This is a genomic window from Micromonospora sp. NPDC005291 (assembly GCF_040607415.1).
Lineage (GTDB): Bacteria > Actinomycetota > Actinomycetes > Mycobacteriales > Micromonosporaceae > Micromonospora.
Window position 1 is genome coordinate 1 of sequence record NZ_JBEXGR010000016.1, and the last position, 57,671, is coordinate 57,671.

At 70.5% G+C, this 57,671-nt stretch carries 48 protein-coding genes (1 of these 48 running past the window's edge); 33 read left to right on the forward strand and 15 right to left on the reverse strand.

From position 1 onward, the window contains the following. Positions 1-285 precede the first annotated feature (285 nt). The 3 genes from ABZT18_RS21085 (at position 286) to ABZT18_RS21095 (ending at position 3,454) form a co-directional block, all read left to right on the forward strand. Positions 286-900 (forward strand): dihydrofolate reductase family protein, encoded by a 615-nt coding sequence (locus ABZT18_RS21085; protein WP_354996516.1) that lies wholly within the window; start codon positions 286-288, stop codon positions 898-900. Positions 901-1,020: 120 nt separating this feature from the next. Next, complete coding sequence (locus tag ABZT18_RS21090; RefSeq protein ID WP_354996515.1) at positions 1,021-1,914, forward strand: SGNH/GDSL hydrolase family protein; 894 nt, start codon at positions 1,021-1,023, stop codon at positions 1,912-1,914. Between the two features lie 124 nt (positions 1,915-2,038). Beyond that, complete coding sequence (locus ABZT18_RS21095) at positions 2,039-3,454, forward strand: protein kinase (protein ID WP_355252233.1); 1,416 nt, start codon at positions 2,039-2,041, stop codon at positions 3,452-3,454. A gap of 82 nt (positions 3,455-3,536) precedes the next feature. Here ABZT18_RS21095 and ABZT18_RS21100 read toward each other — a convergent pair whose 3' ends face one another. The 3 genes from ABZT18_RS21100 to ABZT18_RS21110 all read right to left on the reverse strand — a co-directional run bounded on the left by ABZT18_RS21100 (position 3,537) and on the right by ABZT18_RS21110 (position 6,579). Beyond that, positions 3,537-4,523 (reverse strand): glycoside hydrolase family 11 protein, encoded by a 987-nt coding sequence (locus ABZT18_RS21100; RefSeq protein ID WP_355252237.1) that lies wholly within the window; start codon positions 4,521-4,523, stop codon positions 3,537-3,539. A 494-nt stretch (positions 4,524-5,017) separates the two neighbouring features. Further along, positions 5,018-6,163 carry a DUF6596 domain-containing protein gene (locus tag ABZT18_RS21105; protein ID WP_354997170.1) on the reverse strand — a complete coding sequence of 382 codons (1,146 nt, stop codon included), beginning with the start codon at positions 6,161-6,163 and terminating at the stop codon, positions 5,018-5,020. An 8-nt stretch (positions 6,164-6,171) separates the two neighbouring features. Then, entirely contained in the window at positions 6,172-6,579 is a 408-nt protein-coding gene (locus tag ABZT18_RS21110; RefSeq protein WP_354997101.1) for a YciI family protein, read from the reverse strand. A 202-nt stretch (positions 6,580-6,781) separates the two neighbouring features. Here ABZT18_RS21110 and ABZT18_RS21115 point away from each other — a divergent pair, with 202 nt between their 5' ends. The 11 genes from ABZT18_RS21115 to ABZT18_RS21165 all read left to right on the forward strand — a co-directional run bounded on the left by ABZT18_RS21115 (position 6,782) and on the right by ABZT18_RS21165 (position 19,890). Next, positions 6,782-7,237, forward strand: coding sequence for a Fur family transcriptional regulator (locus tag ABZT18_RS21115; protein ID WP_354997102.1), 456 nt, complete (start codon positions 6,782-6,784; stop codon positions 7,235-7,237). Beyond that, positions 7,234-9,510 (forward strand): catalase/peroxidase HPI, encoded by a 2,277-nt coding sequence (katG, locus tag ABZT18_RS21120; RefSeq protein ID WP_354997103.1) that lies wholly within the window; start codon positions 7,234-7,236, stop codon positions 9,508-9,510. Before ABZT18_RS21115 ends, katG begins: the two co-directional genes overlap by 4 nt. A gap of 161 nt (positions 9,511-9,671) precedes the next feature. Beyond that, positions 9,672-9,941 carry a metal-sensitive transcriptional regulator gene (locus ABZT18_RS21125; protein WP_354997104.1) on the forward strand — a complete coding sequence of 90 codons (270 nt, stop codon included), beginning with the start codon at positions 9,672-9,674 and terminating at the stop codon, positions 9,939-9,941. 298 nt (positions 9,942-10,239) lie between these two features. Beyond that, entirely contained in the window at positions 10,240-11,640 is a 1,401-nt protein-coding gene (locus tag ABZT18_RS21130; protein WP_354997105.1) for an MBL fold metallo-hydrolase, read from the forward strand. Between the two features lie 93 nt (positions 11,641-11,733). Continuing rightward, positions 11,734-12,333 carry a rhodanese-like domain-containing protein gene (locus ABZT18_RS21135; RefSeq protein WP_354997106.1) on the forward strand — a complete coding sequence of 200 codons (600 nt, stop codon included), beginning with the start codon at positions 11,734-11,736 and terminating at the stop codon, positions 12,331-12,333. Then, positions 12,330-13,217, forward strand: coding sequence for a sulfite exporter TauE/SafE family protein (locus tag ABZT18_RS21140; RefSeq protein WP_354997107.1), 888 nt, complete (start codon positions 12,330-12,332; stop codon positions 13,215-13,217). Before ABZT18_RS21135 ends, ABZT18_RS21140 begins: the two co-directional genes overlap by 4 nt. Before the next feature lie 130 nt (positions 13,218-13,347). Continuing rightward, positions 13,348-14,664, forward strand: a complete 1,317-nt coding sequence (locus ABZT18_RS21145) for a glycosyltransferase family 4 protein (RefSeq protein WP_355252240.1) — start codon at positions 13,348-13,350, stop codon at positions 14,662-14,664. A gap of 258 nt (positions 14,665-14,922) precedes the next feature. Next, the gene (locus ABZT18_RS21150) at positions 14,923-16,347 is read left to right on the forward strand and encodes an O-antigen ligase family protein (protein ID WP_355252243.1); all 1,425 of its coding nucleotides are present in this window, start codon (positions 14,923-14,925) and stop codon (positions 16,345-16,347) included. A 24-nt stretch (positions 16,348-16,371) separates the two neighbouring features. Then, positions 16,372-17,406, forward strand: coding sequence for a Wzz/FepE/Etk N-terminal domain-containing protein (locus ABZT18_RS21155; protein ID WP_355252246.1), 1,035 nt, complete (start codon positions 16,372-16,374; stop codon positions 17,404-17,406). A gap of 22 nt (positions 17,407-17,428) precedes the next feature. Further along, entirely contained in the window at positions 17,429-19,030 is a 1,602-nt protein-coding gene (locus tag ABZT18_RS21160) for a flippase (protein ID WP_355252249.1), read from the forward strand. Further along, positions 19,027-19,890: a sulfotransferase gene (locus tag ABZT18_RS21165; RefSeq protein ID WP_355252252.1), complete on the forward strand. Its 864-nt coding sequence runs from the start codon at positions 19,027-19,029 to the stop codon at positions 19,888-19,890. Before ABZT18_RS21160 ends, ABZT18_RS21165 begins: the two co-directional genes overlap by 4 nt. Positions 19,891-19,903: 13 nt before the next feature. Here ABZT18_RS21165 and ABZT18_RS21170 read toward each other — a convergent pair whose 3' ends face one another. The 3 genes from ABZT18_RS21170 to ABZT18_RS21180 are packed head-to-tail and all read right to left on the reverse strand — an operon-like array spanning position 19,904 to position 23,128. Further along, positions 19,904-21,394: a hypothetical protein gene (locus ABZT18_RS21170; RefSeq protein WP_355252255.1), complete on the reverse strand. Its 1,491-nt coding sequence runs from the start codon at positions 21,392-21,394 to the stop codon at positions 19,904-19,906. After that, the gene (locus ABZT18_RS21175; RefSeq protein ID WP_354997114.1) at positions 21,391-22,170 is read right to left on the reverse strand and encodes a sulfotransferase; all 780 of its coding nucleotides are present in this window, start codon (positions 22,168-22,170) and stop codon (positions 21,391-21,393) included. Before ABZT18_RS21175 ends, ABZT18_RS21170 begins: the two co-directional genes overlap by 4 nt. After that, the gene (locus ABZT18_RS21180) at positions 22,163-23,128 is read right to left on the reverse strand and encodes a hypothetical protein (protein ID WP_354997115.1); all 966 of its coding nucleotides are present in this window, start codon (positions 23,126-23,128) and stop codon (positions 22,163-22,165) included. The genes ABZT18_RS21175 and ABZT18_RS21180 overlap by 8 nt, the downstream gene beginning before the upstream one ends. 258 nt (positions 23,129-23,386) lie before the next feature. On the opposite strand from ABZT18_RS21180, the gene ABZT18_RS21185 reads away from it, so the two are divergent. From ABZT18_RS21185 to ABZT18_RS21230, 10 genes are all read left to right on the forward strand, one after another. Continuing rightward, positions 23,387-24,670, forward strand: a complete 1,284-nt coding sequence (locus ABZT18_RS21185; RefSeq protein WP_354997116.1) for a glycosyltransferase family 4 protein — start codon at positions 23,387-23,389, stop codon at positions 24,668-24,670. Continuing rightward, the gene (locus ABZT18_RS21190) at positions 24,667-25,695 is read left to right on the forward strand and encodes a sulfotransferase (protein ID WP_354997117.1); all 1,029 of its coding nucleotides are present in this window, start codon (positions 24,667-24,669) and stop codon (positions 25,693-25,695) included. The genes ABZT18_RS21185 and ABZT18_RS21190 overlap by 4 nt, the downstream gene beginning before the upstream one ends. Positions 25,696-25,698: 3 nt before the next feature. Then, a complete protein-coding gene (locus tag ABZT18_RS21195; RefSeq protein WP_354997118.1) occupies positions 25,699-26,610 on the forward strand; it encodes a sulfotransferase in 912 nt (303 codons plus the stop codon). Between the two features lie 188 nt (positions 26,611-26,798). Beyond that, complete coding sequence (locus ABZT18_RS21200; protein ID WP_354997119.1) at positions 26,799-27,617, forward strand: basic amino acid ABC transporter substrate-binding protein; 819 nt, start codon at positions 26,799-26,801, stop codon at positions 27,615-27,617. Between the two features lie 75 nt (positions 27,618-27,692). Next, positions 27,693-28,487: an amino acid ABC transporter permease gene (locus tag ABZT18_RS21205; protein ID WP_354997120.1), complete on the forward strand. Its 795-nt coding sequence runs from the start codon at positions 27,693-27,695 to the stop codon at positions 28,485-28,487. Between the two features lie 5 nt (positions 28,488-28,492). Further along, on the forward strand, positions 28,493-29,332 hold the full coding sequence (locus ABZT18_RS21210; protein ID WP_355252258.1) for an amino acid ABC transporter ATP-binding protein: 840 nt from the start codon (positions 28,493-28,495) through the stop codon (positions 29,330-29,332). Between the two features lie 388 nt (positions 29,333-29,720). Continuing rightward, on the forward strand, positions 29,721-30,725 hold the full coding sequence (locus tag ABZT18_RS21215; protein WP_354997122.1) for a multicopper oxidase domain-containing protein: 1,005 nt from the start codon (positions 29,721-29,723) through the stop codon (positions 30,723-30,725). Positions 30,726-30,747: 22 nt separating this feature from the next. Beyond that, positions 30,748-34,683, forward strand: coding sequence for a ThuA domain-containing protein (locus ABZT18_RS21220; protein WP_354997123.1), 3,936 nt, complete (start codon positions 30,748-30,750; stop codon positions 34,681-34,683). An 8-nt stretch (positions 34,684-34,691) separates the two neighbouring features. After that, a complete protein-coding gene (locus ABZT18_RS21225; protein ID WP_355252261.1) occupies positions 34,692-36,218 on the forward strand; it encodes a plastocyanin/azurin family copper-binding protein in 1,527 nt (508 codons plus the stop codon). A 32-nt stretch (positions 36,219-36,250) separates the two neighbouring features. Next, positions 36,251-37,228, forward strand: coding sequence for a hypothetical protein (locus ABZT18_RS21230; protein WP_354997125.1), 978 nt, complete (start codon positions 36,251-36,253; stop codon positions 37,226-37,228). Positions 37,229-37,303: 75 nt separating this feature from the next. On the opposite strand, the gene ABZT18_RS21235 is transcribed toward ABZT18_RS21230, so the two are convergent. After that, the gene (locus ABZT18_RS21235) at positions 37,304-39,937 is read right to left on the reverse strand and encodes an AAA family ATPase (RefSeq protein ID WP_355252263.1); all 2,634 of its coding nucleotides are present in this window, start codon (positions 39,935-39,937) and stop codon (positions 37,304-37,306) included. Positions 39,938-40,257: 320 nt separating this feature from the next. On the opposite strand from ABZT18_RS21235, the gene ABZT18_RS21240 reads away from it, so the two are divergent. From ABZT18_RS21240 to ABZT18_RS21260, 5 genes are all read left to right on the forward strand, one after another. Continuing rightward, positions 40,258-40,440, forward strand: a complete 183-nt coding sequence (locus ABZT18_RS21240; protein WP_354997127.1) for a mersacidin/lichenicidin family type 2 lantibiotic — start codon at positions 40,258-40,260, stop codon at positions 40,438-40,440. Positions 40,441-40,529: 89 nt separating this feature from the next. Then, entirely contained in the window at positions 40,530-43,691 is a 3,162-nt protein-coding gene (locus ABZT18_RS21245) for a type 2 lanthipeptide synthetase LanM family protein (protein ID WP_355252266.1), read from the forward strand. Continuing rightward, a complete protein-coding gene (locus ABZT18_RS21250; RefSeq protein ID WP_354997129.1) occupies positions 43,679-45,895 on the forward strand; it encodes a peptidase domain-containing ABC transporter in 2,217 nt (738 codons plus the stop codon). Before ABZT18_RS21245 ends, ABZT18_RS21250 begins: the two co-directional genes overlap by 13 nt. Continuing rightward, a complete protein-coding gene (locus ABZT18_RS21255) occupies positions 45,877-46,497 on the forward strand; it encodes a flavoprotein (protein ID WP_354997130.1) in 621 nt (206 codons plus the stop codon). The genes ABZT18_RS21250 and ABZT18_RS21255 overlap by 19 nt, the downstream gene beginning before the upstream one ends. Next, on the forward strand, positions 46,490-47,146 hold the full coding sequence (locus tag ABZT18_RS21260) for a DUF3105 domain-containing protein (RefSeq protein WP_354997131.1): 657 nt from the start codon (positions 46,490-46,492) through the stop codon (positions 47,144-47,146). The genes ABZT18_RS21255 and ABZT18_RS21260 overlap by 8 nt, the downstream gene beginning before the upstream one ends. Before the next feature lie 97 nt (positions 47,147-47,243). On the opposite strand, the gene ABZT18_RS21265 is transcribed toward ABZT18_RS21260, so the two are convergent. From ABZT18_RS21265 to ABZT18_RS21275, 3 genes are all read right to left on the reverse strand, one after another. Then, a complete protein-coding gene (locus ABZT18_RS21265; RefSeq protein WP_354997132.1) occupies positions 47,244-48,377 on the reverse strand; it encodes a DUF1996 domain-containing protein in 1,134 nt (377 codons plus the stop codon). Positions 48,378-48,614: 237 nt separating this feature from the next. Next, entirely contained in the window at positions 48,615-49,154 is a 540-nt protein-coding gene (locus ABZT18_RS21270; RefSeq protein WP_354997133.1) for a hypothetical protein, read from the reverse strand. Positions 49,155-49,391: 237 nt separating this feature from the next. Next, positions 49,392-50,096 (reverse strand): SDR family oxidoreductase, encoded by a 705-nt coding sequence (locus tag ABZT18_RS21275; RefSeq protein WP_354997134.1) that lies wholly within the window; start codon positions 50,094-50,096, stop codon positions 49,392-49,394. A 110-nt stretch (positions 50,097-50,206) separates the two neighbouring features. On the opposite strand from ABZT18_RS21275, the gene ABZT18_RS21280 reads away from it, so the two are divergent. Together ABZT18_RS21280 and ABZT18_RS21285 are read left to right on the forward strand one after the other, a co-directional pair. Beyond that, a complete protein-coding gene (locus tag ABZT18_RS21280) occupies positions 50,207-50,590 on the forward strand; it encodes a MerR family transcriptional regulator (protein ID WP_354997135.1) in 384 nt (127 codons plus the stop codon). 132 nt (positions 50,591-50,722) lie between these two features. After that, the gene (locus ABZT18_RS21285) at positions 50,723-51,187 is read left to right on the forward strand and encodes an SRPBCC family protein (RefSeq protein WP_354997136.1); all 465 of its coding nucleotides are present in this window, start codon (positions 50,723-50,725) and stop codon (positions 51,185-51,187) included. Here ABZT18_RS21285 and ABZT18_RS21290 read toward each other — a convergent pair. Further along, positions 51,184-51,759: a DUF4386 domain-containing protein gene (locus ABZT18_RS21290; RefSeq protein WP_354997171.1), complete on the reverse strand. Its 576-nt coding sequence runs from the start codon at positions 51,757-51,759 to the stop codon at positions 51,184-51,186. The genes ABZT18_RS21285 and ABZT18_RS21290 overlap by 4 nt on opposite strands. Here ABZT18_RS21290 and ABZT18_RS21295 point away from each other — a divergent pair. Continuing rightward, positions 51,741-52,229, forward strand: coding sequence for a TetR/AcrR family transcriptional regulator C-terminal domain-containing protein (locus tag ABZT18_RS21295; RefSeq protein ID WP_354997137.1), 489 nt, complete (start codon positions 51,741-51,743; stop codon positions 52,227-52,229). The genes ABZT18_RS21290 and ABZT18_RS21295 overlap by 19 nt on opposite strands. An 82-nt stretch (positions 52,230-52,311) precedes the next feature. Here ABZT18_RS21295 and ABZT18_RS21300 read toward each other — a convergent pair whose 3' ends face one another. Together ABZT18_RS21300 and ABZT18_RS21305 are read right to left on the reverse strand one after the other, a co-directional pair. Beyond that, positions 52,312-53,640, reverse strand: a complete 1,329-nt coding sequence (locus ABZT18_RS21300; protein ID WP_354997138.1) for an alpha/beta hydrolase — start codon at positions 53,638-53,640, stop codon at positions 52,312-52,314. A 142-nt stretch (positions 53,641-53,782) separates the two neighbouring features. Next, entirely contained in the window at positions 53,783-55,168 is a 1,386-nt protein-coding gene (locus ABZT18_RS21305) for a serine hydrolase domain-containing protein (protein WP_354997139.1), read from the reverse strand. Between the two features lie 237 nt (positions 55,169-55,405). Between ABZT18_RS21305 and ABZT18_RS21310 the strand changes: the two genes are divergently transcribed. Further along, complete coding sequence (locus ABZT18_RS21310; RefSeq protein WP_354997140.1) at positions 55,406-56,782, forward strand: FAD-dependent oxidoreductase; 1,377 nt, start codon at positions 55,406-55,408, stop codon at positions 56,780-56,782. 35 nt (positions 56,783-56,817) lie between these two features. Here ABZT18_RS21310 and ABZT18_RS21315 read toward each other — a convergent pair whose 3' ends face one another. Then, entirely contained in the window at positions 56,818-57,294 is a 477-nt protein-coding gene (locus ABZT18_RS21315; protein ID WP_354997141.1) for a heme-degrading domain-containing protein, read from the reverse strand. A gap of 27 nt (positions 57,295-57,321) precedes the next feature. Further along, positions 57,322-57,671 carry the 3' portion of an SDR family NAD(P)-dependent oxidoreductase gene (locus tag ABZT18_RS21320; protein WP_354997142.1) on the reverse strand. Its footprint extends 1,111 nt past the window's final position, so only the last 350 of its 1,461 coding nucleotides appear in the window; its start codon lies off the right edge, out of view; it ends in the stop codon at positions 57,322-57,324.

Genomic DNA, 57,671 nt, shown 5'->3' on the forward strand with positions numbered 1-57,671 from the left:
CTCTTCCTAACCCCCCCACCGCCAACTCCTAACACCTATCGGGTTTACCTTTCCCACCCCCCCCGGATGGGCGGGCCCGGCCAAACCCCGACCCCGCCCTTCCCACGTAGAGCCGTGGGTCCACGCCACGCGGCACGCACTGAGGACTGCGCAGATCTCGGGCATCGCGTCGAGGTCGAAACGCCGAACCATTCATCGGTACGGACCGGTGGATGGCCCATGAGTTTGGGATGATGCGCCGGTCTACCTACCGACACCACCCTGACTCGAAGGGACCACCGCGCGATGGCAAAGGTCATCTCCACGTTGTTCATCTCGGCCGACGGTGTGGCCGAGATTGATCCCGACTGGCACTTTCCCTACTTCGACGAGAACATGGGTCGCGCCGTCAGCGAGGACTATGACACCGCTGACGTGCTGCTCATCGGCCGCGACACCTACGACAGCTTCGCCGGAGCCTGGCCTGACCGTGAGGCCGCCGGTGGGGACGACGCGCCGTTCGCCAAGCAACTCGGGGACGTGCGCAAGGTCGTCGTCTCGCGCCAGCCGCTGGAATTCTCCTGGCGCAACTCGGAGCTGATCCAGGGTGATCTCCTCGATGCCGTCACCTCGCTCAAGGCCGATGCCGGCGTCCGAGGCATCCTCATCCCCGGATCGATCTCGGTGGTACAGCAACTGCTCGCCGCGGGGTTGGTCGACGAGCTGCGCCTGCTGGTGCATCCGGTGGCGGCGCGTAAGGGTCGCAAGCTGTTCGACGAGGGCGATGCGGCGTACCACCTGCGGTTGTTGGCGACGGAGGCGTTTCCGACGGGTGTCATCCGCGCGATCTACGCGCCGAGCGCGGCGCCGGCCAAGGTCGGTTATGACGAGGTCAAGGACCAGGTGCCGGTAGGGAACTAGCCCTCCCCGGATCCATCCCACACCCCGGAAAGAATTTTAGTGAGGCCCATCGATATTGACGTCTGACGTCTGCCACGGCAGGATCTCGGCACCACCACCATGATCCCCTCTGGAGCCGTCATGACCCGTCCCCGCCTGCCCCGCCTGCGGGTAGCCACCCGGTTGGTCGCGCTCGCCGCGGCCACCGCCGGCGTGTTGCTCACCGTTGCCACCCCCGCCAGTGCCGCGGTGCCCGCCGGCCGCTACGTCTCGCTGGGCGACTCGTACACCTCGGGTCCGTTGATCCCCACCCAGGTCGACCTGAACTGCCTGCGGTCCAGCCGCAACTTCCCGTCGCTGGTGGCAGCGTCCGCCGGCTCATCGTCGTTCGCCGACGTGAGCTGCTCCGGCGCCACCACGGAGGACATCCTCCACGGGGGCAGCGGCGCGTTGGGCATCGCGCTGCCACCGCAGGTCAACGCGGTCACGTCGAACACGTCACTGGTGACGGTGCAGATCGGTGGCAACGACATCGGCTTCTCCGGCATCATCGGCGACTGTGCGGAGGCGAGCCTCAGCAGCCCGCTCGGCTCGCCCTGCAAGAACCGGTACACCGCCGGAGGGGTCGACCAGTTGCAGGCTCGGATCGCCGCTGTCGCGCCGAAGGTGACCGCCGTGCTGCAGGCGGTCCGTCGGGCCGCGCCGAGCGCACGGGTCGTGGTGCTCGGGTACCCGGCGATCGTGCCGGACAGTGGTTACGGCTGCTGGCCCGTGGTCCCCATCGCCTACCAGGACGTGCCCTACCTGCGCGCCACCGAAAAGTCGCTCAACGCGATGCTGGCCAGCACCGCGACCGCGAACGGCGCCACCTACGCGGACGTCTACACCCCGTCGATCGGCCGCGACGCGTGCAAGAGCAGCGGCACCCGATGGGTCGAGGGCCTGGTGCCGCAGAACGCGGCCGCGCCCTTCCACCCGAACGCCCGAGGTGAGCAGGGCATGGCCACCGCCCTGCTCGCGAAGCTGAACAGCTGATCGGGCTCGCAACCGGTTGAGCCGGTCTCGCCGCACAGCGGCGGGGCCGGCCCGGGGGATGTTCGCCGCCACAGGTAGAGACGCAGTTGCTTGAGATCGACGAGTCCGGGGTACCGGAAGCTCTATGCCGAGTGTGGGACACCTCGTCGGAGACCGATACCGCCTGGTCGAAAGCATCGCCAGCGGCGGTATGGGCGAAGTGTGGCGGGCGGTCGACGAAATCCTGGACCGCTGCGTGGCCGTCAAGATGCTGCACACTCGCCTGGTCGCCGACGCCGGCTTCGGCGAGCGGTTCCGCCGTGAGGCGCGCGCGATGGCGGCCCTGCGTCACCCGGGCGTCGCCCAGGTCTACGACTACGGCGAGGTGTCCCGGTCCGGAGCGCCGGTCCTCGCCTACATCGTGATGGAATGCGTGCAGGGACAGCCCTTGTCCGAGCGGATCGCCGAAGTCGGCCAGCTGGACGTGGCCGAAACCATGTCGATCGCCGCGCAGACCGCCCACGCCCTGCAGGCGGCGCATGACGCTGGCGTCGTCCACCGTGACGTCAAACCCAACAATCTGATCATCGAGCCCGACGGGCACGTCGTACTCGTTGATTTCGGCGTTGCCGTCACCCAGGAAGCGTCGAGCCTGACCGCGGCGAACCAGGTCGTCGGCACCGCCCTGTACATGGCGCCGGAGCAGGTCTCCAAGAACGAGACCACACCGGCGATCGACATCTACGCGCTGGGTGCCGTCGTCTACCACTGCCTCGCCGGTCGACCCCCGCACCAGGGCGAGAACGCCGTTGCGGTGGCGCTGCGGCACCTCGAAGAGGAACCGCAGCCGCTGTCCGACGGCATTCCCGCAGCGGTGCGGCAGCTGGTGGCCACCGCGATGGCCAAGGACCCCACCCACCGGTTCCCGACGGCGGCGGCCATGGCAACCGCGGCGCAGACCCTCGCGGACTCGTCCGACCAGCTGGTGAGGGCCGCTGCCGGGCCGCACACCACGCGGCAGGCCCACCGGCCGGCCCTCGGTGGTGCGGTGAGTCGGGCGGTCCGTCCTGGACACAGAGCGCTCGCGGTGCTTGTCGGATCGTTGGCCGTCGCGGCTGGCGTCCTGGTGCTCGCTGATCCCACCGGAATGATGCCGGGCCCGACGGGCCGACCGTCGATGCCACCTGCGGTGTCGCCGTCGGTGTCGCCGAAGGGGGGACCTGGCCCTGGCACCGGTGGCGGCGAACCGGGCACCCGCGGTTCTGCGGGTATGCCGGTTCGAGCGCCCGGATCACCGACCCCGACGGCGACCAGTCCAGCGGGCGAGCAAACGCCAGACGGATCCACGCCGTCAGGCGGGAGCAGTGTGGGTGCACCCGGGCCCACCACGTCGGAAAGCGCCCCTGCGGGGCCGGTGACAGCGCCGACGGGCGGAACGACGGCGGCACCGACAGTGGAGCCGACGGAGGAACCAGCGGCGGACCCCACCGAGGAACCGGTGGCCGAGGAACCGGCGGCCGAGGTACCGGCAGCCGGAGGGACCGCGGTGCCGCGGGTCTAGGGCGGGAGTTACTGCAGTACTACGTGTGGCGTGGCAGCCTCGGCTGCCACGCCACACGTTCGGTATCAGGAGTTGGTCGGGGTCAGCCGGTTCGGCAGGTGACCGTCGGCCAGGTCCAGTTGCCGTTGGCCATGATCGTTACGCCGAAGTTGTTGCCGTTGCCGTTCGGTCGGGCGGTGACGGTTCCGCTCGTGCCGCTGACGGCGGCGTTCCAACTGTTCTGCAGGCTCTGGTTGCCGCCGAGGCCGAGGCTGACGACCCAGTTGTTGGTGCCGCTGACCGCGACGTTGAGGTTGAACCGGTCGCCCCACTGCTGGCCGGCGGAGAGCGTCGCGTTGCAGTTGCCGCCTCCCGGGTTGCCGGTGGTGGGTGCTGGGGTGGGGTTACCGCCACCGCCACCGCCCTCCCAGACGGTGATGTCGGAGCTGCCGCTGCTCTGGTAGCCCTCGGTGGCGAGGATCTGGTAGCTGTGGTTGCTGCCGAGGTTCAAGCCGGCCCGGGCCCAGGCGTCGAAGTGGTTGGCGGTGGTGATGGTGCCGCTGCTGCGCTTCTGCTGGCGGACGCTCCAGAACTGGTAGAACGTCTGGTTGCCGTCGATCGACGGGGCGTTGACCCGCTGGCTGCGGAGGATGTCGTAGGTGCCGCCGTCAGTGGTGACCGTGCCCATCCGGGTGGCGCCGCTGCTCGGGTTGTAGCTGCCGAAGTTCTCCACCACGTAGTACTCGATGAGCGGGTTGCGCGTCCATCCGTACAGGGCGAGGTAGGTGTTGTTGTTGCCCGGGTTGTAGCTGCCCGAGTAGCTGACCGTCCGTCGGTTGCCGGTGGCCCAACCCTTGCCGCCGACCCAGTTGTTGGTGCTCCTGTCCCAACTGCTGGAGTATCGGCCGTCGGCGCGCAGCGTCATGCTGGCGTTGCCACTGTCCTTCCAGAACGAGAAGAAGTAGCCGTTGTGCGTGCCGGTGAGGTTCGAGCTGAGCGTCCGATCGGCCTCGGCGTACGCGTTGGTGGCCGTCACCGTGCCGACGACGGCCAGCACAGCGGCGCAGGTGGCGCCGAGGAGCAGCCGCATGCGGCCGCGCCTCCTCGGTCTGGTGGGGATCTGGTCGGTGTCGATCATGTGCTTGCTTCCTCCTCGGGACGGCTGGCGGGAGGCCAGCAGTGCGGCGCGACCCGACAGGCTGTCGGCGGCCAGGTGACGGCCACCGGACATCGGCGTCGTACCGCGTGGTGGTGGTTGGCCGGTCGTCCTGCACGACGACCGGGGGAGCGGGTCGCGGTGGATGGCACTGACGGTTATTGAGCGCCGTCGATGGCGACCGTATTAACCCAGCCGTCTACTTGTCAACAAATTCCGGAAACACCGCGGCAACCTCATCGGTTGCGGTTGACCTCGCGTAGCGCGGCATTCATCCTGGCCAGTAGTGGATCAGGGTTCGCGGAGACGACCTCGTGGCCTCGGTTGGAGGATCACGACCGGAGGAGGAGCCGCCGAAAATTCCGGAGATTTTCCGGACCCCCATCACCCAGTTGTCGCGGGTCGACGGGGTTCGAGGCTGCGACCCGTCAGCGACGCCGGAGGGCGTTGAGCCGAGCCGCCTGGCGGGTCAGGTGGTCGCGCTCGGCGAGGTTGAAGGCCTTCTGGGCCGCCTCGACGTACAACCGGGCCGCCGTGGACAGGTCGCCGTCGCGCTCATGGAGATACGCCGCCACCGCCGCGTGGCGGGGCAGTGTGTCGTTCAGCGCCGCGAGCGCCGCGAGACCGGCACGCGGTCCGTCGGCCTCGCCGACGGCCACTGCGCGGTTGAGCCGCACGACCGGGCTGTCGGTCAGGCGGGCGAGTTCGTCGTACCACTCGACGATCTGCACCCAGTCGGTCTCCTCGGCGGTGGGCGCGTCAGCGTGGAGTGCCGCGATGGCGGCCTGGGCCTGGAACTCGCCCAGCCGGTCGCGGGCGAGGGCCGCCTGGAGGATGCCGACGCCATCAGCGATCAAAGTGGTGTCCCATCGGCCGCGGTCCTGCGCGGCGAGCGGCACCAGACTGCCGTCGGGCGCGGTCCGGGTGGCGCGCCGGGCGTGGTGCAGCAGCATGAGGGCGAGCAGCCCCGCCACCTCGGGATGGTCGATCGCGGCCGCGAGCTGCCGAGTGAGCCGGATGGCCTCGGCGGCGAGGTCGACGTCGCCCGAGTAGCCCTCGTTGAAAACCAGGTAGAGGACGCGCAGCACGGTGGCGACGTCGCCGGGCTGGTCGAATCGCACACCGGAGACGGTGCGCTTGGCCCGGCTGATGCGCTGCGCCATGGTCGCCTCGGGCACCAGGTAGGCCTGGGCGATCTGGCGGGTGGTCAGCCCGCCGACGGCGCGTAGCGTGAGTGCCACCGCGGACGACGGCGTCAGGGACGGGTGGGCGCACAGGAAATAGAGCTGGAGCGTGTCGTCCACCGCGGGCGTGGGCCCGGGCGCGGGCTCGTCGTCGACGAGGTCCTCCCGTCGGCGGCGGGAGGCGTCGGCCCGGGTCGCGTCGAGGAACTTGTGCCAGGCCACCGCGACCAGCCAGCCCTTCGGGTCCCGCGGCGGGTCGGCCCGCCAGACGCGGACCGCCTCGACCAGCGCCTCCTGCACGGCGTCCTCGCCCGCCGCGAAGTCGGCTCCGCGGCGGACGAGGATCCCGAGCACGCTCGGCGTGAGGCTGCGGAGCAGGGCCTCGTTCAGCTGAGCGGTCACTCCGTGATGGTGGGTGGCTCGGTCAGGAACGGGCGCAGCTCGAGCCACTCGTGAATCGGCTTGCCGCCCGCCCCGGGAGCGGCCGACAGCTCCCCGGCCAGCTCGACGGCGCGCTCGTAGCTGTCGACGTCGATCACCATCCAGCCGGCGATGAGGTCCTTGGTCTCGGCGAACGGACCGTCGGTGACCGGCGGGCGTCCATCACCGTCGTACCGGACGAACGTCCCCTCGGGGGCGAGCGCCTGACCGTCGACGAACTCGCCGGTGGTCTCGAGCCGGGCCGCGAAGTCGTTCATGTACTGCACGTGCGCCGTGATCTCCTCCGGCGTCCACTGGTTCATGGGCACGTCGTTGACCGCAGCAGGAGCGCCGCGGTAGTGCTTGAGCAGCAGGTACTTGGCCATCGTGTGGTCTCCTCGGTGCTGATGCGACCCATCTTGGTCGTCGCGTTCACCTCGGGGACGGAGCCAGTCCCCGGTTCTCGACATTGGCCCTCGGAATTGTTTCTACTCTCCTAGGTGAACCTGGGTGAGTCGTCCGCCGCCGCGGTGCACGGTCTCGGACGAAACTTGATCCGTTCCAGAAAAGTGGGCTAGTGTTCGTCCCGTGACGTCCGACTTCGAGACGCAACTGCGGGCCGTCTCGTTGCGCGTGACGCGCCCCCGGTTGGCAGTGCTCACCGCGCTGCGCGACCATCCGCACGTCGGCACCGACGCGGTGATCGCACTGGTACGGGCGGATCATCCCACGATCTCCCACCAAGCGGTGTACGACGTGCTGCGTGTGCTCACCGACGCTGGACTGGTGCGGCGCATCCAGCCTGCCGGTGCGACCGCCCGCTACGAGTCCCGGGTCGCGGACAATCACCACCATGTCGTGTGCCGCTCCTGCGGCGCGATCGCCGACGTCGACTGCGCCGTCGGCCACGCTCCCTGTCTCACCGCCCCGGTCGACCACGGTTTCGTGGTCGACGAGGCGGAGGTCGTCTATTGGGGCACCTGTCCCGACTGCGCGACCGAACGCATGCCCCAGAGATCCGCAAGCTCGGAAGGAAACACATGAGCGACACCCAGGACAACGGCCCCAAGAGTGCGCAGGGCGTGGACCAGAAGGAAGCGGCCGGCTGCCCGGTCGCGCACGACTCGGTGACCGCGCACGGCAGCGAGAGCGAAAACCCGGCGATCGACTCGCCGACCCCGAAGACCGGCGGTCGCCCGCGTACCAACCGGGACTGGTGGCCCAACCAGCTCGACCTCTCGGTGCTGCACGCCCAGTCGCCGAAGGGCAACCCGCTGGGGGGCGACTTCAGCTACGCCCAGGAGTTCGCCAAGCTCGACGTCGAGGCTCTCAAGCGGGACATCACCGAGGTCCTCACGACCTCGCAGGACTGGTGGCCGGCCGACTTCGGCCACTACGGCGGCCTGATGATCCGGATGAGCTGGCACGCGGCCGGCACCTACCGGATCCAGGACGGCCGCGGCGGTGCCGGCGACGGTGGGCAGCGGTTCGCCCCGCTCAACAGCTGGCCGGACAACGCCAACCTCGACAAGGCCCGCCGGCTGCTGTGGCCGGTCAAGCAGAAGTACGGCCAGAAGATCTCCTGGGCCGACCTGCTCGTGCTCGCCGGCAACGTGGCCCTGGAGTCGATGGGCTTCAAGACCTTCGGCTTCGGCTTCGGCCGCGAGGACGTCTGGGAGCCCGAGGAGATCTTCTGGGGCCCGGAGGACGCCTGGCTCGGCGACGAGCGCTACGTCTCCGAGCAGGAGATGGCAGCCGACGTCGGAGCGACCGAGATGGGGCTCATCTACGTCAACCCGGAGGGCCCTCGCGGTAACGCGGACCCGCTGGCGGCGGCGCACTTCATCCGCCAGACCTTCGCCCGGATGGCGATGAACGACGAGGAGACCGTCGCCCTCATCGCCGGTGGCCACACCTTCGGCAAGACCCACGGTGCGGGCGTCGCCGACGGCCACGTGGGAGCTGAGCCCGAAGGTGCCCCCCTGGAGGCGCAGGGCCTCGGCTGGCTGAGCACCCACGGCAGTGGCAAGGGCGGTGACACGATCACCAGCGGTCTCGAGGTGACGTGGACCGACGTGCCGACGCAGTGGAGCAACCGCTTCTTCGAGATCCTCTTCGCCCACGAGTGGGAACTCACCACGAGCCCCGGCGGCGCGAAGCAGTGGGTCGCCAAGGACGCCGAGGCGATCATCCCGGACGCCCACGACCCGTCGAAGAAGCACAAGCCGACGATGCTCACGACCGACCTGTCGCTGCGCGTCGACCCGGCGTACGAGAAGATCTCGCGCCGCTTCCTGGAGAACCCCGACCAGTTCGCGCTGGCATTCGCCAAGGCCTGGTACAAGCTGCTGCACCGCGACATGGGTCCGGTCGACCGCTTCCTCGGACCGTGGGTCCCGGAGGCCCAGCTGTGGCAGGACCCGGTGCCGGCCGCCAACGGCGCGCTCGTGGGTGACACCGACGTTGCCGACCTCAAGGCGAAGGTTCTGGAGTCCGGCCTCACGACCGCCCAGCTGATCTCCACCGCCTGGGCCTCGGCCGCCAGCTTCCGGTCCACCGACAAGCGCGGTGGCGCCAATGGTGCCCGGCTCCGTCTCGAGCCGCAGCGCAGCTGGGAGGTCAACCAGCCTGAGCAGCTCGCGACGGTCCTGGAGACCCTTGAGGGCATCCAGCGGGAGTTCAATTCCGCTGGTGGCGCGACGATCTCGCTCGCGGATCTGATCGTGCTGGCCGGCTCGGCCGCCGTCGAGAAGGCGGCGCGCGACGCCGGCGTCGAGGTGACCGTGCCGTTCCGCGCGGGCCGCACCGACGCCACGCAGGAGCAGACGGACGTCGAGTCCTTCCGGGTCCTTGAGCCGCGCGCCGACGCGTTCCGCAACTACCTGCGTCCGGGCGAGAAGACCCAGCCGGAGGTGCTGCTCATCGACCGCGCCTACATGCTCAACCTGACCGCGCCCGAGATGACCGTCCTCATCGGCGGCCTGCGCTCCCTCGGCGCCAACGTGGGCGGTACGCGGCACGGCGTCCTCACCGACCAGCCGGGCGTGCTCACCAACGACTTCTTCGCCAACCTGCTCTCCCCGGGCACCCGGTGGAGCGCGTCGAAGTCCGACGAGCACGTGTACGAGATCCGCGACCTGGCCACCGATGAGGTGAAATGGACCGCCACGGCGGTCGACCTCATCTTCGGCTCCAACTCGCAGCTGCGAGCCCTCGCGGAGGTCTACGCCAGCCAGGACGCCCGCGACAAGTTCGTGAACGACTTCGTGGCGGCCTGGACCAAGGTCATGGAACTCGACCGGTTCGACCTCGTCTGACAGCTCCACCCGACGAGCCCCGGTCAATCCACCAGCGATTGACCGGGGCTCGTCGGCCATTTGCACGTCCATGAGCAGGTGCGCAACGGCCGGCCGGTGCCTTCCGGACATCCCTGGCGAACTGATACCCCCTGGGGTATGGTTGGACGCAGGAGGTGTCGATGAAACTTCGGCCGGAGATGACGTCGGATGCGCTGAACAGGCTCAAGCGGGCACGTGGGCAGCTCAACGCGGTCATCGAGATGATGGAGAGCGGTCAGGACTGCCGCGAGGCACTGACCCAGCTTGCCGCGGTGTCGAAGGCGATCGACCGGGCGGGTTTCAAGATCATTGCGTCGGGGATGCGGCATTGTGGGGCCGCGCGCGAACGTGGCGAGGAGCCGGAGATGACCGAGGAGGAGCTCGAGAAGCTCTTCCTGGCCCTCGCCTGAGGCGTGCCGAGCCCTTCCGCCCTGTCAGGCCCGTGATCGACTCCATGTCGCCGACGTGGCGGTATCTGGCGGCAGGGACGCCCCAATGTCGGCGAAACGGAGTCGATCAAGCGGCGAGGGTCGGTCTTTGGGGGGAGTGCGGCGGACCTGCGCCTCGATCCAGGCCCAGCGGTAGCTGTCCGACCACACCGCCCGCGCCGCGTAGCGATCGCGTGGGCGGGTAACGACGCGTAGGTGAAGAACAAGACAGCAGTGTGTCATCTGCATACCCCCGGGGGTATAAGGGAAGGAGTAGGGCATGACAGTTGAGGTTTCCGTCGTCGCGACGTCCTCGCTCGGTGATCGCAGCTACCTCGCGTCGGACGGGCGGGTGGCGATCGTGGTCGACCCCCAGCGCGATCTCGATCGGATCATGTACCTCGCGGGCGAAAAGGGCGTCCGCATCACCCACGTCGTGGAAACGCACATCCACAACGACTACGTCTCGGGAGGGCTGGAGCTCGCCCGGATCACCGGCGCCCACTACCTGGTGGCAGCGGCCGACGAGGTCGGATTCGAGCGGACGTCGATCTCCGACGGCGACCAGGTGGACGTCTCCGACTCGCTACGGCTGCGGGTGATCGCCACGCCGGGGCACACCTTCCACCACCTGTCGTACGTCCTTGACGTCGCTACCGGCGCCGGCTGGGAGGCAACCGGCGTCTTCACCGGCGGGTCACTGCTGTTCGGCACGACGGGCCGGACCGACCTGCTGGGTAAGCAGCACGCCCACGAGCTGGCCCACCACCAGCACGCCTCGGCGAAACGGCTGGCGGATCTGCTGCCCGACGGGGCCGAGGTGTGGCCGACGCACGGATTCGGCAGCTTCTGCTCGGCCAGCCAATCGGACGCGCCGGAGTCGACGATCGGCCGGGAGAAGGAGAAGAACCAGGTCCTGAAGCTGGCGGCGGACGACTTCGTCACCGAGACCCTCGCCGGTCTCGGCGCCTACCCGGCGTACTACGCCCACATGGGCGTGCAGAACCTGGCCGGACCGGCCCCGGTCGACCTCACTCCGGTGACCCGCGCCGACGCCGCCGAACTGCGCGAGCGGATGGCCGAGGGGGAGTGGGTGGTGGATCTGCGGCACCGGAAGGCGTACGCCGCCTCGCACCTGGCCGGCACGGTCAGCCTCGGCCTGGACGGCCCGATGGCCACCTGGCTCGGTTGGCTGATCGAGTGGGGGGTGCCGATCACCCTGCTCGCCGAGACTCCGCAGCAGGTCGCCGACGCTCAACGCGAGTTGGTCCGCATCGGTATCGACCGCCCGGCCGCGCAGGCCACCGGCGAAGCCGAGCAGTGGGCGGCTGATCCCGGTCAGCTGCGGGAACTGCGGATGTCGGACTTCGTGGCCCTCGCGGCGGCCCGCGCGGGGCACGTCCCTGCCGGTCTGCCTGGCGCGGACGTGGTCCTCGACGTGCGGATGACCAACGAGTGGCGGACCAGTCACGTCGACGGCGCCGTGCACATTCCGCTGCCGGACCTGCCCCAGCGGCTGGCCGACGTACCGGACGGGGCCGTGTGGGTGCACTGCGGTTCCGGCTACCGGGCCACCGCCGCCGCCTCCCTGCTGGCGAACGCCGGCCGCGAGGTGGTCGTCATCAATGACACGTTCGACCAGGCGAAGGCCGCCGGCCTGGAGATGGTCACCGCCGCCTGACCTGAACAGTCCGAACCACCGGCCGGCGCCATCCGGTGCCGGCCGGCATCCCCCTGCCGTGACATCTGGCAACTCATCCGTGAAAGAGGAGAAATGAGCCCTTCCGACACCAACCGCCCCGCCACCTTCGATGCCACCGGCCTGCGGGAGTTGATCGACTCCGGCCACGCGCCGCGCGTGCTGGACGTGCGTACCCCGGCGGAGTTTGAGACGTCGCACATCCCCGGCTCCTACAACGTGCCGCTCGACCTGCTCAAGGAGCACCGCCAGGAGTTGCGTGACCATCTGGACGAGGACGTGGTTCTGGTCTGTCGCTCCGGTGCCCGCGCCACTCAGGCCCAGCAGACCCTGGCTGGCGTCGGCCTGCCGAACCTGAAGGTCCTCGACGGCGGCATCATGGCCTGGCAGGCGGCCAACGCGCCAATCAAACATGGTGCCCCTCGCTGGGACCTCGAACGCCAGGTTCGTCTCGTCGCCGGCTCGATCGTGCTGGTCAGCGTTCTCGGCTCGGTGTTCGTGCCGCAGCTGAAATGGGTGGCCGCGTTCATCGGCGCCGGTCTCACCTTCGCGGCCGTCACCAACACCTGCGCCATGGGGATGATGCTCGGCAAACTGCCGTACAACCGGGGCGCCAGCTGTGACGTGGACACCATCGTCGGCCAGTTGCGCGACAGGACAGGTGAACGCGTGTGACACCGACCCTGGCACTGACCATCGGGCTGGCCGTGCTGATCGGGGTCAGTCTCGGGTTGCTCGGAGGTGGCGGATCGATTCTGGCCGTGCCGCTGCTGGTCTACGTGGCTGACCTGCCCGCGAAAGAAGCCATCGCGACCTCGCTGCTTGTCGTCGGCGCCACCAGCGCGGTGGGCGTCATTCCGCACGCCCGCGCCCATCGGGTGCGCTGGCGCACCGGCCTGATCTTCGGCTTCGCCGGCATGACCGGCGCCTACGCCGGTGGCCGCCTGGCCGAGTTCGTCCCGGCCGAATTCCTGCTCACCGGGTTCGCCGTGATGATGCTCGCCACCGCGGTCGCGATGATCCGCGGGAGGCGCAACGCCGACGGCAGGGCGGTGCCGCACGAGCTGCCGGTGCTACGGGTGATCCTCGACGGTGTGGTGGTCGGACTGGTGACCGGCCTGGTCGGCGCGGGCGGTGGCTTCCTGGTGGTGCCCGCCCTGGCGCTGCTCGGTGGCCTGCCGATGCCGGTCGCGGTCGGCACCTCGCTGGTGGTCATCTCCATGAAGTCCATCGCTGGCCTGGCCGGCTACCTGTCCAGTGTGCACATCAACTGGGGCCTCGCGGCAGCGGTCACCGTCGCCGCCATCGCGGGCAGCCTCGCCGGTGGACGGCTCACCGGTCGGATCCCGGCGGACATCCTGCGCAAGGCGTTCGGCTGGTTCGTCGTGGCGATGGGCGTCTTCGTCCTCGGTCAGCAACTGCCCGAAGACCTGCGGACCAACCCGCTGCTCTGGGCCGGCGTCGGCGTCGCCGCCGCGATCTCCGTCGTGCTCACCGTGCTGAAGGGCCGGAGGAAGGCGCAGACGCCACCACCGTCCACCTCGATGTCATCCGGATGACATTCCATGGGTAACGATTCCCACTGATGAATTTTTTATCTGGGTGATCAGCTGGCGGACGGGCCTGTTCGTGGCAAGGTGTTGATCTGCCCGGGCGGCGGGCGCGGACCTAGTCACGCAGGGAGTCATCGTGGCCCATCCCGACCTGCAGGCCGAGGAGCTGGACCAGGACGCTGGAAGTCCTGCGATTCCCCGGCAGCGGGGTGAGAGCGTTCCGGTGGGGCGGGTGATTCCCGCGCGGCCGGCTGGACCGAGCGCCGCTGGACCAGGCGCCGACTGGCGTCCTCTGCGGATCGCGATGATCGGCCAGAAGGGGATGCCGGCGACCTACGGCGGGATCGAGCGGCACGTGGAGGAGATGGCCAGTCGGCTGGCCACCTACGGGCACGAGGTCACCGTCTACTGCCGCAAGAGCTACGGCGACACGCCAGCCAACGCCTACCGGGGCGTGCGGCTGCGCCAGGTCCGCACGATCGCGAGCAAGCACCTCGACGCCATCGTCCACGCGGCCGCCTCGACCATGGCGGCGATGACCGAGCAGCCCGACATCGTGCACTACCACGGCCTCGGGCCGAGCCTGGTCGCCCCGATGCCGCGCTGGTTCTCCCGGGCCCGGGTGGTGCTGACCGTGCACGGCATGGACAACCAGCGAGGCAAGTGGGGGCTCGCCGCCCGGACGGTGCTGGGAAGCGCCCACTGGCTCAGCGGGTACGTCCCGCACCAGCGGGTCGCGGTCTCCCGTGGGCTTGCCGTCCACTACGAGACCAGGTTCGGCCGGCCCACGACCTACATCCCCAACGGTGTGAACCCGGCCCAACCGGTGCCGACCCGTCAGATCGAGGCCCGGTTCGGGCTGACCCCCGGCGGTTACCTGCTGCTGGTCGGCCGGCTGGTCCCGGAGAAGGCGGCCGACCTGCTGATCCGGGCCTTCCGCCGGACCGACACCCGGATGCGGCTGGCGATCGTCGGGGGGTCGTCGTTCACCGACGACTTCGTGGACAGGTTGCGCCGTGAGGCCGAAGGGGATGATCGAATCGTCTTCACCGGGTTCGCCTACGGCGACCTGCTCGCCGAGCTGTACGCCAGCGCCGCCGGCTTCGTCCAGCCGTCCCGCTTGGAAGGACTGCCGTTGACGTTGCTGGAGGCGGCCGCGTACGGGCTGCCGGTGGTCGCGAGCGACATTGCGCCGCACGTCGAGGTGCTGGAGTCCGATGCCCCTGGAGGGCGGTTGTTCCGCGACGGCGACGAAGACGACCTGGTCCGGGTGTTGACGGCGCTGCTCGCCAACCTCGCGGGTGAACGGGCCGGTGCCGTGGCGCTGGGCGACCGGGTGACCGGGATATACAGCTGGGACACCGCTGCCCGCGAGTTGGAACGGCTCTATCTCAGCCTGGTTCCGGTGCCGGGCCGACGGGCCAGAGCACGACCCGCGCCGGGCACCGACTGACCGTGCGGGTCGCTCGCCGCTGGAGCGTCGTCAGCCCGGCGGGGGACGGACCAGTCGGTGCAACGGCCCCTTCTGCCGTCGAGGTGACAGGGCTAGATTGAACCGATCTTGTGCCGGGGGGACATCGGTTGGCCGCGCCCGGCAGCGGCCGGGCAGCGTCGATTCGGTTCAGTGGGATCAGTGGAACAACACACGCAGCAGGTGGTCGATGCGGGACGGTCCGAGGATGCGAGACCGCCGGGCGACAGGACTGTGCCCGTGAGCAGGTGGCTCACCGCGCCCCGCCTCCTCACCGGCGGTGCGGCGCTGGCCGCCGCGGTCGTGGCGGTGGTCGCGGGAGTCTCGATGGCGGCCGGTGACCGTAAGGGCATGGTGCTGCCACTCGCCGCGGTCGCGGGCATCGCGGTGGCCGTCCTCGCGCTGGCCCGTTTCGCCGGGTACGTGTTGCTGATGCTCGCGGTCCGCTCCTGCGTCGACCTGTTCAAGCTCACCGGACCGAGCGCCGGTCAGGCCGACTCCGCCGGAGCGGCGAGGGCGGTGGACCCCTCCACCCTGCTCGCGGTGCTCTTCCTCCTCGCCGCCGGGCTCTGGCTGGCCGCACAACTCAGTCGGCACGGACGGCTGCGCGGTTCCCCGCTGAGCTGGGCCATGCTGCTCGTCGGCGCCAGCAGCGTGGTCAGTGCCCTCGGGGCGACCCGGCCGGCGAACAGCCTGTTGGAGGCGTTGCGGATCCTCACCGTCGTGGTGATGTTCGTGGTGCTGGAACAGCTCATGCCGGACACTGCGGCGATCCGTCGGGTCCTGCTCGCCTGCTACGCCTCGTTGGTGCTGGCGCTCGGCTACACCGTCGTCCTGTCGCTTCTCGGCAACCCTCCGGCCGAGGTGAAGGGCGACTTCACCCGGATCAGCGGCACGTTCAGCCAGTCGACCACGTTCGGCCGCTACCTGATGTTCATGGTGATCTTCGGGTTCGCGGTGTACCGCTTCCTGGGTCGCCGGTTGCGGGTGTCACTCGGCGTGCTGCTCGCGCTCTCGCTGCTGTTCCTGCTGCTCACCAACACCCGTAGTGCCCTGCTCGGCGCGGCGATTGGCCTGGTCGTGGTCGCGGTGCTGCATCGCAGCAAGCGGATGCTGGTCACCCTCTGCCTGGTGGCCGTCGCCGGGGTGGCCCTGGTGCCCGCCGTCGGCGAGCGGTTCGCCCAACTCGGCACGTCGCGCGAGGTCGGCGGCGACCCCACCGGAAACACCCTGGCGTGGCGGATCGGTTACTGGACCGAGATCGTCACGCTGGCCGACCGTAACCCGGTGACCGGTATCGGGCCGAACATGACCCAGCGCGAGACCGACGAGGCGAAGAAGCCGCACAACGACTTCCTGCGGGCGTACGTCGAGACGGGGTTGCTCGGGCTCGGCGCGTACCTGATGATGCTCTTCGCCTTTCTCTACACCGCGCGGACCGCGCTGCGGCGGGCACCTCCGGGCAGCTTCGAGCGTGGCGTCGCGGTCGGCTTCGCCGGCTGTGCCGCCGCGTTCGTGGCGGTCAGCGCAGCCTCCAACGTCATTTCCAACGTGGTTACGCTCTGGTATTTCGTCGCGTTCGCCGCGGCGGCCAGTGCGATCGCCCGCCAGCCGGCTGCGAACCTGCCCGGCGAGCAGCCGCGAAGCACGCCCGTCCCGGTTTGAGTGAACGACAGCATTGGGGAGAAAGTGGAGATCGTCGACTACCTGCGGGTCGCCCGGCGGCGGCTCTGGGTGCTCGTGGGGGTGCCGGTGCTCGCCACCGGAGCCGCGGCCGGCATCGTCCTGTTCGCACCACAGCAGTTCAGCGGCACCGCGTACGTGGCGGCGCCGGCGCTGGTGGGTGGTGCGGCCGGGACGCAGTACACCGGTACGCAGGCGGCGAACCAGTTCGTCGCGGCATTCGGCGCGGCGGTCACCTCGCCCCGGGTCCTCGCCGACGTGGCCAGTGACACCGGGGTGACGCCGGAGCGGTTGCGCGATGGCCTCGCCATCACCCAGGTCGGCGCGAGCAGCCAACTGGAGGTGACGTACACCGCCCGCGACCAGGCGAAGGTCGCGCCGGTCCTCACCGCGACCACCACCCGGGCACTGGCCTTCCTGTTCTCCTCCCAGGTCGGCATCGCCACCGGTGAGGTCGAGGCGGCCAACGCCGATGTCACCGCGGCCACCAAGTCGATCGGTGAGTGGGAGAAGACGAACAAGGTCTCCCAGCCGGACCGGATCTACCAGGCGACGCTGGGCGAGCTGACCAGCCTGCGCCAGCAGCAGCTCTCCATGCAGGCGGTCGGCAACGGCCGGGGTGCCGACGCGGCGGCCGCCGCGATCACCGCAGCACAGAAGAAGCTCGACGACCTCGGGCCGAAGCTCCCCGACTACCAGGCCCTGCTCGCCCAACGGGACGCGGCGACCAATGCGTTGTCCCAGGCGCGCGAGGGGTTGCAGGCCGCTCGTGCGCAGGCCCAGGCCGCCGATCCGAAGCAGGTGACCAGCATCGGCGAGGCGCACGAGGTGAGCCGGCTGACGGAGCTGGTGCGTACCGTCCTGCCGGTGGGCGGGGCCGGCCTGCTGCTGGGGGTGCTGCTGGTGGGCGTCCTCGAACTGTTCTCGCGGGGTCGTGCCGCCGCGCGCCCGACCACCGCGCCGGTCCCGACGGCGTCGACCGTCTCCTCGTCCGGCGAGCCGTCGGTGCCGGCGGAGTCCGTGACCGCGGCGAGGCCGTGACCATCCGGGAACGGGCCGCCGGGTGCGCGGCGAGCTGACCGGCCGGTCGCCGGCCGCGCCGGAGGCCGGCGATCAGCAGGTACGCGGCATGGCGCGCGGCGGCATGCTGAACCTGACGAGCGCGGTGTTCAGCCAGGTGGCGCTCTTCCTGGTCATGTTGTTGCTGGCCCGGGTGCTGGGTCTACGGGAGGTCGGCCGGTACGCCCAGGTCTACGCCGTGCTGTCGCTGCTCGGGCTGCTCTCGCTCTCCGGTTTCCGGGCCGGGTTGACCCGCTTCGTGGCGGTGCATCTCGCCGACGACGAGCCGGCCGCGCTCCGGGGCGCGATCCGACTCGGGATCGGCATCTCGGCCGTGGCGTCCACCGTGATCGCGGTCGGTCTGGCGGTCGGCGCACCGTGGCTCGCCGAAGCCCTGCACGATCCGCACCTCACCACCGGGCTGCGGTTGGTCGCGCTGTGCCTGCCCGCCACGACCATCTGCGAGGCCGCGCTCGCGGCCACCCGGGGTTGGCGCACGCAACGGGCGTACGCGCTGATCGGCCAGGTCTACGAGCCGGCCGCGCGGCTGGTGCTCACCGCGCTGGCGCTCGCCGTCGGGGCGGGCCTGACCGGCGCGTTCTGGGCACTGGTCGTGGCGAGCTGGAGCGCCGCCACGTTCGCTCTCGTGGCGCTCACCCGGATGGTGCGCCGGGTGCCCGCCGCCCGCCCCGCGTACCGCCCGGGCGAGCTGTTCCGCTTCTCCACGGTCAGCTGGGTCTCCTCACTCTCCTCCACCGGGCTGATCTGGGTGGACGCACTGCTGCTCGGCTTCTTCGACTACGGCGCCGACGCGATCGGCGTCTACCACGTGGCGACGCGGCTGGTCACGATCGCGGTGTTCGTGCTCGCGCCGGTCAACGCGTCGTTCGGCCCGCACCTGGCGCATCTCTACCACCAGGGCCGGCTGGACGAGGTACGCCGGATCTACCGGGTCGCCACCGGCTGGGTGGTCCGACTGTCGCTCCCGGCCTTCGTGGCGTTGCTGGTCTTCCCGGAGCAGTTGCTGCGTCTGATCGGCGGGCCCGGCCTGGCAGCCGGTGCGATGGTGACGATCGTGCTGGCCCTCGGTCAGCTCGTCAACGCGGCGACCGGGCCCTGCGGGACGCTGCTGAACATGTCGGGCCGGGTCTCGGTCAACATGGTCGACAACCTCGCCGCACTGGTGCTCAACATCCTGCTCAACCTCTGGCTCATCCCGGCGCACGGGATCCTCGGCGCGGCGGTGGCCTGGGCGGTCTCGCTGGCCGCGGTGAACATCGCCCGGGTCTGGCAGGTGCGCGCGCAGGTGCACACCGTGCCAGTCACGGCCGGCATGGTCAAAGGGCTGGTCGCGGCGCTGGTCGCGTTGGCCGTCGGGTTCGGTGTGCGGTGGCTCGTCGAGGACTGGATCGTGCAGCTCACGGTCGGTCTGGCCGCGATCGTGGCCGTCTACCTCGCGGCGGTGCTCGCCCTGGGGCTCAGTAGGGAGGACGTCATGGTGTTGCGGTCGGTGACCAGTCGAGGCGGTCGACGCGCCGCCGCCCCCGACCCCGGTCCCGCCGTCGGTGCGGGTGCGGGCACCGGCCACACCGGAGCCGGCTCATGACCGCCGTCGCTCGACGTCAGGTCACCGACCGGCTGCGCCGGGGGGTACGCGCCGCGCGGGCGTGGGGACGCGCGGCGAGGCCGGGCGAGCCCGGCCCGCTTCCCGACTTCCTGGTCATCGGCGGGCAGCGCTGCGGCACCACCTCGCTGTACCACCACCTCGCGGCGCATCCCCGGGTACGGGTGGCCACCGGCAAGGAGTTGCAGTACTTCAGCGTCCACCACGCTCGGGGTACGCGCTGGTACCGGGGGCACTTCCCGCGCCTCGCCCCGGACGAGCGCACGTTCGAGGCGAGCCCCTACTACCTGTTTCATCCGAGCGTGCCGTCGCGGGTCGCGGCGACCCTGCCGGAGGCCCGCTTCGTCGCACTGTTGCGCGACCCGGTGCAGCGGGCGTACTCGCACTACCTGCACACCCGCTCGTACGGGGCGGAGCCGCTCTCCTTCGCCGACGCGCTCGACGCGGAGGAGGAACGGCTGGCACGGGCGACGCGCGGGGGCCCGGACACCCGTGCCGCCCACCGGGCGTTACGCAACCACTCGTACGCCGCCCGGGGCCGCTACGCCGAGCAGTTGGAACGCTGGTTCGCGCACGTCCCCCGGGAGCGGATCCACATCACCCGGACCGAAGACCTGAACGCCGACCCGGCGGGCACGTACGGCGAGATTCTGAGCTTCCTCGACCTGCCGGCCTTCACACCCGAGGCGTTCACCCGGCACACCCGTCGCGTCGATGACGGCACCTCCCAGCTCACCCCGGATCTGCGGGACCGCCTGACCGAGCACTTCGCGCCCCACAACGCCCGCCTGGCCACCCTGCTCGGCTGGCCCGACCCCTGGGCCGCCCCGACCCCGAGCTAGCGCACCCCCACAGTCAGCGCACCTCGGCGAGCATCCGGTTCACCGGCTGGTCGGCGCGGAGCAGGAGGGGTACGTCGGTCACGGTGGTGCCGCCACCGGCCGCGCGGAGAGGACCCCCCACCGCCCCGGTCCGCCCGCCGGATGCCGCCGGCACGGTCACCGGCGTGTTCGACGCCGACCAGAGCACCAGCGTGCTCGACCCGCCACGGACGAACGCGACCCCGTTCAGCTTGCCGGCCACCGAGGCGGGCAACGGGGTGACGGTGGCGTCCCGGGCCGCGTCGGCCAGGCTCGCCAACATCCGGCCGGCCTCGCGTTCGGTGCCATCCGGGTCGAGCAGGCCGTAGCGGACCTCGCTGCCGGCGGCGTTGTTCGGGTTGTACGCCAACGGCAACCAACCGATCTCGCCGATCCCGCCAGCGGCCAGCAGGGTGACCGTCTTGACCATCTCCGCCGCCCGGCTGGCCGGGTCACCCTCACCGTCGCGCCAGAACTGGCCGACCTCCCACGCCTGGATCGGGGCACCGGCCGGCGTCGTCGCCCGAAGGTAGTCCAGCAGCGGCGCCACCCCGCTGAAGTGCTCGTAGAAGTGCACCTGCCGGACGTCGACCGTGCGGTCGGTCAACAGGGACTGGGTCGCGGCCAGGAACCGCAGACTGCGGCTGTTGGTGTCGGTGCCGAGCGCCTTGCGGAGCTGCGCCTCGCCGGTCACCGCCGGGATCTGCTGCCCTCGGGTGCCGACCCGTCGCTGGAAGTACGCCTGGTAGGCGGCGACCGCCTCGGGCGCCCGACCGGCGCGCAACAGTCGGTCGGCGACACCCATGCCGTACGCGACGCTGCTGATGCCGGAATCGACCACTCTGGCCTGCGGGTCGGTCGCGCGGATCGTCTCGGCCGCCGCCGTGACCAGCCGCACGTAGTCCTCGGGACTACCAGCCCAGTAACTCGGCGCGTTGACCTCGTTCTCGATCGCGTACTCCCGCACCCCGTACGGCCCGTAGCGCTGGACCACCGAGCGGACGAACCGTTGGTACGCACCGAGGTCGGTGGGCATCGCCGACTCGGTCTTGTTCGCCGCGCCCCTGGTGTACCGCGCGGTGCCACCGGTCGCCCAACACACCCCGGTACGGATCTTCAGGTGCAGGGTGATGCCCAGCTCCCGGCTGCGGGAGGCGATCTCGTCCAACCCGGCCCACTCCACCTGCCCCGAGGTCCGTTCGATCTCGCACCAGGAGATCTCCTCGTACGTCGCCGAACCGGCGATCCGGCGTAGGTACGGCGCGAACTGCTCGTACCGCGACCAGTCCCAGTGCGCGCCGAACGGGTTGCTCACACCGACGGTGCGCCCTGGTGCGGCGTCACCGGGTGCCGGCGTACCGGACGGGGTGCCGGCGCCCGGCGGGGCAGCCGGGGGATCGTCACCGCGGGCGGTGCAGCCGGCGGTGACGACCAGCGTGGCGGCGAATGCGGCGGCGAACGCGCGCAGCCGGCGGGAGCGGTTCATCGGTAGCCGAGGGCGCGCAGGGTCGAACCGGAGAAGACCCGGACCAACAGGCGGAGGAACGGGTCGAGCTCGCGGCGGTACGTGCCCACCCGGGAGCCGTAGATCGGCGCGGTGACGCTCGCCGCCGCTCGCCGTTTCTCCGCCTCGGTGGTGTATTTCTGGGCCACGTCGTGCTGCTTGCTGTCGTAGTCGAGGATGCCGGCCTCCCAGGGCTCGCCGAGGAACTCGAAGAGGCCGCGCATCGCCTTCTCCGGCTCGGTGACCGCCTGCTCGTACCGCAGCTCGTAGTAGCGGTCCGTTGGCAGGGTGGCGCCGACCGCCCGCGCGGCCCGGATGTAGCGCGGCCACTTCACCACGCACTTGACCGCGGACCAGTAGCCGAACCGTTTGCGGTGCGAGACCACCACGTCGCGCCCGTCCCGGATCAGGTGCACGATCTGGGCGTCCGGAAAGACCTCGGTGACGAAGTCGAGCGACATGGCGTACAGCGGGGTCTTGTCGGCCCACCGGGTCTTGCCCCGCGCGGCGGCGTAGTCGGCGTGGACGCCGCCGAAGAAGTCGCGGATCCGGCGTAGCCAGTCCTCGCGCGGGAAGCCGAAGCGGGCCAGCCGTTCCCAGTCCCGCCCGACGATCCGTTGCAGGTCGGGCAGGAACCTGGTCTCGGGGCCACAGCTGATGTTCGAGTGCGAGTCCAGGACGAGACGCACCATGGTGGTGCCCGACCGCTGACACCCGACCAGGAAGATCGGCGCGGTACGGGTTTCGGGCTCAGCCACGGTCGGCCACCTCGTGGTCGGATCGGGTGTCGGCGGCGGGGCGGGCGAGCCGGTCGGCCAGCTCGTCGCAGAGGACCCGGACGCGCGGGTCGATCGGCAGCGGCTGGTGGTCCGTTGCGCCGGCAGCGTGGAACTGGCGCGGGGCGATGTGCGCGTGCAGCCGGGGATGGTAGGGGAAGCCGAGGAAGGCGCAGAGCCGCCGGACCTGTGCCGCAGGCTCCGCGACCAGTGTGTCGTAGCGGCAGAGCAGCACATCGGCGCGCTGGTCCAGGCCCAGCCGGAAGAAGAGCGAGTTGCGGACGTACCAGAAGAGCGCCGCGCCACTGTGCGGATCCAGCCGGTGCGGGTCGTGGCCCCGGATCAGCTCCCTGGTGTCGGCGTCGAGCCGCTGGCCCTGCCACCGCCGGCCGATGGTGCCGTCGGCGATCGCCCGCAGCGCCCGTAGGTTGGCGTCACCGAACTTGGCGACCTCGGAGCGGGCCCGGTCGTCGACGTCGCGGTAGACCCAGAGCGCGCGTCCGGGAACCAGCCCGGGCAGAGCCAGCAACTCGTCCACGCGATGGCTCTCGCAGAGCGGCTTGACCAGGACGTACGCGTGCCGGCTGCGCTGGACCGTCGCGGTCAGCACCTCATCCGGGCGGAGCTGGAAGCGGTGGAAGAGGGTGCGGTCGTTCTCGTTGCGTACCTCGACCTCGGGGGCCGAATCCAGTCCTCGGACCAGCATGTTCGTGCCTGACCGTTGCAGGCCGACCAGGTAGACCGGCACCGCCGAGCCGGGTGCCCGGCCGGCCCGCCGTCTGAAGCGTCGCTTCGCCAGGGCGGTGCCGATCCGGTCGACCGGGTTGAGCCGGTCCTCCTCGATCAGCCGTCCGATTCCCTCGGTCCGGGCCCAGCGCAGATGCCGCCTCACCCGCCGGGCGGTGTACGCGAGCGTGGAGACCTCGTCGTCGGCTGCCACGGGTCCTCCTCGTTCGGGCACCGGTCCTGCCCCACCGAGAGCGGGTGCGACCGGCGGAGCCAGGCTATCGGGAGATCATGGCGGGAGGCCAGGCCGCGGGCCGCACGGGCATGCGAAGATCAACCGTTCAGGCACATGCCATAGGTGAGCTGGACTCGCCGACCCGCCCTGCATACGGTGAGCCCTGGCCGGGGCGGGCAGACCCCGGTCATCACCTCCGGGCCCGGTTCGCCCGATCGACGTGAGCAGGCCGAGTCGATGCGCGTGCTGCATGTGAACAAGTTCCTCTACCGCCGTGGCGGCGCCGAGGGATACCTGCTCGACCTCGCCGAGTTGCAGCGGGCAGCGGGCGACACGGTCGCCTACTTCGGCATGAGCCACCCGGAGAACGAGTCGCCGCTGCCGTACGCGGCGCACTTTCCGGCCGAAGTGGAGTTGGAACCGGCACCGAGCGGGCTACGGCCACGCGTGGTGGCCGCCGGCCGGATGCTGTGGTCACCGACGAGCCGGCGCGGGCTGGCCCGGGTGATCGACGACTTCCGGCCGGACGTGCTGCACCTGCACAACATCTACCACCAGCTCTCCCCGTCGGTGCTCGCCGCGGCCCGGTCGGCCGGTGTGCCGTGCGTGCTGACCATGCACGACTACAAGCTCGCCTGCCCGAGCTACCAACTGCTGGACCGGGGCCGCCCCTGCCAGGCGTGCGTCACCGACGGTCCGCTGCAGGCGGCCCGTCGTCGTTGCAAGGACGGCTCGCTGTCCCGCAGCACGCTGCTCGCGGTCGAGTCCTGGTTGCACCGGGAGTTGAACGCGTACGACCCGGTGCAGGTCTTCGTCAGCCCGAGTGATTTCCTGGCCGACGTGATGCGCCGCGCGGGCGTGTATCCGGACCGGTTGCGGGTGGTGAACCACTTCGTCGACCTGACCGGCATCGCGGCCAAGGAGGCGCCCGGCGGTGGCGTCGTCTTCGCCGGCCGGCTTGCCCCGGAGAAGGGTGTCGACGTGCTGATCGAGGCGGTGGCCGCGCTGCCGGACGGGGTCGCCGTGGACATCGCCGGAGACGGCCCGGCCCGCCCCGAGTTGGAGGCGCTCGCCGCGCGACGGGTGCCCGGCCGGATCCGGTTCCACGGTCGCCTCGACAAGCCACGCCTGCACGACCTGATCCGGTCTGCGGCGGTGGTCGCCGTCCCCTCCCGGTGGCATGAGAACCAGCCGATGGCGGTGCTGGAGGCCTTCGCCTGCGGTGTCCCGGTTGTCACCACCGACCTGGGTGGCCTCCCCGAGCTGGTCGAATCCACACTGGACGGCACCATCGTCGCCGCCGACCGGCCCACCGACCTCGGCGACGCGTTGAACGACATCCTGGCCGACCCTGAGCAGGCGTACCGGATGGGTCAGGCCGGCCGGGCGAAGGTCGCCCGGCGGTTCGCACCCGAGCTGCACCTGGCCCGAATCCGTGAGCTGTACGCCGAGGCCACCGCAGCGCTGCCCACCCGGCGGCGCAAGGCCCGCACCGCGACCGATGGGGGAGCGGCCCGGTGAGCCCGGTCCGGGTGCTCTACCTCGCCGGTAGTGGTCGCAGCGGCAGCACACTGGTCACCACGGTCCTGGGGCAGTTGCCGGGCTTCTTCGCCGCCGGCGAACTGCGCTACCTGTGGCGACGCGGCATCCTGGAGAACCGGCCCTGCGGCTGCGGATCGCCACTGGCCGACTGTCCACTCTGGACCCGTGTGCGCGCCGACCTGACCGACGCCGACCCGGCCGGGATCGCCGCCCGGTTGGCCGAGCGGCTGCGACTGCGCGGGCTGCCCGCACTGCTACGCCGGCACCGCCGGGGACAACCGCCGGTCCCAGGTCACCCCGACGACACCCACCTGGCCCGGCTCTACGCCTCGATCGCCGAGCACGCCCTTCCCGACCGGGCCGGCGGCATCATCGTCGACTCCTCCAAGCTGCCGCCGTACGGCGCACTGCTCGGCAGCCTGCCCGGCATCGACCTGTACGTCCTGCACGTGGTCCGCGACCCGCGCGCGACGGCCTACTCCTGGCGTCGCCGACGCCCACTGGACGGGCGCGCGGACGACCGGTTGATGAGCCGGCCGCCGGTCTGGAAGGCCGCCCTGCTCTGGCTGGTCTGGAACACCGCGACCGTACGACTCTGGGGTGACCGGCCGGTCGACGACAGCACGGCGGGCCGCTACCTGCGGGTGCGGTACGAGGACTTCGTGGCCGATCCGGCTGGCACCACCGCGACGATCGCCCGGTTCGTTGGCGTGGCCCCCGACGACCTGCCCTTCCCCACACCGGACACGGTGCGGCTGACGCCCACCCACTCGGCGGCCGGTAATCCCTCGCGGCACCGCACCGGCGTGGTCGGCGTGATCGCCGACACCGAGTGGCTGTCCGGGCTCTCCCCCCGCGCGTACGCCGTGGTCACCGGGCTGACCGGGTTGGCCCTGTCTCGGTTCGGCTACCCGTTGCGCCGCCCGACGGGCACGTCACCCGCTGCCACGTTCCCTCCTGACCCGGTCGTCCCCTCGTCACCCGCCACGCGGCAGGAAGGCTGAACGATGCTCTCACTGGTGGTGGGCACCGGTCGCTGCGGTTCGACCCTGGTCCAGGAGTTGCTCTCCCGGCATCCCGCAGTCGGTTTCGTCTCCGGCCTGGACGACAAACTCTCCCGGCTCAACCCCAAGGGCAGGTTCAACGGCGTGCTCTACCGGCGGTCGGCGCCGCGCCCCGTGGGGATGACCTCGCTGCGGCACAGCCGACGGCTGCTGGAACGGGGCCGGTTCCGGGTGGCGCCGTCGGAGGCGTACCACCTGCTCGACCGGCAGGTGCTGGGCGGCTTCTCCCGACCGTGCCGCGACCTGGTGGCCGAGGACCTGACACCTTTCGTGGCCCGGCGGCTGCGGGCCTTCTTCGACGAGCGGATCGCCCGGCAGGGCTGCCAGCAACTGGTGCAGCACATCACCGGGTGGCCGCGTACCGGCCTGCTGCACGCCGCGTACCCGGACCTGCGGGTGGTCAACGTGGTGCGGGACGGTCGGGCGGTGGCCAACTCCTGGCTCCAGATGGGCTGGTGGGACGGGTGGCGCGGCCCCGACAACTGGATCTACGGCCCGCTCCCGCCCGATCTGCGGGAGGAGTGGGTCGAGTCCGGCCGGTCCTTCCAGGTGCTCGCCGCGCTGGGCTGGAAGATGCTGATGGACGCCTTCGCGCAGGCCCGACTGCGCCACCCTGCCGACCAGTGGCTCGACGTGCGCTACGAGGACCTGGTCGAGCAGCCCCGTGAGCAGGTTGGCCGGATGCTCGACTTTCTCGGGCTGGGCTGGTCACCCGCCTTCGAGAAGGGCCTCTCCCGGTACGACTTCCCGGCGGGCCGGGCGGCGGCGTACCGGGACGAACTCAGCCCGGCGCAGCTCGTCGCGATCGAACGGGTGCTGGAGAAGCCGCTGGCGGAGTGGGGCTACCCGGTCTAGACGACCTGCCAACGCCGCCCGATTGTCGGCGCAGTGTCGGGTTTGTCGGTGGTGCTGCTGCGGCAGCGGCCCAACGACCCGACGTGATCTGGGTGTGGCCCGCGCAATCAGGTACCGTCGCCTGTCACAAAGTCTTAGCACCAACTTGGCTTCCGGTGACAGGGGAGCCGAACCGGAGGGACACAGCCGTGAGGTTCCACAGCGCCATCCGCCAGGCCGGCCTCGTCGTGGCAGTCGCCGCCCTCGCGGTGACCGCGGGATGCGCCAAGAAGGACGACAGCGAGGTCCAGGCGAGCGGGGTCAAGCTGGTCGAGGCGGGCAAGCTGACCGTCTGCACCCACCTGCCGTACCCGCCGTTCCAGTCCAAGGACGCCAGCGGCAAGGTGACCGGCTTCGACGTCGAGATCATGGACCTGGTGGCCAAGGAGCTGGGCGTCGAGCAGACGATCATCGACACCCCGTTCGAGGGGATCAAGTCCGGCCAGGACCTGAACACCGGCAAGTGCGACGCGGCCGCCGCCGGCATGACGATCACCGAGGAACGGCAGAAGGTGATGAACTTCTCCGATCCGTACTTCGACGCCACCCAGGCCATGTTGGTGAAGACCGGCAAGCCGTACAAGTCGCTCGACGACCTCAAGGGCAAGAAGCTCGGCGTCCAGGCGGCCACCACGGGCCGCGACTACGCCCGGAAGTTCGAGAAGGAGAAGGGCCTGCAGCTCGTCGAGTTCGAGGACCTCGCCGCCCTGCAGCAGGCCGTCTCCAACGGCCAGGTCGAGGCCGCCGTCAACGACCTGCCGGTCTGGACCGAGTACCTCAAGGAGAACCCGGGCGGGTTCCAGGTGGCCGCCGAGTTCGACACCGGCGAGCAGTACGGCTTCTCGGTGAAGAAGGACGGCAACCCGGAACTGCTCAAGAAGATGAACGAGGTGCTGGCCAAGGCCAAGCAGGACGGCACGTACAACACGATCTACGAGAAGTGGATCGGCAAGCGGCCGAGCGCCTGATCGAAGCTCAGTGCAGGAGGGCGCGCGTCCGCGCGCCCTCCTCGTAGGTAACCTCCGGGAAGGCAACGAGCGAACGTGAAGCTGCGACGCCGCCAGCGGGAGCGGTTGTCCCTCGGGCTCCAGTACCTGGTCTTCATCGCCATCATCGCCGCGGTGCTCTTCGCCGCGGACTGGGACAGGTTGAAGGACGCGTTCTTCCGCGTCGACATCATCAAGTCGATGTTCCCGACGATCATCACCGTCGCGCTGCGCAACACCGTCCTCTACACGCTGGGCGCGTTCGCGTTCGGTCTCGTGTTCGGCACCATCCTCGCGCTGATGAGGCTGTCCCGGGTGGCGCCGTACCGCTGGGTGGCGACGGCGTACATCGAGCTGTTCCGGGGTCTGCCCGCGCTGCTGGTGCTCTTCCTCGTCGGGTACGGCATTCCCATCGCCTTCCCGGAGCGGGAGATTCCGGGTGGCGTGTTCGGTTCGATCGCGATCGGTCTCGGGTTGACCGCCGCGGCGTACATGGCCGAGACCATCCGGGCCGGCATCCAGGCTGTGCCCAAGGGGCAGATGGAGGCGGCGCGCACCCTCGGGATGTCGCACTTCACCGCCATGCGCACGATCGTCATCCCGCAGGCGTTCCGGATCGTGATCCCGCCGCTGACGAACGAACTCATCCTGCTCACCAAGGACTCGTCGCTGGCCTATGTGCTGGGCGTGACGGCGCAGACCATCGAGATCACCAAGTTCGGTCGGGACATGCTGAACGACCGGGTGAACGCGACTCCGCTGCTGGTGGCCGGTCTCGCCTATCTGGTGATCACCCTGCCCCTGTCCCAGGTGGTACGACGCCTCGAACTCCGCTACGCCAAGGCCCGGTGACCCGCATGACGACGACCCCATCCCGCCCCGCCGTCGAGATCCGCGACCTGCACAAGTCCTTCGGGCCGCTTGAGGTGCTCAAGGGCATCGACTTCGAGGTCGGCCAGGGCGAGGTGGTCTGCGTCATCGGGCCGTCCGGGTCCGGCAAGTCGACGCTGCTGCGCTGCGTCGACCTGCTGGAGGAGCCGACGGCCGGCAAGATCTGGGTGAACGGCGTCGAGATGACCGACCCGGATGTCGAGATCGACGCGGTACGCCGCGGCATCGGCATGGTCTTCCAGTCGTTCAACCTGTTCCCGCACCTGACGGTGCTGAACAACCTCACCATCGCCCAGCGTCGGGTGCTCCGGCGCGGTCGCGCCGAGGCCGAGCGCATCGCGCGGGCCAACCTGGAGCGGGTCGGGCTGACCGACAAGGCCGACGCGTACCCGGCGCAGCTCTCCGGTGGGCAGCAGCAGCGGGCGGCGATCGCCCGGTCGCTGTCGATGGAGCCGAAGTTGATGCTCTTCGACGAGCCGACCTCCGCGCTCGACCCGGAACTGGTCGGCGACGTGCTCACTGTCATGCGGACGTTGGCCGAGGACGGCATGACGATGATGGTGGTCACCCACGAGATGGCGTTCGCCCGCGACGTCGCCGATCGGGTCGTGTTCATGGACGGTGGCGTGGTGGTCGAGCAGGGGCCGCCGCAGGAGGTGCTCGGCGCGCCAAAGCACGAACGGACCCGTGCGTTCCTCTCCCGGGTCCTCGACCCGACCCACGTCGCGCAGCTCGGTCAGCCCGAGCCGTCGCCCGAGCCGCCAGCGGCCCCCAGCCTGCCGGCCGACGACCGCCACAACCTCTGACACCCGCCCCCGCCCCGGTCAGGGCCGTTGGGCCGCGCCTTTCCATGATCGACACGACATCGGCGATGTCGGGGTATCGCGCGCTCCGGATGCCCCCACATCGGCAATGTTGAGTGGATCATGGGCCGCGTGACGGGCTGAGGCCTACCCCGACCTGCATGTCAGGTTCATGTCAATCGACGGCCGTCGTGATGTCAAGGTAATCTTTTTGCAATCAGACCTGTACTTTCGTCGATGGATTACATAAGTTGCTGTCATCCACCGAAAGTCTTGAGTCTTCCGAGCAAAGCCCGCGACGAGCCTCACCTCAGTCGTGCCTCCGCCCCTCGCTCGGCGGTCGATGCACCCTGCCTTCGTCGCGCCTTCGCCCGGTCGGGAACGGAGACCCATGGACGATCACGCCGTTGGCTCCCATCGCCAGCTGTCCCGCAGATCCCTGATCGCCACCGGAGCGCTCGCCGCCGGGGCGCTGGGCGCGTCCGCCCCGGCGATCGGCACCGCGTTCGGAGGCAGCCCCGCCCAGGCCGCCGCCGGCGTCACGAAGAAGGTCACCATCTACGCCGAGCAGTTACCCGGCGGCCTGTTCGGGTACGGCCTGGCACCCGGCCAGGCCACCGTTCCGGGGCCGGTGCTGGAGATCTACGAGGGTGACACCCTGGAGATCACGCTGGTCAACACCACCAACCAGCGGTTGTCCATCCATCCACACGGGGTGGACTACAGCACCGACTCGGACGGCAGCCCGCTCAACGCCTCGTTCAACAATCCCGGCGAGACGCGGACGTACGTCTGGCGCTCGCGGGAGATGTTCGCCGCGGCGGGCAGGCGGTTCATGCCCGGCAGCGCCGGCTACTGGCACTACCACGATCACGCCATGGGCACCGACCACGGCACCGCCGGAGTGGCGAAGGGCCTGTACGGCGCCCTGATCGTGCGGCGTCGCGGCGACATCCTGCCGGAGAAGCAGTTCACAGTCGTGTTCACCGACATGATGATCAACAACCGGATGGCCCCGGACACGCCGATGTTCGAGGCGAACCTGGGCCAGCGGGTGGAGTGGCTCGCCATCGGGCACGGCAACCTGTTCCACACCTTCCACCTGCACGCGCACCGTTGGGCGGACAACCGCACCGGGATGCTGGAAGGCCCGGCCGACCCGAGCCTCGTGATCGACAACAAGGACCTCAACCCGGGCAGTTCCTTCGGCTTCCAGGTGCTGGCCGGAGAGGGCGTCGGGCCCGGCGCGTGGATGTACCACTGCCACGTGCAGACGCACTCCGACGGCGGCATGGCCGGGATCTTCCTGGTGCGCAACGCCGACGGCAGCATGCCACCGGGCGCCGAGGAGGCGATCCACCGGTTCCAGGGCCACACCCACACGCACGGAAGCTGACGAACCGAAAGTGGGGACGGGGATGACCAGAAAAATACGACGAGCCCTCGCCGCGGTAGCGGCCATCGCGACACTGATCCCGGCAACGACAGCGGCAGCCGCGCCGCGAACGGCAGCGGCACCGCAGGCAGCGCAGCAGCAGAAGACCGCGGTCCTCGTGTTCCACGGGCCGGTCGCCGAGCAGCAGGACCCGGTTCTGCGCGCCGCGGAGGCCATCGCGCAGCTTGGTGCCCTTCATGACATCGATGTCAGGACCACCACGGACCCGACCGTGTTCACCACGGCCGGGCTGTCGGCGTACCGCAGCGTGGTCTTTCTCTCCGCGACGGGTGCCGCGCTCAACCGCGACCAGGAGTTGGCGCTACAGAGCTACATGAAGGCCGGCGGCGGGTTCGTCGGCATCGCCGACGCCGCCCGCGCCCAGGTCGACTCCGCCTGGTTCACCGGCCTGATCGGCACCCGCCCGGCCGGCGCCATCCCGGTGGCCGAGCCGGTCGCCCGGGTGACCGCCAGCGGCGAGAACCCACCGACCGAGACCAAGGAGAAGCTGACCGACGGCGACGGCAACACCAAGTGGCTCGTCCGCACCCCGACGGCCTGGGTCGCCTATGAACTGAGCGCGCCGAAGCAGGTCACCGGCTACGCGCTGACGTCGGCCAACGACTTCACCGGCCGCGACCCGAAGGACTGGACGCTACAGGGCTCGGCGGACGGCCAGAGCTGGACCGACCTGGACCGGCGCACCGGTCAGGTCTTCCCGGAGCGGTTCCAGATCCGGCGTTTCGACATCACCACCCCGCGGGAGTTCAAGCACTTCCGGCTGAACATCACCGCGAACAGCGGGGAGCCGCTGATCCAACTCGCCGACCTGCGGCTCTTCACCGGCGACACCACCGCGCCGCAGATCCCACCGGTGAACCAGGCGGTGGTCAACATCCTGGACCGCCACCACCCGGCCACCGAATCCCTGCCGATGACGATCAACCGGTCGGACCGCTGGGACAACTGGGACCCGAACCCGATCGGCACCGTGCACACCCTCGCCCAGGTCGAGGAGCGGCACTACAACCCGGGGCCGGGGGCCAATGGCCCCTTCCACCCGGTGTCCTGGTGCCGGGACTACGACGGCGGCCGGTCGTTCTACACCGGCATGGGTCACACCGAGGGCAGCTACGGTGAGGAGGCGTTCCGCACGCACCTCGCCGGCGCCCTCAACTGGACCACGGGCCGCGTACGCGGCGACTGTCAGGCCACGATCGCGTCGAACTACAAGGTGGAGCGGCTCACCGCGGCCAACCAGCCCGGCCAGCTGGATCAGATCGGCGAGCCGCACGGGCTGACCATCGCGCCGGACGGCACGGTCTTCCACGTCGGCAAGGCGGCCTGCCCGAGCGGCCCGATCGCGGACTGGAACAACCCGAACGTGGGTCTGGGCTGCGGCACCATCCACTCGTGGGACCCACGTACGAAGCAGACCAAGCTGCTCACCACCCTTGAGGTGATGGGCAACCGGGGCAGCGGCTCCGAGTTGGTGAAGAACGAGGAGGGCCTGCTCGGCATCGTGCCGGACCCCGCGTTCGCCGAGAACGGCTGGCTCTACGTCTACTGGATGCCGCACGACTCGATCGACCGGGTGAAGCGGGTCGGGCAGCGCACCGTCTCGCGGTTCACCTACGACCGCCAGGCGCAGAGCATCGACCAGGCCACCCGCAAGGATCTGCTGCAGTTCCCGGTGCAGATCCACAGCTGCTGCCACGCCGGTGGCGGCATGGCATTCGACGCCAAGGGCAACCTCTACGTCGGCTCAGGCGACAACAACTCCTCCGAGGGTTCGCAGGGCTACTCCGGCAACAACTGGACCCAGGAGTACGAGGGAATCTCGTTCCAGGACGCCCGCCGCACGTCGGGCAACACCAACGACCTCGCTGGCAAGATCATCCGGATCCACCCGGAGGCGGACGGCACGTACACCATTCCCGAGGGGAACCTGTTCCCGCCGGGCACCGAGAAGACCCGCCCGGAGATCTACGTGATGGGCGTGCGCAACATCGCCCGCCTGCAGATCGACCCGGAGCACCAGTGGCTGACCGCCGGCTGGGTCGGCCCGGACGCCTCATCGCCCAGCCCCACCCTCGGGCCGGCCAAGTACGAGACCGCCACCGTCATCACCTCGGCCGGGAACCACGGTTGGCCGTACTGCATGGGCAACCGGCAGCCGTACCGGGACCGCAGCAGCACCGACGCGACCGTGCTGACCGGCTGGTACGACTGCGACAACCTGAAGAACGAGTCCCCCCGTAACACCGGTCTGGTGGACATCCCGGCGGCCCGGGACAACATGATCTGGTATTCGCCGGACGGCGGCGGCCCGGTGTTCCCGAAGAGGACCGACGGCAGTGGCCTCCCGACGTACGTCGCGGCCGACGCCACCTACACCCAGCCCTACCTGCGCGGCGGCGGGCAGGCCATCATGTCCGGTCCGACCTACCACCGCGACCTCGTCGACACGGACAGCGGCGTGGCCTGGCCGGAGTACTGGGACGAGAAGTGGTTCATCGGCGACCAGTCGAACGCCGCCAACCGGGTAGCGGTCACCGTCGACCCGGCCGGCGTGCCGACTGCCGCCCCGCCGGTGTACGCCGAGTCCCTGCGGGCCATCATCCCCAGTGGCAACGGCGACGCCCGGCTGCAGAGCTGGATGGACGCGAAGTTCGGCCCGGACGGCGCGCTCTACCTGCTGGACTACGGAGGCGGCTTCTTCAGCCTGCACCCCAACCAGAAGCTGATCCGGATCACCTACACCGGCGGCGCACCCACCCCGGCACCCGCCGCGACCTCGGTCGCCGTGCAGAACAAGCCACTGACCATCGCCTTCAACGGCTCCCGCTCCGGCGGCGTCAGCCACCGGTGGGAGTTCGGCGACGGCACCACGTCGACCGAGGCGAACCCCCGGCACGTGTACGCCAAGGTCGGCACCTACACCGCGAAGCTGACCGTCACGTACGCCGACGGTGAGACGGCGACGGTGCAGACCACGGTCACCGTGGGCTGCGCGGTGCCGGACGACCGGCAGAACGTGTGGCTCGACGACACGGACACCGGGGTCCCCAGCCGCACGGTCGGGCAGGGCTGCACGATCAACGACCTGATCGACGACGAGAGCACCTGGGCCGACCACAACAGTTTCGTCCGACACGTGACCGCGGTGACCCGCGCGCTGCAGGACGACGGGCTGCTCACCGCCCGCGAGTCCGGCACGCTCACCCGCCTGGCCGCCGCGTCCGACATCGGCCGGGACGGACACACGGGGTACGAGCCACTCTTCGACGGCACCGCCGAGTCGCTACGCGGTTGGCGGCAGGCGCCGTCCGGGTCGTTCGGCATCCAGCCGGACGGGTCGCTGCGCTCAAGCGGCGGCCTGGGCATGCTCTGGCACACGAAGGAGTTCGGCGACTTCTCCCTGAAGGTGCAGTTCCGCGACATCGCGCCGGGCACCGGTCGGGCCAACACCGGTGTCTTCACCCGCTTCCCGGACCCGCGGATCCCCCTCGACCAGCGACCACCGGGCAGCTGCGGCACGGTCGGATCGGCCCGCACCTCAGAGGCCTGGGTGGCGATCTACTGCGGACACGAGATCCAGATCTACGACGGTGAGACCGGTGAGCCGCAGAAGACCGGTTCGGTCTACAACTTCGACCCCGTGCCCCTCGCCCAGGCCGGCGTCACCCCGAAAAACCAGTGGAACGACTACGAGATCCGCGTGGTCGGGCAGCACTACACCATGATCCGCAACGGTGTGGTGATCAACGAGTTCGACAACACGCCGGGCAAACAGTCCTCCCGCGCCGGCGACCCGCCGACCGATCTGCGGCAGTTCCTGCGCGGCTTCATCGGCCTGCAGAACCACGGTGACAACGACCTGACCGAGTTCCGCAACGTCCGCGCGCGGGAACTCTAGGAGAGACGATGACCCGACGACTGAAGGCCGCGCTGACGGCGCTCCTGCTCACGGTGATCCCATTGGCCCCAACGCCCGCCTCCGCCGCCCCACGCGTCGCAGCACAGGTGTTGACCTGGACCGCCGACGACGACATCACCCGCTACAAGTCGACGCCCACCCAGGCGGTGGCCGGCGAGACCACGATCATCTGGGAGAACAGCGCGGCCACCGGCAACACCACCGGAATGCCGCACACGCTGACCTTCGACACCACCACCGACGGTTACAACCACGACGTCACGCTGAACATCCTGGCCAGCCCGTTCGACGCCAACGACGGACGGCACCAGGCGACCGTGACGCTGACCCCGGGTCGGTACCGCTACTTCTGCTCGATCCCGGGCCACAGCCAGATGGTCGGTGAACTGGTGGTCATCGACGGCGGTGGCGGCGGCGACACCACCCCGCCGACGGTCGCCGCCACCGTGTCGGGCGACCGCGACGGGGACGGCAACTACGTGGCCGCGGCCGCGGTGACCGTGACGGCCACCGACGCCGACTCCGGTGTGGAGACCATCGAGTACCAGGTCGACGACACCAGCTTCCAGCCCTACACACAACCGGTGCGCCTCACCGCGATCGGCGACCACTCGGTGCAGTTCCGTGCCACCGACCAGGCCGGCAACACCAGTGCGGTCGGCTCGGTGTCGTTCCGGATCGTCGAACCGACCGAGGACGACACCACCGCGCCGGTGGTGACGGCCGCACTGGCCGGCGACCGCGACGGCGACGGCAACTACATCGGTACGGCCACCGCCACGCTGGCCGCCACCGACGCCGGATCCGGTGTCGCCACCATCGAGTACTCGCTGGACGGGGCGGCCTTCGCCCCGTACGCGAACCCGATCGTCGTGAACGTGGTCGGGATGCACATGCTGCACTACCGGGCGACGGACGTCGCCGGCAACACGTCGGCCGAGCAGATGGCCCACTTCACCGTCGTCGCCCCGCCGGCCGAGGACACCACGGCGCCCGTGGTGTCCGCCACGGTCACCGGTGAGCGGAACGACGACGGCGGGTACATCGGTGGCGCGACCGTCACCGTCACCGCGACCGACGGCGAATCGGGTGTGAAGACGATCGAGTACGCGCTCGACACCGGTGCCTGGACCACGTACGCCAACCCGGTCGCCGTTCGTGCCCCCGGCGCCCACACCCTGCGGTACCGGGCGACCGACACCGCGGGGAACTCCTCCACCGAGCAGTCGACGACCTTCACCGTGGTGGCCGACGGGACCGACGGCTGCCCCGACTCGGACACCCGGGCAATGGTGATCATCGACGGCGACGACACCGGGGTGGCCAACGTCGACACCGGCGACGGCTGCACCATCAACGATCTGATCGACGAACACGCCGACTACCCCGGCCACGCCGAATTCGTCCGGCACGTCGAAGCGGTCACCGCCACGCTCGTGACCGGCGGCACGCTCAACAAGCGGCAGCAGGGCGCCATCGTCCGGGCCGCGGCCCGATCGGACGTCGGCGCATGAGTCCTCGAACCTCATCGACAGGGAGTACAACGATGCCCAGACGTACCGTCGCCAAGCTGGCCACCGTAACCGCCGTCGTCGCCGCCTCGGTGCTGGCGGTGGCGCCCAGCGCACACGCCGACCTGGTCACCTACTGCATCGGCACCGGCGGTGCGGTGACGGTGCCCAACGACCTGTTCGTGCCGGCCGGCGAGTCCTGCGCGCTGACCGGCACCACGATCACCGGCAACGTCAGCGTTGCCGCTGGCGGCAACCTGGTGGTCACCGGCGGCAACGTCAGCGGCGAGGTACGCGTCGCCGCGGACGGCTACCTGGACGCCTCCGACACGACGATCGGCGGTCAGGTGGTGCTGGCCGCCGGCGGGTACGGCGTCTTCCTCTCGGACGCCCGGACCGGCACCGTCACCGTGCGGCCGAAGGGCGCAGCGACCATCGACAGCTTCCTGTTCGCTGAGCAGTCGACGATCGCCGGAAATGTCACCGCAAGCGCCGGCGAGGTCCGGCTCGACCGCGGCACCCAGGTGGAGCGCAACCTCAGCAGCACCGGCACCTACTACACCGACGTGCACGACTCGTTCGTCGACGGCACCCTGTCGGTGCTGAACAGCGCCACCGGCAGTGTGGTGTGCGGCAGTGCGGTCCGGGGCCGGGCCACCTTCGCCGGCAACCTGGGCGGCGTGCAGCTCGGCCCGAACGGCGGCCTCGACAGCTGCGCCTCCGGCGGCTACTGGGGCGGGGACGTCAGCATCACCAGCACCACAGGTGGCGTCACCGTCGATGACAACATCATCAACGGCCAGTTGACGGTGACGTCCAACGATCCGGCAGCCCAGGTGGCCGCGAACAACCGGATCCGCGGCGGCGTGGTCGGTGACCAGGCGGCTGCGACCACCAACCGGGCGGCGCGGGTGGCCGGCCCGGACCGGGAGGACGCCGGCGATCAGCGTGCGGAGGTCCGCCGTACGTCGGCGGTGCAGGAGGCCACCGTGGCCGGCGACGCCCGGCTCTAGCGCCGGGGGGTCACGCCGGGCCGGACGTCATCAGGCGTCCGGCCCGGCGCCCTGTTCGCACCGGGCGGTCGGGTCTCAGCCCGCCCGCTGTGCCCCGATCGCCGACGGAAGCCCGTTGCGGCCCCGTACACCGAGCTTGACGTACGCCCTCTGGAGGTGGTTTTCCACCGTCCGTACCGACAACACCAACTGGGCCGCGATCGCGGCGTTGTCGTGCCCGGTCGACGCCAGCTCGCAGATCTGCCGCTCCCGGGGAGTGAGCCCTTCACGGTCGGACGGCCGAGGAATCAATGGCGGCCAGTATCCACCGCAGCGGTCCCGCAGCACATCGGCCCGGCGGGCGAGCAGGTTCGCCCGGCGCTGGTCGCCGCGCCGGGCGTACGCCGCCTCGGCCGCGACCACCGCCTCCAACCCGAGCGTCAGGTACCCGCTGGTCTCCAGCGCAGTGGCGACGCGGTCCAGCGCGCCCGGGTCGTCGGCGGCGAGCGCCTGGGCGTAGTCGGACCACAGCCCGAACAGCGCACTGTCACAGTCGGCGGTGGCCTGTGCCAGCCGCTCGGCGGTCTCGGCGCTGGGCTCCAACCGGGAGAGCAGGTGCAGACACTCGACCGTGACCGTCGTCGCCTGCACGGCCCGTCCATGCAGCTCGCGTAGTGTGGCGGCGGCCATGGCGGGACGTCCCTCGGCGGCGGTCAGCCAGGCAGCGGTCAGCTCCGCGTCGATGCCCACCAGGCCGCTGCCGTGCGCGCCGTCACCGTCGACGAGCTGCCGCAGCAGCCGTCTGCTCTCGGCCAGCTCACCCAACTGCGCCGCGACGTACGCGTTGGCGGACAGCACGTAGTCCCGGATCGGGAAAAGGGTGCGGTCGGCGGCGAGGGTACGTGCCTCGTGCAGCCACCGCATCGACCGGCGCATCTGCCCGGCGTGGTAGGCGCACTTGCCCAGAGCGAAGGCGAGCAGACCGACCGCGTCGGCGGCGCCCCGCGCCACCGCGTCCCCGTAGTAGCGCTGAGCCAACCGCTCGGCCTCGCGCAGTCGTCCGGACAGGAGCAGGGACTGCACGTGACAGGCCTGCGTGGCGGCCCGCATCGTCGGCCAGCTCTCCGGGATGTCCACCTCACCGGTGTCGAACATCCGTGCCGCCCGATCCGGCTGCCCGTCGAACAGCAGCAGGTACGGCAGCAGCGCCGCGACGGCCGTCGCCAGCAGAGGGTCTCGGGGCCGGTCGGTTGCCAACCGCGCCATGGACGCTCGTGCGCCATCCGCGTCGCCGCCGAACGCCGCGACTCCGACCTCCGCGGCGAGCAGCCCGGCGAGCGCGTCGGTAGGCAGCTCGCGACGGCCCGCCTCGAGCACGGCGCGGGCCCGGTCGGGCCGTCGGTCTCCCCAGTACATGTTGAGTGCCCGCAACGCCGTCGCCTCCGCGCGGTCGCGCGCGTCGGCGAGGTCGGCCGCCGCCCGGGCCAGATATCCGTCGGCCTCGCCGCCGCGGCCCTGAGCGACCAGCGCCCGACCCACCTGCCAGTGGCCACGCGCCGAGTCGACGCGCCGGCCCAGCCGTTCGGCCAGTACCGCGTCGTGCCGGCGCAGGGCGTACTCCGATGCCGCCAGCAGGTCGTCCGCGTCGACCGGCAGATCCGCCTCACAACGCCAGGCCGCGATCCGCGCCCGGTCGTCGACGCCGCCGCCGTTGACGGCAGCCAGCGCCTCGGCCAGGGTCCGGCGCAGGCGGCGGGCCCGCAGCGCGCCGGTCCGGCTGCGGACCACCTCGGCGTACAGCGGGTGACCGGTCTGCACCAGCACGGACGCGTCATGGCGAACCAGGCGGATCAGGCCCCGTTCCTCCAGCCGTTCCGCGATGACCGGGTCCACCGTCCGCTCGATCAGCGTCAGCGGCGCCGGCTCGGCGTGCGCGACGTACTGCAGCGCCTCGGCCTCCTGCGGACTGAGCGTGCCGAGTGTCTGGTCGATGAGGTCGGCGAGATGGGTGGAACACAGCGAGTCGGCGGGCCAGGTCCACATCCCGTCGCGCTGGACCAGGCCCCCGTCGCGCAGCCCGCACCGCAGCGCCTCGCGCAGGAAGAGCGGGTTGCCCTGACTGATCCGCCACAGCGCACCGACAGTCAGACCGTCGACCGGACCGCCGAGCCCTTCGCGGACCAGAACGGCGGCCTCCTCCGGAGTCAACGGCGGCACCTGGACCCGGTCGAGGTCGCACGAGCGTCGTAGCGCCGCCACCGGCGCGGCGTCCAGGGCGTCGCCGCGGACGCTCGCCGCCACCCGCACGGTGCCACCCGCGACGAGTCGTTCGAGCAACGCGCCGGACGCGTCGTCCAGCCAGTTGAGGTCGTCCACGCCGACCACCACACTCCGGCCCGCCGAGACCTCACGCAGCCGGCGTTCCACGTCCCGGAAAACGTCGGCCACACTCGCGTCCGACGGCTGGGGTAGTCGGCTGGCGAGGACACCGAACGGCACGCCACGCCAACCGGGGGTGGCCGTTATCCGCAGCACGACGTACTGCCGCCGCAGAGCGTGATCCAGCACCTCCTCCAACAGTCGGCTCTTTCCCACGCCCGGGTCGCCGGTCAGCAGAACCCCCCAACCCGCCGCTGCGGTGAGCGCCTCGACCGCCCGGTCCCGCTCGCGCGTCCGGCCGACGAACGGCCACTCGGCGTCGCCGCCGACGAAACCACCTGGTCCAGACACGGAACTCCTTCAGCCCGGCCGGGCTCCCCTGAGCCCAGTCGCCATCTCCGTCCTCGATCCGCTTTGCCAGCCGGATCGTGTGCACAGCGGTCTGGGTGGCGCGGAGCCCACCCTCACACACCCAGACCGGCGGTGCCGTCGCCTTCCAGACATGCCTGCACACCTGACGCCCCGACCCGGCGGTTCGGTTGTCATCGCCGCGACAGCACCGGCCCGGGATGAGGTACCGGCTACTCATGTGCCGACAACCCCCTGGCACGGACGCTGTTCCTGCCAGCGATCGCCGGACAGGCCGGCGGTCCTCGTGAAAGGAGCACCGAATGTCCATCACCGACATCGTCAGCAGCTGGAAGGACGAGTACCACCGCGCCGCCTCGCCCGAGACGGGCGAGACCCACCCGGCCGGTCTGGTCGAGCTGGACCGTGACCAGCTGGAAACGGTGGCCGGCGGCGCCGCCGCGACCACGGGCCACACCACGGCCTGCTGCCACTGCGTCTGCTGATCTCGATCGACTCTCGGGTCCGCGCGGGGTCCGGGCCTGGCCCGGACCCCGCCGTCCCACCCGAACCACACGCCAGGGGAGCCCTGAAAATGTCCGTACACCCGTACCGTGCCGCTGACGACCCGACCCTCCGCGCGGAGGAACGCCTCCTGGCCGCGTTGACCATCACCGAACGGCTGGCCGTACCCGTGTCGACGGTCCCGCAGCCCGGTGAGCGGGCGCGGTGGCGGCTGTCCCGGTGGCGCACCGGCGGCGCGTTCGCCGACGCCGAGGACTGGCGTCGGCGGCTGGCGGCGGAGGGCATCGACGAGCAGGTGCTCCTCGCGCTGCTGGACGAGACGCCCGAGCGGCTCGCCGCCCGCCTCGGTCGTACCCCGGAGTGGATCCGCCGGATGCTGGACTGCTACCGCCAGCCGACAAGCGGCGAGATCGAACCCGAACTGCTGCCCGGCCGCCCGCTGGACGCCTGCCTCACCCTGGTGGCGCCGCTGGTCGCCGAGGCCCGTGCCCGGGTGGCACGACGGGCCGCTGAGCTCACCGACGACACCGGGCTGGTGCCCGCCGGCGCGGACCGGATGGGGTTGACCGGCCTGCTCGACGAGCTGGTGGTCGTCCTCAGTCGAGCGGTCGTGCTGGAACTCAACATCGACCGGCTGCGGGGGACCTCGCCGGGGGAGACGCCACAGCAGCGCTTCACGGCCTTCTTCGGCCGGTACCGCTCACCCGAGGTCGCCCTGACCCTGTTGGCCGACTATCCGGTCCTGGCGAGGCAGGCGTACGAGCTGACCCGCAACTGGGCCGATCGCACGATCGAGTTCCTGGAGCGTCTGCACGCCGACGCGCCGACGCTCGGCGCGACCTTCCAGGCTGGCGTTCCGGTCGGCCGCCTGGTTGAGATCCAGGAGACCGGTGACGCGCACCGCGACGGTCGTCGGGTGCTGGTGGCGACGTTCGACAGCGGGCTGCGACTGGTCTACAAGCCCCGGGCGGTCGCCGTGGAGGCACGGTTCCAGCACCTGCTGGCCTGGCTCAACGAGCGCGGCGCCGATCTGCACACCTTCACCGTGATGCCCCGCGGTGAACACGGCTGGGCCGAGTTCGTCGACACGTACGCCCCCTCCACGTCGGCCGGGCACCGCCGCCACGCCCGCCGGTTCGGTGCGTTGCTGGCACTGTTGCAGGCCGTCGGCGCCACCGACTGCCACCAGGAGAACGTGATCGTCCATGGTGAGCATCCGGTCCTGGTCGACCTGGAGACGGTGTTCACCCCGTCGGTCGTCCGTGCCGCGAGCGCCCGTGGCGGCGACGCCATCGCCGACTCTGTGCTCGCGGTCGGCCTGTTGCCCCGCGCCGACGAGGCGGCGGGACCGGCCGGCGACGGCTGTAACTGCTCGGCCTGGGAGGCCGAGGGCACCGACGAGATGCGGCTGTGCGCGCCCGGCCACCACCACGACGAGGGCGGGGCACACGACCCGGCCGTCCCACCGCTGGTGACCGACATCGGAGCGCACCTGCCGCAGGTGCTGGACGGTTTCGAGGCGATGTACCGCCTCCTCGCCGGCACGCGTGACGAGCTGCTGGCCACGGACGGGCCACTCTCCGCGTTCGCCGCCGACGAGATCCGCGTCGTGCTCCGTCCCACCCGTACCTACCTGCGGTTGCGGGACGCCGCCCTGCACACCGACGCGCTGCAGGACGGCCTCGACACCGAACGGCTGCACGACTGGCTCTGGTCGGGCGTCGCCGAACTGCCGTTGCTGGCGGCCACCGTCGAGGCGGAACGGGCCGATCTGGCCGGCCGGGACGTGCCGATCTTCACCACCACGGTGGACTCCCGCGACCTCTGGACGTGCCGGGGGCGGCGACTGCCGGGACTCCTGGCCCGCTCCGGCCTCGCCGAGGCGCGTCGTCGGCTCGTCCGGCTCGGCGTGGCCGATCTGGCCCGGCAGCGGTGGTTGATCGAGGCCGCCTTCGCCGCCCGGGTGGACGCCACCGACGCGCCCCACGCGCGAGTGCGCTGGCGGCTGGCCGACGTGCCGCCGGCACCAATGCCCCCGCAGGCGGCTTACCTGACCGCCGCGGCCGAGGTGGCGGACGCGGTGGCCGCGCTCGCCTGCCCGGCTGCCGAGCCGACCTGGTTCGGCATTACGCCCGGAGTCGCCGACCCGGGCCGCTGGGTTCCGGCACCACTCGGTCCGCACCTCTACGACGGGGTCGCGGGGGTGGCCCTGTTCCTGGCCCACGCCGGTCGGCTCGTCGACGAGCAACGATTCACCGACCTCGCCGAGCGCGCGGCCGCCGGGCTCGCCGCCCGCGTCCTCGAGCACCGCATCCCCGGTGACCGGATCGGCGCGTTCACCGGATGGGCGGGGCTGCTCTACACCTTCGGTCACCTCGGGGCGTTGTGGCGGACCCGCCGGTTCGCGCCGGTCGTCGACACTGCCCTTGCGCGGATCGTCGCGCTGGCCGGCACCGACCAGGCCGCTGATCTGGTCGACGGGTACGCCGGCGCCGTCCTTGCCGTTTCCCGCGCCGGCCTGGACCCCGAGCGGGTCGAGCCGGCCGTGCGTGCCGTCGCCCGACGGCTGCGTGTCGCCGCCGACCGCTACACGCACCCGTCCGGAGCGGCGACCGGCATCCCTCTGGGCGGGCTGTCCCACGGCTCGGCCGGGATCGCCGCGGCGCTGGCCCAGGCCGGGAAGGCGACCGGCGAGCCCGGGTACGCCGATGCCGCTGCCCGCGCCCTGGCCTACGACCGCAGCCTGTTCCGGCCGGAACAGGCGAACTGGGCCGACCTGCGCCGCCCCGGGCAGAGCACGGTGACCTGGTGCCACGGCGCCCCGGGGATCGGCCTGTCGCGCCTGCTCGTCCGCGACGCCCTCGGCGCCGACGAGGTCCTGGACGCGGAGATCACCACTGCGGTCGATACCACCCTGGCCACCGGCTTCGGTCGCAACCACTCGTTGTGCCATGGGGACCTCGGCAACCTCGACCTGCTGCTGGTCGCCGTCCCGCAGCAGGCGGTGGCACCCGCCGCAGCGGTGCTGCGCGACGGCCTCGCCGACGGCTGGCGCTGCGCGAACCCGACGGCACTCGCCTCACCGGAGCTGATGACCGGCCTGTCCGGGATCGGCCTTGGCCTGCTGCGGCTGGCCGCACCCGATCGGGTGCCGTCGGTGCTCCTGCTGGCACCGCCGACGGACGTACTCACCAGCACAGCCGACGTCCGGGGGCGGCTGTGGGCAGCCTGACCACCTGGCCGGGCCGGCGACGGGTGCCGCTGGTGATGCAGATGACGGACGCCGACTGCGGTGCCGCCTGCCTGGCCATGGTCTCCCGCTGGCACGGCGTACGCGCCTCGCTGGCCCGGGTGCGGGAAGGGCTGGACGTCGGCCGCGACGGGGTCACCGCGCGGGCGCTGCTGGCCGCGGCCCCACGGTTCGGGTTGCACGGTCGGGCGTTCCGAGCCGACGCCAATCAGGTCGGGGCACTGCCCCTGCCAGCCATCGCGCACTGGGAGGACGCCCACTTCGTCGTGGTGGAACACGTCGGCCCGCGAGGGGTGCGGCTCGTCGACCCGGCGCTCGGGCGTCGGCTGCTCACCGCGGCCGAGTTCGCCGCCGGCTTCAGCGGAACGGTGCTGACCTTCACCGCCGACCAGCGGTCCGTACCCGAACCGCTCGAAGACCGGCCCGGCCTGGTGGCCAGGTGGCGGCGTGCCCGCCCGCTGCTACGGCCCTTCCTGCCCCGACTGGGCACCGCGTTCAGCGTCTCCCTGGTGCTCCAGACGCTGGGACTGGCACTGCCCCTGGCCACCACGGTCGCCTTCGACCAGATCATGCCGGCCCGGGAGACCGCCCTCATGCCGTACCTGGCGCTGGGCATCGCGGCGCTGGTGCTCACCCAGTTCGGTGTGGCGTACCTGCGGTCCCGGCTCCTGGTCACGCTCCAGGCCAAGGTGGACGCCGCGCTGATGACCCGGCTGTTCGGGCACCTGCTGCGACTGCCGTACGCGTTCTTCCAGCAACGGGCCAGCGGTGACCTGATGCAGCGGCTGTCCAGCAGCATCCTGCTTCGCGAACTGGTCACGACCCAGGTGCTGACCGCGGTGATCGACGGCGTGCTGGTGATCGCGTACTTCGGTGTGCTGTTCGCCAAGGACCTCGCCTTCGCCGGGCTCGCCGCCGCGATCGGCATCACCCAGGTGGTGGCCGTCGCGGTGGTCAACGGCCGGCTGCTGCGGCTGAACCAGCGTCACCTCACCGTGCAGGCCGACGCGGAGAGCGCGCTCATGGAGGCCCTGTCGGGCATCGCGACCGTCAAGTCGATGGGTGCCGAGCGGCAGGTGTACGACGGTTGGCTGCGCCGCTACACCACGGCGTTGGAGGCCGACGTCGCCCAGAACCGGCTCTCCGCAACGGTCGCCAACATCACCGCGAGCGTCCAACTCGCCGGGCCGCTGGCGCTGCTGTGGCTCGGCACCGGTCGACTCTTCGACGGCGCCGGCCTCGGTGCGACCCTGGGCCTGCAGGCGCTGGCGCTGTCCGCGCTCATCCCGCTGGCCTCCCTGGTGGCCAGCGCCCAGGTCCTCCAGTCGGTCGTGTCGCACCTGCAACGCCTGCGCGACGTCTTCGCCGCCCAGCCGGAACCGGCCGGGGACCCCGACCTGCCCGCGCCCAGGCTCACCGGCCGGATCAGTGTCCGCGACCTGAGCTTCCGCTACGACGGTGGCGCGGCACCGGTGCTGCGGGATGTCTCCTTCGACGTCGCCCCGGGGGAGAAGGTCGCCGTGGTGGGCCCGTCGGGCAGCGGCAAGAGCACCCTGGCCATGTTGCTGACCGGCCTCTACCGGCCCACCGGTGGGGAGATCCTGTTCGACGGGGTGCCGCTGTCGCGCATCGACCCGACCGCGTTGCGCCGCCAGTTCGGTGTGGTGCTGCAGGAGAGCTACCTGTTCCGCGACTCCATCCGGCGCAACATCAGCCTCGTGCATCCGGGCGTCGGCATGCCGGCGATCCGGGCGGCAGCCGAGGTCGCGGCGATCGACCAGGACATCGCGGCGATGCCGATGGGGTACGACACCCAGGTCGCCGAGCGGGGCCAGGCTCTCTCCGGCGGGCAGCGACAGCGGCTGTCCATCGCGCGGGCCGTGGCGGGGCAGCCCGCCGTGCTCCTGCTCGACGAGGCGACCAGCCACCTCGACGTGGCCACCGAGCGGCGCGTCGACCAGGCCATCTCGGCGATGCGCTGCACCCGGATCGTGGTGGCCCACCGCCTGAGCACCGTCCGTAACGCCGACCAGATCCTCGTCGTCGCCGGTGGCCGCATCGTGGAGCGCGGCCGGCACGACGACCTGCTGCGTGCCGGGGGCGTCTACGCCGACCTGGTCCGGTGCCAGTTGACCGACGACGAACCCGACCATTCAGGAGGCGACGCGTGGATACCCGTACCGTGACCGCCGGCGCGACGCCGGACCGAGCCGACACCGATCCCGGACCGTTCCCGGCGCGGCGTGTCCTCGTCGCGGCGTGCGGCTCCGCGGACGTCCTGACCCTTCCTCAGTCGATCATGGTGATGCGACACGCGTTGAGGCTCGACGTCCGGGTCGTGCTCACCCCCGCCGCAGCCCGCTTCGTGCCGGCCCGCTCGTTCACCCTGCTGACCGGACAACCGGCGCTGACCGACGAGGAGGCGACGACGGAGATCCCTCACCTGACCCTGACGGCGTGGGCGGATCTGGTGCTCGTCATGCCCGCCACCGCCAACACGTTGGCCAAGGCGGCCCTGGGGATCGCCGACAACCTGGTCGGTACCTGCGTGCTGGCCGCTGCCGCCCCGGTCGTGCTGGTGCCGTCGATGAACGCGGCGATGTGGCAGCGCCCGGCGGTGCAGCGCAACGTGGCGCAGCTGCGCGCCGATGGGTACGGCGTGGTGCCGCCCGTACCCGTGCTCGCCCTGAGCACCGGCACTCTCGCCGGCCGGGGGATGCCGGCGATCGAGGTGGTGCTGGAGTGGGCCGCCGCTCATCTGCGGGGCGGAGGAGCAGGCCGTGGCTGAGGCGCGCGCCGGGTACGGGCCGAGGATCGCCGCGGCAGCCACCGCGCTCGGCGCTGTCCTGCTCGTGGTGGCGGCCGTCCCGTTCCTGCGCGCGTACGCCGACCCGGCCACCCGCCAGCCGGCCGCCGCGATCGGCGTAGGGGCCGACCGGGCCGGCTGCGATCCCGAGCTGACCGACCCGATCCGTGGCGCGGGCGTCCACGTCGGCCCGGGCACCGCCGAGCCGTACGCCACCCGGGTGCAGTACGACCTGGTCCCGCCGTCGTCCGGGCCGCACTTCGTGGTGCCGGCCCCGACCGTGCGCCGGTTCTACACCACCCGTGACCGCCCGCCGATCGAGACGTTGGTCCACAACCTCGAACACGGGTACACGATCCTCTGGTACGTCGAGCCGCTCGCCCGCAACCAGATCGAGGCGCTGCGGGCGCTGGCACGGACGCTCGGCGACGACAGGTACGGCGGCAGGTTCGTGGTCGCGCCGTGGGATCCGGGGTACGGGGTGTTCCCCGTCGGCCGCCCACTCGCCCTGTCGCACTGGGGTGCCACCGCTGGGTACCGGCAGTTCTGCGCCGAGGTCAGCGGCGCCGCGGCGGAGCGGTTCGTCCTGGCGCACCCGCGCAGCGACGCCCCGGAGCCGACCGGTATGTGACGCCGCCGCAGCCTGAACGGCGGCGGACGGTCAGCCCGGATGGGACAAGAACCGTGCCGCCGCCGTCACGCCCGGTCGAGCTGTCGTGCCCGGTCGACTAGAAGTTACCGGCCGAGTTGCACTTCACGCCCTGGTCGAGGCAGTTGCGCACCCGTGCGGCGAGCGCCTCGTCCTTCCAGGCGTTGAAGAAGTCCGCGTGCATGGAGAACGAGGTGCCGGACGCGAGGGTGATGCCATCCGTGTTCGCGCTCAGCGGGTACGAGATCACGAACGACACCGAGGGGACCGGCACCGGGTGACTCTTCGGGCACGCCCCGGTGTGGTCACCGTTGGCCATGTGCGCCTTGTGGTCGGGGCTGTCCAGGTGCTTGCCGTCCCAGCAGTCCGGGAAGGTGACCTGCCGGACGATGTTCGCGGTCTTGGCGCAGACCGGGAAGGTCTTGTCGGCGCTGCGGCCGATCTCGCCGCCGATGCCGGCGCACCAGAAGTGGTTGCCCTGCTTGTCCGGAGTGTCGACCTGGTTCTTGGCGTTACCGGTGATCATTCGCAGGCCGAACGGGAAAGGTTGGGTCCTGCTCGGGTCCTTGAGGCGGGATCCGTAGTAGACGGTCACCTCCGTCGGGTCGACGACCGTGCCGTTCTGGTACATCGTCGGCACCCAGTAGGCGGACTGGTCGTCCGGCGAGTTGCACGTGGTGGCCTTCGACGCCCGCAGCGATTCGGCGGTCGAGTTGGCGTCGGTCGACCTGTTGCCCCAGAACGTGTGGTTGTGCGAGCCGCCGGCCAGCTTGGGTAGCACGATCGGGTCGTCGCTGTTGTGATGGCTGGTCTTACAGCCCACATTGAACTCGGGCACCTTGACCGGGTTGCCGGTCACCGACTTGGGCTTGCGCGCGAAGAATGCCTTTGTCGCGGCGGCCTGCGCGGCAGGGTCGATGGTGATCCAGCCACCGGATGCGGTCGGCGGGGCGGTGCTGGTCGACGGGGTCGCCGGCTTGGCCGAGGCTGATGGCGTCGCCGAGGCGCCCGGCGCGCTCGGGGTGGCTGACGGGTCGTCCGGGACGGCGGATGTCGGTGCCTCCGGGCCGGACGAGCCGATGCCGGTGTCGCTGGACGGCCCGGACGCACCGGGAGTGCCCGGAGCCTCCTTGCATCCACCGGCGAGCGCCAGGCTCAGCAGCAGCAGGGCGGTGACGGAACGACGTTGTCCAGGGGTGGGTCGTACATTCATCAAGGGGATGCACCTTTCTTCCGAGAACGAAGAATACGAGTCGGCCCCCTGCTCGCTTCCCACTGAATCGATTAATTCTCCCTTAAATATCGGGCCGAGCAGCTTTGTGGAGCTGCCTGGATGTCGTATCAATCTCAATTCTTCGAAAAACTGTAATCGGCGGCTTCGCGAATACTCCACTATCGTGGGTCACCAGCTGGGGCGGTGCCGTCCGCGACCACCGGGTCCGGCGTTTCGTCAGCAGCTGTCGCGTGCCTTGCGTACAAAGGCCTCCCGCGAGGCGATCTTCGTCGAGTCCCGTCCGCGTGGCATCAGCACCTCGTCCGGGCCGATCCGCGGGAAGTCCGCGACGGTGAAGTCCACCGAGATGGCGTAGTGGCTGCCTGACCCGCTGAGGCTGTAGGTGACCCCGGGCCTGAGTTCGGTGAGCGGCTCGACGTCCACATCGATGCCTGCCTCAGCAGCAGGGATGTCGACGATGTCATTGACGTTCCAGCCGTCCGGCGGCGGACCGAACAGAGGGACCTCCACGACCTCACTCGCGGGTCGGCCGCTGACGCCCCACTTGATCAGCGTTCGCTCGCCCGCCTCACTCTGGTGGTCGTTCTCGAACACTCCGAACTGCGCGAAACTGTCGTCGCACGTGAAGAGGACGCCGACCGGTTGACCATCCTGGACGGCGAGGGCGACAAGCGGCTCGTCAGGTGGGGTGCAGGAGGTCAGAAGGCCGAGAAGGGGAAGTGGAATCAGAATCCATGGGAATCGTCTTCTGCGCATGTCCACAGCGTTCCAAGACGACATCACACTTAGATGCCCCGACGATCACGAATGGTAGACAGCGCGGGGTGCTCAGTGCCCGACGCGCAACGGCTCAGTGGCGCGTCTGTCAGTGAGTTACCGCACCGCCGACTCGAGCTGGAGCCTCAGCCAGCGCGGCCCAGGCGCAGCAGAGCGAAGCCGCCCCGGGCGGACGGGCACGACCGGCGGCTGGCCCGCCCACCCGGCCTGACACCCTTACCGCCCGCTTACGGCGTAGAAGGCGCTCGGGTCCTCGGCGAGGGACGCCTTGACGTGACCGCTCCACTCGTCGGCGAGGACTTCGATCCTGCCGGCCTCGAGACCGTCCAGCGCGGCGCGTACGACGTCGGCGGGGTCGACCTTGTCGCCGTCGTAGCCGGCTGACATGTCGGTGTCGGCGCTGCCCAGGTGCAGCCCGGTGACGAGGGTGCCCTGGCCGGCCAGTTCGATCCGGATTCCGTTGGTGAGGCTCCATTCGGCTGCCTTCGCCGCGCCGTAGGCGTTGGCCCCGTCGTAGGAGAACCACGACATTGCCGACAGGACGTTGAGGATCGCACCGCCTCCGTTCGCACCGAGCGCCGGTGCGATCGCCCGGACCATGCTCAGGGTGCCGTAGAAGTGGGTGTCCATCTCGGACCGGATCCTGCCCAGGTCGCCGGTGACCAGGTTGGTCCAGGTGGAGATCCCGGCGTTGTTGATCAGGAGGGTGACGTCTGACGCGACGGCCGCCGCCTCCTCGACCGATCGTGGGTCGGTGATGTCCAACCGGAGCTTCTCGACGCCGGGGATGTCGATCCGCTCCGGGTTGCGGGCGGTGGCGTACACCTTGGTCGCTCCGCGCTCCAGCAGCTGTCGGGCGAAGTGCCGGCCGATGCCACGGTTGGCGCCGGTGACCAGCGCGACCGAACCGGGGATCCGCATGATTGCCTCCTGGCAAATTCAAGGACGAGGGGTACGCGGACTACGCTAAAACCTGACGTGAACGTGAGAGACAAGGTGCTGTGACCGGCGTCACCGCCAGGGGAGGGTCCATGCGGATCGGTGAACTCGCCACGAAGACCGGCGTGTCAGTGCGTGCGCTGCGCTACTACGAGGAGCAGGGCCTCCTGGCTGCCGCACGAAGCAGCGGCGGTCAACGCCGCTACCTCGACAGCGCGGTCGACCGGGTGTACCTGATCCAGATGCTGTACGCCGCCGGCCTGTCCAGCAGGACAATCCTGGACCTGCTGCCCTGTGTCGACGCGAAGGTCAACACACCGCAGTCGCGGGCCATGCTCCGCGCCGAACGTGACCGCATCGATCAGCAGATCACCCAACTCCTGCGGGCGAGAGACCGGCTCGACGCGGTCATCGTCCTCAGTGAGAGCTCGGCCAGCGGCTGCACCCGGACGGACACGGACGTCCTGGTGTCGTAGCGGCGCGGCGAGTGCGTCCCTCTCACGGGGCGGGACCGGTCGGTGCCGGAGCGCGTGACGACCAGCTGGTCGATGTGCCGTCGGCGATGCCCGGCCTACGGTGTGTGCATGATGGTGCGGACAGGATGGACCATGCCCCACCCGCCCGACGTCTTGTGGCCGGCGCTCTGCGACTCGCGCCTCGAATTGCAGCCGCGTTGCCCGGTGTTCTTCCTGGGTACGCCCCGACCCACGTCGTGCCGGTTGCCCGACGGCCCCGGCGAGGTCGGCGCCGCCCGGCAGTGCGTCTCGGAGCAGGGTGTGGTGCGGCAGCGGATCACCGTCTGGGAGCCGCCGACCCGACTGGCCTTCCACATGGAGTCGACGGACCTCTATTTTCACCGCGCCGTCGACCACCTCGGCGACCTGTTCGAGTTGGAGCCGGTGAACGGCGGCACGAGGATCACCCGGACCACGACGGTGACGGCCCGTCGGTACGGCCCCATCGCGCTGGAGCCGGCGCTCTGGGTCGGGCTGAAGTCGGTGCACCGCTTCGTGTTCCGCAACTGGCAGAAGATGGCATTGTCGCCCCCCGCCACCGACGGGATCCGCGGCTAGGCGGTCACTGGCGCGGCCTCCGGTTGCCCGTCGGATGGTGCCTGGTCTGGTGTGTGGCGGCGGACGCCGCGCGTCAGCAGGTAGCCGATCATCCAGAACTCACCGATCGTCGCGGGAACGACCAGAGCGTCAGCGATGCCCTGTGCGTCCGGGGCGAGGTATCCGATGAATGCGCTGAGCAGGTATCCGATGCCGCCACCGACGAGGATCCAGCCGAGCGGGCGCGGCATCCAGTTCGAGCGGAGCACGCAGCGTCCCATGGGGATGAGCCACAGCCCGAAGAACAGTCCTCCGACGCCCCACAGGTTGCCGCTGGTCAGGTAAAGGAGTTGGACGGTAGCCGCCGCGTCGCCGACCGGGTCGAGCGCGACGTCGACCGCCGTGGCGAGCAGTGCCGCGCTGACGAGGACCACGACCGCGTTGATGAGGCCGAAGGCGGCGATGGCGCCGGCGGCAAGCCGGTCCGCCGTGCGGAACAGTCGATAGAACCATGCGGCGGCGAGGGCCTGGCTGATGACGATGAGCAGTTCGAAGGCAACCCCGACGCGCGCGAGTGATTCGTGCTGGACCAGGTTGCAACTCCACGAACGGTGGGGATGAAGACTGGCGAACGCGGCTGCGCCGGCAGTTCCTCGCGGCGCGTCAGATCATGCTGCGTCACCCGTGGGTGCCCGGGCTGCTGGGCTCACGCCGCACCATCCCCGCCGGCCTGTACACGTACTACGACGGGATCGTGGGCACCCTGCTCGATGCGGGATTCTCGCACCGCCTCGCGCATCGGGCGATGCACGCGTTCGGCAGCCTGCCGCTCGGGTTCGCGCAGGAGATCTTCAGCCCGTCGTCGGCCGGCGGGAGCATGGAGGACGACGTCGCGGAGGCGGACCTGGCCGCGATGGCCGAGGCGCTACCGCACCTGACGGCCATGGTGGCCACCGAGATCCACGACGTCACCGACCCCACCCTCGGTTGGTGCGACGGCCAGACCGAGTTCGAGTTCACCCTCGACCTGCTCCTGGACGGGCTGGAACGCCTGCGCGCCTGAGGGCGAACCGCCGGTGGCCACGGCGAGCCCGCCCGTGTGGAAGGCGAACCCGCCGCTACGCCCGGTCGACCGGTGGCGCCGCTCAGAAGTCGTTGACGTTCACCGACACGCGATGCTCGCTGGACTTCCAGTTGGGCACGTTGATCACGTCATATCCGCCGCCACGTTGACCGACCCTGATCCGTACGAGGCCGAGGTGCGCTGGTGCCGCCGGGATGAACATGTCCATGCCGGTGATGAAGGTCTGGCTGAAGAACTCCGGCAACGGAGCGGTCAGGTCGGTCACCCCGTCGCTGCCGTCGTCGAACGCGAAGATGGCGATCGTCCTCTTGACGCGCGGCGTGTTCGCCGCGTTCAGGACATCCCTGCCGTTGATCCAGAGGTTGTCGCCGGCATCGCCCTGGTCGCCCCACCACTCCTTCTGGCGCTGGATCGTCAACGCCGTGTGCCGGTCGCTGGTGTCGACCAGCGCGCCCAGACCCTCGCCCGGCACGCTGGTCGCCAGGCGTACGAACGAATCCGAGCGGAGGAACGGCTGGAAGTAGAAGTGGTGCGTCGCGGCACCGGAGCGCACGATGGCGAACTCGTAGCGGGCCGTGGCGAGCACCGGGAAGGGGCCAAACGAGCCGTCACCGGCCAGCGGCACCCGATGCGTGGGCCGGTGCGACAACCGACTGCCGGTCAGGGAGTTGACCGGGAAGACCTCCAGGGTCGCATCGGTGACGCCGACGTTGCTCGGAAAGAGCACCGCGCGGCCGGCGACCCGGGCGGTGCCGAAGAGTTGGGGCACGATCCGCGTCGTGTGGGGCGCGCGACCCTGGAGGAACCGGAAGATCTCACCGAACGACTCCGGTGACGACACGGTCTGGGTGTGGGACTGGTCGGGGAGGTACACGTTGGTCGCGCCCACGATGGCGCGGGCCGGGTCGCCCTCACCCCAGATCGCGAGGGTGGGCACACCGCCCGGCGGGGAGGTCGCGGTGCGCCCGTCCAGGTTGACGTAGTGCGCGACCCTCGCGGCACGCGCCGGTGAGCTGGTGAGATAGCCCTGCATGACGAAGGTGCCCAGGGAATGCGCGAGCAGGTCGACCCTGTCCGCGCCGGTCGCTGCCAGCAGGCGGGAGATCCGTGCGTCGAGCCCCGCGTACACCTGGGGCAGGATCGTCGCGATGTTCGGGGAGTCGTACTCGTGGGCCTCGATGATGTCGATCGGGTAGCCGTTGCTGGCGAGGCGTTTGGCCTGGGACTGGAACTGCGAGGCCGATCCGGCGCTGCCGTGCACGAAGATCACTGGGCGGTGCGTCGGCGCGGCGGCGGCTTCGGCGGCGCTCGGAACGGGGGCGACGGACAGGCTGGTGGCGAGCGCGACCCCGGCCACCACCGAGAGCAATCTCCGGCGAGATGTGTGCATCGGTCCTCCACCTTGAGGGACGAGGTATGTGCACTGCTAGCGCAAGCATCGTGTCAGGGTGAGGACCGGCGGTCCACACTTTCCTATCCCTCCTCAAGAAATCTGAGGAGCGATGAGGCTCGATTGTGCAGTGGCGCTGCGGTCAGTTGACCTCTTTGGCGAGCAGGTCGCCGACGGCGGCGCGGACCGGGTCCGGGTTCGACCAGCTCCAGTTGGGGTGCGCGCGGTTGGTGAGCAGGGCGAGGACGAGCTTGCGGTTCGGGTCGACCAGGAGCGAGGGGCCGGCGAACCCCGTGTGCCCGAACGTCCGGGTGGAGGCGAGCCTGCCCATGAACCAGCTCTGGTTGAGGACGACCCCGAGGCCGTGGGCGGCGGTCCGGTTGGGCCGCTCGGGGTCGACGGCGGGTTTCCCGGCGTTGAGGTTGGTGAGCATCCGACGCACGGTCGCCGCGGCGAGGACGCGCTTGCCCTGGTAGGTGCCCCCGTTGAGCAGCATCTGACCGATGGCCGCGAGGTCGGTGGCGGTGGCGAAGACGCCGGCGTGACCAGCGATGCCGCCAAGGTGGTTGGCGACGTCGTCATGGACGGTGCCCCGTAGCAGGCCCCGGGACGAACGGGCGTCGGTAGCGACCAGGCGACTGGCCTTCGCGGTGCCGGACAGCCAGGTGCTGGGGTTGAAGCCGGTGTCACGCAGGCCGAGCGGGCCGGTCAGGTTGCTCTTGAGCGCCTGGTCGAGCCGATCACCGGTGACCTTCTCGACGATCTTGCCGGCGACCATGAGCCCGACGCTGGAATAGCGGAACGTGTTCCCGGGCACGGCCCCGGAGATCAGCCCGCTGGTGAGCACGGCGTTCCAACGTGCCGCGTTGTCGCGAAGGCCGGTGACCTTGGCGCCGACGGGGAGACCGCTGGTGTGGGTGAGCAGCATCTCGACGGTGATCCGCTCCTTGCCCGTGCCGGTGAAGGCGGGCAGGTAGTCGCGGACCGGGGCAGCCAGGTCGACACGCCCCTTGTCGACCTGCTGGAGCAGCAGGATGGCCGTGTACACCTTCGTGACCGAAGCGAGGTCGAAGATGGAGTCGGGGCGCATCGCGACGCGTTGGCTCGCCGTGAGGAGTTTCGGGCCCGACCCGTAGCGCAGTGCCTCCCCGACAGCGGTGTGGACCGTCGTCGTCCCGTTCACCAGGACGACGGCCACAGCACCGGGGAATCCCTTGTGCTGAACAGTCTGCGAGGTGGCGGGCAGGTGCCGTCGGAGCAGGGCGGACACGTCCTGGGCGTAGCGGGCCTGGTCGGCCGGCGCGGCATCGCCGCTCGGGGGCGGGGTGGCGCTCGGCGAGCCGGACGGCGCCCTGGTGTCCCCGGCCGAGCCGAACCCGACCCTGTTCCCGGCGGCGTCAGTCGCGATCACCGCGTCGCCGGAGTCGGCCACAGCGGTATCCGGCGCACCGTTGTCACCGCAGCCGGTGAGGGCGGAGGCCGCGGCGACCAGGCCGGCTCCGAGCAGAGTACGACGCGCGACGGGCATGGCGGAGATCGTGACAGTCGGCGTGGGTGCGCGCCACCTGCCCCGCCGGAACGTCGATCGCCGGGCGGCCGGCACGCCGCCGGGTGGGTCACCTGGCCGACACGGTCAGTCAATTTTCGGCGTTTGTGCGACGATCGAGGGGCCTCACATCGAACGACCGTCCACCGGTCTGCCCCGCGTACCGCTCGCTGGCAGAAACCGGGGAGGGCACCCATCTCGTACCCCTTGGAGAGCACGATGTCCCTCTCCCCGTCCCGGGTCTTCGCAGAGCTGAACGCGGTGCGACCCCCCGACCAGACTTCTCCGATCATGGGTACGGCCGTCGTGGTCGGCGGCAGCGTCGCCGGCCTGCTGGCTGCCCGGGTGTTGTCCGACTACGCCGACAGCGTGGTCATCATCGACCGGGACGACCCGCAGGTGAGCGGCGCGCGGCCCGGCGTGCCACAGGGCACACAACTGCACGCCCTGCTGCCCGGTGGTCTCCTCCAGCTTGAACGCCTGTTTCCCGGGTTCCGGGAACAGGCCGTGACCCACGGGGCGATCGAGGCGCCACCGCCTGCCAGACGCAGCTACCTCGACGGCCGTCTGAAGGTGGTCGTCCCCGACGAGGACGACAGCCTGGCGGGCAGCCGGCCCCTGTTGGAGGGGCTGATCCGTCAGCAGGTGCTTCGACTGCCCAACGTCAAGACGGTCACCGCCCGTGCCACGGGTCTGATGTTCGAGGGCGAGGCGGTCACCGGGGTCCGCTGCGACGTCGGTGGTGTGCCCGGCGTCGAGCGCGGTGACCTCGTGGTGGACGCCATGGGGCGCTCCAGCAAGCTGTCGGACTGGCTGGAGCGGGCCGACTGGGAGCGGCCGGTCACGCGGCGGATGACCATGCACCTGAACTACGCCACCGCCCTGTTCCGGCGCACGGAGGAGAACCCGGCGGCGACGGTCGTCCTGGCGCTGCACACTCCGGGAACAATGGCCGACGTGGCGGGCGCCGCGTTCTTCGCCATCGAGGGCGGTCGGTGGATGGCCATGATGGCCGGTTACGGCGACGACCGTCCGGGGCGCACCAGCGAGGACTTCGTCCGTCGCCTGCGGGAGCAGTTTCCACCAGAGTTCGGTGCGGTCGCCGACAACGAGATGCTCGGCGACGTCCAGACCTACCACCATGCCGACAGTCGGCGGCGGGACTTCCACGCGCTGAAGCGGTTTCCGGCCGGGCTCATCAGCGTCGGCGACGCCGTCGCGTCATTCAACCCGGTGTACGGGCAGGGAATGACGGCCGCGGCCCTGCACGCGGCCTGCCTGTCGACGTACCTGCGCTCCAGCCCGGATCTGACCGTGCCCGCGCGCCACTACCTCGCGCTGCAGAAGGTCGTGGTCGACGCCGCCTGGTCGATATCGACCTCCGCGGACCTGGCGCTGCCCCACGTCGACGGGCCATACCCGCGCGGCTACCGGGTCTCCAGCTGGGCCAGCAGGCAGATCATCACCGCGACCGTCACGGACGTGACGACCGCGCGACGGTTCAACGATGTCGTGTCCATGCGGGTGCACCCGCGCTCGTTGGCCCGGCCCGGCGTGATCCTGGGCGCCCTGCGCGCCAACCGGCGCGCACGCTGACCGCTGGCCGCCCCCCGCTGGCCGGTGCCGCTCGGCTAGCGGGGGAGCTTGCGCAGGATGTCGACGACGAAGCGGTGGTCATCCAGCTGCGGCAGCCCGGAGACTCCGACCCAGCCCACCACGCCGGTGCCGCGAACACGCAGTGGCACGGCACCTCCGGCCGCCGCGTACCGCGAGGCCGGCAGGCTGTACTTCTCGGCCAGCGTCACCTGCTTGTCCTGGCACAACCGGGCCATGTAGAGCGAGGAGTGCTCGAACCGCATCACCACTCGCCCCTTGCGGCGTAGCCAACCGTCGTTGTCCGCCGTCGACCCCGGCAGACCACAGTGGAACAGCTGACGACCGGCCCGCCACACCCCCACCGAGACCGGTAGCCCCTGCTCACTCGCGGCGGTGACGGCGAGCATCCCCAGCTCGTACGCGTCGGTCTCGGACAGGCCGGGAAGCTCCAGCTCGCTCTCCTCGCGCAGCAGCTCGTCCAGCGTGGGCCACGGGTCACGGTCAGCTGACATGTTTGTTCTCCTCGTCGTACGGGGTGATCACCAGGCGCAGGGCGCGTAGTCCTTCAGGAAACAGCCGTACAGGTCTTCGCCCAGCTCGCCACGGACGATCGGGTCGTACACCCGGGCCGCCCCGTCGACCAGGTCCAGCGGGGCGTGGAAGCCCTCGTCCGCCAGCCGCATCTTCGTCGGATGGGGGCGTTCGTCGGTGATCCAGCCGGTGTCGACGCTGGTCATCAGGATGCCGTCGGTCAACATCTCCTCGGCGCTGGTGCGAGTCAGCATGTTCAGAGCGGCCTTGGCCATGTTGGTGTGCGGGTGCCCCGGCCCCTTGTAACCGCGGCCGAACTGCCCCTCCATCGCCGACACGTTCACCACGTACTTCCGGC

Bases quoted from the DNA above. Each gene is read 5' to 3' on its own strand.
- ABZT18_RS21085 (WP_354996516.1), top strand. From the start codon at position 286: ATGGCAAAGGTCATCTCCACGTTGTTCATCTCGGCCGACGGTGTGGCC.
- ABZT18_RS21090 (WP_354996515.1), top strand. From the start codon at position 1,021: ATGACCCGTCCCCGCCTGCCCCGCCTGCGGGTAGCCACCCGGTTGGTC.
- ABZT18_RS21095 (WP_355252233.1), top strand. From the start codon at position 2,039: ATGCCGAGTGTGGGACACCTCGTCGGAGACCGATACCGCCTGGTCGAA.
- ABZT18_RS21100 (WP_355252237.1), bottom strand. From the start codon at position 4,523: ATGCGGCTGCTCCTCGGCGCCACCTGCGCCGCTGTGCTGGCCGTCGTC.
- ABZT18_RS21110 (WP_354997101.1), bottom strand. From the start codon at position 6,579: ATGGCCAAGTACCTGCTGCTCAAGCACTACCGCGGCGCTCCTGCTGCG.
- katG (WP_354997103.1), top strand. From the start codon at position 7,234: ATGAGCGACACCCAGGACAACGGCCCCAAGAGTGCGCAGGGCGTGGAC.
- ABZT18_RS21125 (WP_354997104.1), top strand. From the start codon at position 9,672: ATGAAACTTCGGCCGGAGATGACGTCGGATGCGCTGAACAGGCTCAAG.
- ABZT18_RS21130 (WP_354997105.1), top strand. From the start codon at position 10,240: ATGACAGTTGAGGTTTCCGTCGTCGCGACGTCCTCGCTCGGTGATCGC.
- ABZT18_RS21135 (WP_354997106.1), top strand. From the start codon at position 11,734: ATGAGCCCTTCCGACACCAACCGCCCCGCCACCTTCGATGCCACCGGC.
- ABZT18_RS21165 (WP_355252252.1), top strand. From the start codon at position 19,027: ATGACCGCCGTCGCTCGACGTCAGGTCACCGACCGGCTGCGCCGGGGG.
- ABZT18_RS21170 (WP_355252255.1), bottom strand. From the start codon at position 21,394: ATGAACCGCTCCCGCCGGCTGCGCGCGTTCGCCGCCGCATTCGCCGCC.
- ABZT18_RS21185 (WP_354997116.1), top strand. From the start codon at position 23,387: ATGCGCGTGCTGCATGTGAACAAGTTCCTCTACCGCCGTGGCGGCGCC.
- ABZT18_RS21195 (WP_354997118.1), top strand. From the start codon at position 25,699: ATGCTCTCACTGGTGGTGGGCACCGGTCGCTGCGGTTCGACCCTGGTC.
- ABZT18_RS21210 (WP_355252258.1), top strand. From the start codon at position 28,493: ATGACGACGACCCCATCCCGCCCCGCCGTCGAGATCCGCGACCTGCAC.
- ABZT18_RS21215 (WP_354997122.1), top strand. From the start codon at position 29,721: ATGGACGATCACGCCGTTGGCTCCCATCGCCAGCTGTCCCGCAGATCC.
- ABZT18_RS21220 (WP_354997123.1), top strand. From the start codon at position 30,748: ATGACCAGAAAAATACGACGAGCCCTCGCCGCGGTAGCGGCCATCGCG.
- ABZT18_RS21225 (WP_355252261.1), top strand. From the start codon at position 34,692: ATGACCCGACGACTGAAGGCCGCGCTGACGGCGCTCCTGCTCACGGTG.
- ABZT18_RS21230 (WP_354997125.1), top strand. From the start codon at position 36,251: ATGCCCAGACGTACCGTCGCCAAGCTGGCCACCGTAACCGCCGTCGTC.
- ABZT18_RS21240 (WP_354997127.1), top strand. From the start codon at position 40,258: ATGTCCATCACCGACATCGTCAGCAGCTGGAAGGACGAGTACCACCGC.
- ABZT18_RS21245 (WP_355252266.1), top strand. From the start codon at position 40,530: ATGTCCGTACACCCGTACCGTGCCGCTGACGACCCGACCCTCCGCGCG.
- ABZT18_RS21265 (WP_354997132.1), bottom strand. From the start codon at position 48,377: ATGAATGTACGACCCACCCCTGGACAACGTCGTTCCGTCACCGCCCTG.
- ABZT18_RS21270 (WP_354997133.1), bottom strand. From the start codon at position 49,154: ATGCGCAGAAGACGATTCCCATGGATTCTGATTCCACTTCCCCTTCTC.
- ABZT18_RS21275 (WP_354997134.1), bottom strand. From the start codon at position 50,096: ATGCGGATCCCCGGTTCGGTCGCGCTGGTCACCGGCGCCAACCGTGGC.
- ABZT18_RS21280 (WP_354997135.1), top strand. From the start codon at position 50,207: ATGCGGATCGGTGAACTCGCCACGAAGACCGGCGTGTCAGTGCGTGCG.
- ABZT18_RS21285 (WP_354997136.1), top strand. From the start codon at position 50,723: ATGCCCCACCCGCCCGACGTCTTGTGGCCGGCGCTCTGCGACTCGCGC.
- ABZT18_RS21300 (WP_354997138.1), bottom strand. From the start codon at position 53,640: ATGCACACATCTCGCCGGAGATTGCTCTCGGTGGTGGCCGGGGTCGCG.
- ABZT18_RS21305 (WP_354997139.1), bottom strand. From the start codon at position 55,168: ATGCCCGTCGCGCGTCGTACTCTGCTCGGAGCCGGCCTGGTCGCCGCG.
- ABZT18_RS21310 (WP_354997140.1), top strand. From the start codon at position 55,406: ATGTCCCTCTCCCCGTCCCGGGTCTTCGCAGAGCTGAACGCGGTGCGA.
- ABZT18_RS21315 (WP_354997141.1), bottom strand. From the start codon at position 57,294: ATGTCAGCTGACCGTGACCCGTGGCCCACGCTGGACGAGCTGCTGCGC.